Source organism: Paraburkholderia sp. Cy-641, from assembly GCF_011752945.1.
GTDB lineage: Bacteria > Pseudomonadota > Gammaproteobacteria > Burkholderiales > Burkholderiaceae > Paraburkholderia.
Window position 1 is genome coordinate 1 of the sequence record NZ_VWWM01000045.1, and the last position, 57,671, is coordinate 57,671.

46 protein-coding genes and 2 riboswitches (1 of these 48 running past the window's edge) are annotated in these 57,671 nt (G+C 66.5%); of the genes, 19 read left to right on the top strand and 27 right to left on the bottom strand.

Annotated elements, in window-relative coordinates; all coding sequences use genetic code 11:
• Positions 1 to 406 precede the first annotated feature (406 nt).
• From F3J20_RS22630 to F3J20_RS22640, 3 genes are all read right to left on the bottom strand, one after another.
• Positions 407 to 1,054 (bottom strand): NAD(P)H-binding protein, encoded by a 648-nt coding sequence (locus tag F3J20_RS22630; protein ID WP_167284580.1) that lies wholly within the window; start codon positions 1,052 to 1,054, stop codon positions 407 to 409.
• A 207-nt stretch (positions 1,055 to 1,261) separates the two neighbouring features.
• Positions 1,262 to 1,717, bottom strand: coding sequence for an Rrf2 family transcriptional regulator (locus F3J20_RS22635; RefSeq protein WP_167040250.1), 456 nt, complete (start codon positions 1,715 to 1,717; stop codon positions 1,262 to 1,264).
• A 97-nt stretch (positions 1,718 to 1,814) separates the two neighbouring features.
• Positions 1,815 to 2,291: a hypothetical protein gene (locus F3J20_RS22640; protein WP_205192732.1), complete on the bottom strand. Its 477-nt coding sequence runs from the start codon at positions 2,289 to 2,291 to the stop codon at positions 1,815 to 1,817.
• Positions 2,292 to 2,540: 249 nt separating this feature from the next.
• Between F3J20_RS22640 and F3J20_RS22645 the strand changes: the two genes are divergently transcribed.
• Together F3J20_RS22645 and F3J20_RS22650 are read left to right on the top strand one after the other, a co-directional pair.
• Positions 2,541 to 3,122 (top strand): DJ-1/PfpI family protein, encoded by a 582-nt coding sequence (locus F3J20_RS22645; protein ID WP_167040252.1) that lies wholly within the window; start codon positions 2,541 to 2,543, stop codon positions 3,120 to 3,122.
• A 169-nt stretch (positions 3,123 to 3,291) separates the two neighbouring features.
• On the top strand, positions 3,292 to 3,618 hold the full coding sequence (locus F3J20_RS22650; RefSeq protein ID WP_167040254.1) for a hypothetical protein: 327 nt from the start codon (positions 3,292 to 3,294) through the stop codon (positions 3,616 to 3,618).
• 126 nt (positions 3,619 to 3,744) lie between these two features.
• Here F3J20_RS22650 and F3J20_RS22655 read toward each other — a convergent pair whose 3' ends face one another.
• Positions 3,745 to 5,511 carry a sensor histidine kinase gene (locus tag F3J20_RS22655; RefSeq protein WP_167040256.1) on the bottom strand — a complete coding sequence of 589 codons (1,767 nt, stop codon included), beginning with the start codon at positions 5,509 to 5,511 and terminating at the stop codon, positions 3,745 to 3,747.
• A gap of 447 nt (positions 5,512 to 5,958) precedes the next feature.
• Here F3J20_RS22655 and F3J20_RS22660 point away from each other — a divergent pair, with 447 nt between their 5' ends.
• The 7 genes from F3J20_RS22660 (at position 5,959) to F3J20_RS22690 (ending at position 18,738) form a co-directional block, all read left to right on the top strand.
• On the top strand, positions 5,959 to 7,146 hold the full coding sequence (locus tag F3J20_RS22660) for an ammonium transporter (protein WP_167284581.1): 1,188 nt from the start codon (positions 5,959 to 5,961) through the stop codon (positions 7,144 to 7,146).
• Positions 7,147 to 7,185: 39 nt separating this feature from the next.
• Positions 7,186 to 7,247: riboswitch (Fluoride riboswitch) on the top strand.
• A gap of 75 nt (positions 7,248 to 7,322) precedes the next feature.
• Positions 7,323 to 7,703 (top strand): fluoride efflux transporter CrcB, encoded by a 381-nt coding sequence (gene crcB / locus F3J20_RS22665; protein ID WP_167284582.1) that lies wholly within the window; start codon positions 7,323 to 7,325, stop codon positions 7,701 to 7,703.
• 155 nt (positions 7,704 to 7,858) lie between these two features.
• Positions 7,859 to 7,997, top strand: a riboswitch (cobalamin riboswitch).
• Positions 7,998 to 8,030: 33 nt separating this feature from the next.
• Entirely contained in the window at positions 8,031 to 9,092 is a 1,062-nt protein-coding gene (locus tag F3J20_RS22670; RefSeq protein WP_167284583.1) for a HoxN/HupN/NixA family nickel/cobalt transporter, read from the top strand.
• A 464-nt stretch (positions 9,093 to 9,556) separates the two neighbouring features.
• Entirely contained in the window at positions 9,557 to 10,393 is an 837-nt protein-coding gene (locus F3J20_RS22675) for an IclR family transcriptional regulator (protein WP_167040264.1), read from the top strand.
• A 456-nt stretch (positions 10,394 to 10,849) separates the two neighbouring features.
• Positions 10,850 to 12,238 carry an MdtA/MuxA family multidrug efflux RND transporter periplasmic adaptor subunit gene (locus tag F3J20_RS22680; RefSeq protein WP_167284584.1) on the top strand — a complete coding sequence of 463 codons (1,389 nt, stop codon included), beginning with the start codon at positions 10,850 to 10,852 and terminating at the stop codon, positions 12,236 to 12,238.
• A 23-nt stretch (positions 12,239 to 12,261) separates the two neighbouring features.
• The gene (locus tag F3J20_RS22685) at positions 12,262 to 15,396 is read left to right on the top strand and encodes an MdtB/MuxB family multidrug efflux RND transporter permease subunit (RefSeq protein ID WP_167284585.1); all 3,135 of its coding nucleotides are present in this window, start codon (positions 12,262 to 12,264) and stop codon (positions 15,394 to 15,396) included.
• A gap of 3 nt (positions 15,397 to 15,399) precedes the next feature.
• The gene (locus tag F3J20_RS22690) at positions 15,400 to 18,738 is read left to right on the top strand and encodes an efflux RND transporter permease subunit (protein WP_167284586.1); all 3,339 of its coding nucleotides are present in this window, start codon (positions 15,400 to 15,402) and stop codon (positions 18,736 to 18,738) included.
• Between the two features lie 197 nt (positions 18,739 to 18,935).
• Here the strand turns inward: F3J20_RS22690 and F3J20_RS22695 are convergent, their stop codons facing one another.
• The 3 genes from F3J20_RS22695 to F3J20_RS22705 form a co-directional block, all read right to left on the bottom strand.
• Positions 18,936 to 19,400 carry a hypothetical protein gene (locus F3J20_RS22695; RefSeq protein ID WP_167040272.1) on the bottom strand — a complete coding sequence of 155 codons (465 nt, stop codon included), beginning with the start codon at positions 19,398 to 19,400 and terminating at the stop codon, positions 18,936 to 18,938.
• Positions 19,401 to 19,615: 215 nt separating this feature from the next.
• Positions 19,616 to 20,179 (bottom strand): peroxiredoxin, encoded by a 564-nt coding sequence (locus F3J20_RS22700; RefSeq protein WP_167284587.1) that lies wholly within the window; start codon positions 20,177 to 20,179, stop codon positions 19,616 to 19,618.
• Between the two features lie 194 nt (positions 20,180 to 20,373).
• Positions 20,374 to 21,657, bottom strand: coding sequence for an EAL domain-containing protein (locus tag F3J20_RS22705; protein WP_240162876.1), 1,284 nt, complete (start codon positions 21,655 to 21,657; stop codon positions 20,374 to 20,376).
• Positions 21,658 to 22,078: 421 nt separating this feature from the next.
• Between F3J20_RS22705 and F3J20_RS22710 the strand changes: the two genes are divergently transcribed.
• Positions 22,079 to 23,893, top strand: a complete 1,815-nt coding sequence (locus F3J20_RS22710) for a sensor domain-containing phosphodiesterase (protein WP_167284589.1) — start codon at positions 22,079 to 22,081, stop codon at positions 23,891 to 23,893.
• A gap of 101 nt (positions 23,894 to 23,994) precedes the next feature.
• Complete coding sequence (locus tag F3J20_RS22715; RefSeq protein ID WP_167284590.1) at positions 23,995 to 25,452, top strand: HDOD domain-containing protein; 1,458 nt, start codon at positions 23,995 to 23,997, stop codon at positions 25,450 to 25,452.
• Positions 25,453 to 25,550: 98 nt separating this feature from the next.
• On the opposite strand, the gene F3J20_RS22720 is transcribed toward F3J20_RS22715, so the two are convergent.
• The 13 genes from F3J20_RS22720 to hisQ form a co-directional block, all read right to left on the bottom strand.
• The gene (locus F3J20_RS22720; protein WP_167284591.1) at positions 25,551 to 26,936 is read right to left on the bottom strand and encodes an EAL domain-containing protein; all 1,386 of its coding nucleotides are present in this window, start codon (positions 26,934 to 26,936) and stop codon (positions 25,551 to 25,553) included.
• Positions 26,937 to 27,303: 367 nt separating this feature from the next.
• The gene (locus F3J20_RS22725) at positions 27,304 to 28,098 is read right to left on the bottom strand and encodes an ABC transporter substrate-binding protein (protein WP_167284592.1); all 795 of its coding nucleotides are present in this window, start codon (positions 28,096 to 28,098) and stop codon (positions 27,304 to 27,306) included.
• A gap of 139 nt (positions 28,099 to 28,237) precedes the next feature.
• Entirely contained in the window at positions 28,238 to 29,404 is a 1,167-nt protein-coding gene (gene astE, locus F3J20_RS22730) for a succinylglutamate desuccinylase (RefSeq protein WP_167284593.1), read from the bottom strand.
• Positions 29,388 to 30,728 carry an N-succinylarginine dihydrolase gene (gene astB / locus F3J20_RS22735; RefSeq protein ID WP_167284616.1) on the bottom strand — a complete coding sequence of 447 codons (1,341 nt, stop codon included), beginning with the start codon at positions 30,726 to 30,728 and terminating at the stop codon, positions 29,388 to 29,390. Before astB ends, astE begins: the two co-directional genes overlap by 17 nt.
• 12 nt (positions 30,729 to 30,740) lie before the next feature.
• Positions 30,741 to 32,204, bottom strand: coding sequence for a succinylglutamate-semialdehyde dehydrogenase (gene astD / locus F3J20_RS22740; protein ID WP_167284594.1), 1,464 nt, complete (start codon positions 32,202 to 32,204; stop codon positions 30,741 to 30,743).
• A gap of 2 nt (positions 32,205 to 32,206) precedes the next feature.
• Entirely contained in the window at positions 32,207 to 33,244 is a 1,038-nt protein-coding gene (gene astA / locus F3J20_RS22745; RefSeq protein WP_167284595.1) for an arginine N-succinyltransferase, read from the bottom strand.
• Complete coding sequence (aruF, locus tag F3J20_RS22750) at positions 33,241 to 34,293, bottom strand: arginine/ornithine succinyltransferase subunit alpha (RefSeq protein WP_167040474.1); 1,053 nt, start codon at positions 34,291 to 34,293, stop codon at positions 33,241 to 33,243. The genes astA and aruF overlap by 4 nt, the downstream gene beginning before the upstream one ends.
• On the bottom strand, positions 34,293 to 34,421 hold the full coding sequence (locus tag F3J20_RS32445; protein WP_275691478.1) for a hypothetical protein: 129 nt from the start codon (positions 34,419 to 34,421) through the stop codon (positions 34,293 to 34,295). The genes aruF and F3J20_RS32445 overlap by 1 nt, the downstream gene beginning before the upstream one ends.
• Positions 34,422 to 34,438: 17 nt before the next feature.
• Positions 34,439 to 35,671, bottom strand: coding sequence for an aspartate aminotransferase family protein (locus F3J20_RS22755; RefSeq protein WP_167284596.1), 1,233 nt, complete (start codon positions 35,669 to 35,671; stop codon positions 34,439 to 34,441).
• A gap of 184 nt (positions 35,672 to 35,855) precedes the next feature.
• Positions 35,856 to 36,902, bottom strand: coding sequence for a GlxA family transcriptional regulator (locus tag F3J20_RS22760; protein WP_167284597.1), 1,047 nt, complete (start codon positions 36,900 to 36,902; stop codon positions 35,856 to 35,858).
• Positions 36,903 to 36,930: 28 nt separating this feature from the next.
• On the bottom strand, positions 36,931 to 37,722 hold the full coding sequence (locus tag F3J20_RS22765; RefSeq protein ID WP_167284598.1) for an ABC transporter ATP-binding protein: 792 nt from the start codon (positions 37,720 to 37,722) through the stop codon (positions 36,931 to 36,933).
• A gap of 91 nt (positions 37,723 to 37,813) precedes the next feature.
• Positions 37,814 to 38,527 carry an ABC transporter permease gene (locus tag F3J20_RS22770; protein WP_167040295.1) on the bottom strand — a complete coding sequence of 238 codons (714 nt, stop codon included), beginning with the start codon at positions 38,525 to 38,527 and terminating at the stop codon, positions 37,814 to 37,816.
• 5 nt (positions 38,528 to 38,532) lie between these two features.
• A complete protein-coding gene (gene hisQ / locus F3J20_RS22775) occupies positions 38,533 to 39,222 on the bottom strand; it encodes a histidine ABC transporter permease HisQ (protein WP_167284599.1) in 690 nt (229 codons plus the stop codon).
• A 459-nt stretch (positions 39,223 to 39,681) separates the two neighbouring features.
• Here hisQ and F3J20_RS22780 point away from each other — a divergent pair, with 459 nt between their 5' ends.
• Entirely contained in the window at positions 39,682 to 40,020 is a 339-nt protein-coding gene (locus F3J20_RS22780; protein ID WP_167284600.1) for a helix-turn-helix transcriptional regulator, read from the top strand.
• Entirely contained in the window at positions 40,010 to 41,290 is a 1,281-nt protein-coding gene (locus tag F3J20_RS31895; RefSeq protein ID WP_167040302.1) for a HipA domain-containing protein, read from the top strand. Before F3J20_RS22780 ends, F3J20_RS31895 begins: the two co-directional genes overlap by 11 nt.
• A gap of 24 nt (positions 41,291 to 41,314) precedes the next feature.
• Here the strand turns inward: F3J20_RS31895 and F3J20_RS22795 are convergent, their stop codons facing one another.
• From F3J20_RS22795 to F3J20_RS22805, 3 genes are all read right to left on the bottom strand, one after another.
• Entirely contained in the window at positions 41,315 to 42,268 is a 954-nt protein-coding gene (locus F3J20_RS22795) for a patatin-like phospholipase family protein (RefSeq protein ID WP_167284601.1), read from the bottom strand.
• Between the two features lie 37 nt (positions 42,269 to 42,305).
• Entirely contained in the window at positions 42,306 to 42,857 is a 552-nt protein-coding gene (locus F3J20_RS22800) for a hypothetical protein (protein ID WP_167040307.1), read from the bottom strand.
• Between the two features lie 614 nt (positions 42,858 to 43,471).
• Positions 43,472 to 45,073 carry a rhodanese homology domain-containing protein gene (locus F3J20_RS22805; RefSeq protein WP_167284602.1) on the bottom strand — a complete coding sequence of 534 codons (1,602 nt, stop codon included), beginning with the start codon at positions 45,071 to 45,073 and terminating at the stop codon, positions 43,472 to 43,474.
• 473 nt (positions 45,074 to 45,546) lie between these two features.
• Here F3J20_RS22805 and F3J20_RS22810 point away from each other — a divergent pair, with 473 nt between their 5' ends.
• A complete protein-coding gene (locus tag F3J20_RS22810) occupies positions 45,547 to 46,542 on the top strand; it encodes an LLM class flavin-dependent oxidoreductase (protein WP_167284603.1) in 996 nt (331 codons plus the stop codon).
• Positions 46,543 to 46,693: 151 nt separating this feature from the next.
• Here F3J20_RS22810 and F3J20_RS22815 read toward each other — a convergent pair whose 3' ends face one another.
• Positions 46,694 to 47,812: an alpha/beta hydrolase gene (locus F3J20_RS22815; RefSeq protein ID WP_167284604.1), complete on the bottom strand. Its 1,119-nt coding sequence runs from the start codon at positions 47,810 to 47,812 to the stop codon at positions 46,694 to 46,696.
• Between the two features lie 625 nt (positions 47,813 to 48,437).
• Here F3J20_RS22815 and glgC point away from each other — a divergent pair.
• The 4 genes from glgC to F3J20_RS22835 all read left to right on the top strand — a co-directional run bounded on the left by glgC (position 48,438) and on the right by F3J20_RS22835 (position 53,106).
• A complete protein-coding gene (gene glgC, locus F3J20_RS22820; protein WP_167040315.1) occupies positions 48,438 to 49,703 on the top strand; it encodes a glucose-1-phosphate adenylyltransferase in 1,266 nt (421 codons plus the stop codon).
• An 84-nt stretch (positions 49,704 to 49,787) separates the two neighbouring features.
• Positions 49,788 to 51,248, top strand: coding sequence for a glycogen synthase GlgA (gene glgA / locus F3J20_RS22825; protein WP_167040316.1), 1,461 nt, complete (start codon positions 49,788 to 49,790; stop codon positions 51,246 to 51,248).
• A gap of 326 nt (positions 51,249 to 51,574) precedes the next feature.
• Positions 51,575 to 52,441, top strand: coding sequence for a pyridoxal kinase PdxY (gene pdxY, locus F3J20_RS22830; RefSeq protein ID WP_167040317.1), 867 nt, complete (start codon positions 51,575 to 51,577; stop codon positions 52,439 to 52,441).
• Positions 52,442 to 52,644: 203 nt separating this feature from the next.
• Positions 52,645 to 53,106: a hypothetical protein gene (locus F3J20_RS22835; protein ID WP_167040318.1), complete on the top strand. Its 462-nt coding sequence runs from the start codon at positions 52,645 to 52,647 to the stop codon at positions 53,104 to 53,106.
• A gap of 60 nt (positions 53,107 to 53,166) precedes the next feature.
• Here F3J20_RS22835 and F3J20_RS22840 read toward each other — a convergent pair whose 3' ends face one another.
• The gene (locus F3J20_RS22840) at positions 53,167 to 55,086 is read right to left on the bottom strand and encodes a DUF3857 and transglutaminase domain-containing protein (protein ID WP_167284605.1); all 1,920 of its coding nucleotides are present in this window, start codon (positions 55,084 to 55,086) and stop codon (positions 53,167 to 53,169) included.
• Positions 55,067 to 55,741 carry a hypothetical protein gene (locus F3J20_RS22845; RefSeq protein ID WP_167040476.1) on the bottom strand — a complete coding sequence of 225 codons (675 nt, stop codon included), beginning with the start codon at positions 55,739 to 55,741 and terminating at the stop codon, positions 55,067 to 55,069. The genes F3J20_RS22840 and F3J20_RS22845 overlap by 20 nt, the downstream gene beginning before the upstream one ends.
• Positions 55,742 to 56,064: 323 nt before the next feature.
• Here F3J20_RS22845 and F3J20_RS22850 point away from each other — a divergent pair, with 323 nt between their 5' ends.
• Positions 56,065 to 56,202 (top strand): hypothetical protein, encoded by a 138-nt coding sequence (locus tag F3J20_RS22850; RefSeq protein ID WP_167284606.1) that lies wholly within the window; start codon positions 56,065 to 56,067, stop codon positions 56,200 to 56,202.
• Positions 56,203 to 56,451: 249 nt separating this feature from the next.
• On the opposite strand, the gene F3J20_RS22855 is transcribed toward F3J20_RS22850, so the two are convergent.
• Positions 56,452 to 57,671: the 3' portion of a formimidoylglutamate deiminase gene (locus tag F3J20_RS22855; protein WP_167284607.1), read on the bottom strand. Its footprint extends 178 nt past the window's final position; the window shows 1,220 of its 1,398 coding nt (coding positions 179-1,398); the start codon falls outside the window, past its right edge; it ends in the stop codon at positions 56,452 to 56,454.

The following is a 57,671-nucleotide window of genomic DNA, read 5'->3' on the forward strand; positions in this document are numbered from 1 at the left end:
AGGCTCTGCAAGGCCGGAATCACCGGCGTGCCGCCGCCGGCAGCGGCGGCAACGGCAGCCGGGCCCGCCGCTTCGGCCTTGAGCGGCATCACGCCGAGGCACAGGATTAGCGCGGCGCAAAACAGCGCGGCCATCCATGCGCCGAGCGATGCCGCCGCTCGCGCTCGTGCAAGCGGGCGGCCCGGCGGCTCGCCGGCAATCGGGTCGGTGGAAAAAGGAATGACGGCGTGTGTTGTCGGCGGCCCGCCGCTACACGGCGCAGCCTCGAACTCACGCCGCAAGGGACATGACTGCATGGCAATCCGCAAGAAAACGGCAGACGCCAGTGTAGCCGCAGTTCCGGCCCGCGCGCCCGCGCATGCGTAACTGAATGTTAGGGCGCTTGCACGGGCGGCCACCCAGGGCCTCAGTAAGCGGCCGTCGCGAGTTGGCGGATGAAACGGCCCTGCTCCAGTTCGTCGACGAACGCGATGGCGTAGTCTTCGGCGGAAATGCGGCTATTGCCTTCGGTGTCGGCGATCAGCGTTTTCGCGCCCGTGCGGAACTTGCCCGTGCGCTCGCCCGGCGCGATCAGCGCGGCTGGGGCGAAGCACGTCCAGTCGAGATCGCTCACGCCGCGGTAGTAGTCGAATGCGTCGCGATGCGCGAGCGCGATGCCCTTGTAGGCGTCCGGAAAACCGTCGGTGTCGACCAGTTGCTTGCCCGGCGCGACTTCGAGCGAACCCGCGCCGCCCACCACCACGAGGCGCTTGATCCCCGCCGCGCGCACGCCTTCGACGAGCGCATGGGCCGCCTTCGACAACACCGCGAGATCGCCTTGCGGCGGCGCATACGCGCTCGCGACGACGTCGTGATCGCGCACCGCCGCGCCGACGCTCGCGGCGTCGAGCAGATCGGCCTTCGCCGCGTGCAGATTCGCGACGCCAGCCGGCACGCGTGCCGGATCGCGCGCGAGCGCCGTCACCTGATGCCCGCGCCGCGTGGCTTCCACGGCGATCCGCGAACCGATCATGCCGGTCGCGCCGAACAATGCGATCTTTAGTTGCTTGCTCATGTTGTTGACTCCTGATGCGTTATATGTAACTACTATAGTTACATATTGAGTGAAAAAAAGCGGGGTGCTCACCCCGTTCTACCTCATTCGACTTCGTTCGTCTTTTCAGGCGTGCGTGCGTCACGTGTGCCGCAACACCCCTACACGCGTGCTGCGATGCTGCTTTTACCGCCGTCATGGCATGGCTTCGCCGGCCATGCCGCAACGTCATCCCCCCGCGCGCCGCTTGCGCGCCCGCTGCTTTTCCGTGCGCACGACGTCGGCGGTCGCGTCGGCGAGCGTGCGGCCGGCAAGCGCGCTCTCCATGGCCTGCTGCGCTTCGTCGACGATACCGTGCAGCACGCCCTGAATATTGCGCCCCACCATGCACGCCGGGTTCGGCGCCTCGCGATGCAGCGAGAACAGCGGCGCCTCTTCGACCGCGCGATACACGTCGAGCAGCGTGATCTGCCCGGGTGCCCGCGCGAGCAAGGCGCCGCCGCCCGCGCCCAGCTGCGAGGTGGTGAGCCCCGCTTCCGCGAGCATGCTCAGAAGCCGGCGAATCAGCGCGGGATTCGTATTGACGCTGCCCGCGATCATGTCCGAGGACAGCGGCACGCCCCCCTGCAACGACAACAGCGCAAGCACGTGCACAGCAAACGCAAACCGGCTACTCGTGTTCACAGCGAACCTGCCTCGCGGCGACAATGTGTAACCATGATAATTACACTTATCGCCTTCGTCAAACGAGGCGAGCCGATGCGGGCGACCCGCACGCGGCTCATTTATCCATCTGCTTCTGCGCGTCGGACGACTCGCCCGATGCCGCCGACGCAGCGGACGCCGCCGCGTTCTGCGCCGACCACGCCTGCAGCTTGCGCCCCGCCGCCTCGAGTCCCTGCCCCGTTAGCGACGCGGCCTTGCCCAACTGCGCGTTGGCCGCGCTCGCCGCGTTCTGCAGATTGGCCTGCGCGCTCGACGCCAGCGATGCGGGGTCGATCCTGAGCGACGGCGCGGATGCGGCATCGAGCGTCTGCTGCGCGGCGGCCTTGCTCGCATCGACCTGCTGACCGACATAGCTCGCCGCCTGATCGAGCTTCTGGCCGGCGGCCTGAGCCGCGTCGTCGAGCTTGCTCGTCACCTGGCCGGCCGACGCGTCGTTCTTCTGGCACGCGGCCAGGCCACCGAAGATCAGGACCACGAACGCCGCGCGGCGCAACAGCGAAGAAAACCGCGAAGAAGAAAGAGAGGAAATCATAGGTGCCATGAACCGCCGCGAGGCGGCCCGTGCTTGCGAAGACGCGCCCATGATACCGCCTTGCCCCGCGCGCTCCGTTTTTACGCGCCATGCGCAACACCTGGCGCACGGCCCGAGGATCGTCGCGGTTCTGTCAACGATGATGGAGTAGACTGCCGGAGCATTGAGCAGCATCTGTCAGCATCTCCTCGCGCCGATACACGCGAGTGAACCCGGCGCGGTATTCCGTTGATCAACCGGAGGCATACGATGGCGGCAAAGAAGATCCTGTTCCTGACCGGCGATTTCGCCGAGGATTACGAAACGATGGTGCCGTTTCAGGCGCTGCAGGCAGTCGGCCATATCGTCGACGCGGTCTGCCCGAACAAGAAGGCGGGCGATCGCGTGAAAACCGCGATCCACGATTTCGAAGGCGACCAGACCTATACCGAGAAGCCGGGCCACCAGTTCACGCTGAACGCCTCGTTCGACGACACCGATCCGCACCAGTACGACGCGCTCGCGATCGCCGGCGGCCGCGCGCCCGAGTATCTGCGGCTCAATCCGAAGGTGATCGACGTCGTGCGGCAATTCGCCGAGGCGGGCAAGCCGATCGCCGCGATCTGCCACGCCGCGCAGCTGCTCGCGGCCGCCGACGTGATCCGCGGCAAGCGCATTTCCGCCTACCCGGCCTGCGCGCCCGAAGTGAAGCTGGCGGGCGGCGAATACGCCGACATTCCCGTCGACGCGGCGATCACCGATGCCAACTTCGTCACCGCGCCCGCATGGCCCGCGCATCCCGAGTGGCTGCGTCAATTCCTCGTGCTGCTCGGCACGCGTATCGAGCATTGAGGTATCGCGTTCGACCGCTGGCGCGCCTGCGCGCCAGCACATGCGGCAAGCGCGGACGCAACGCCGCGCTCGCCGCCAGATCAAGCGGCCCCCTCATTTAAGATTTGTCCGATAGTTCTCGAAGCAAAGCTCCCCCATAGTCGCGGCTGCCCTGGGGAGTGCCGCTTCGATGAAACTGACCGACTGGATCGTCCTGCTTGCCGTCATCCTGATAGCAATCGCTTTTTTCTGCGCGCGCCGGCCCGGCGCCTGGTCGCGCAACACCCGCTCGCGGCAAATAAAGGGCACGCGCCTGCTGCTACAGGCCGCGTGCTCGCTGTGGGCAGCGAGCCTGATCGTCGCGCAAGGCTTTTTCAGCGTCGATGGCTTCGCCGGCCTGCGGCCCGCGCCGATCGAGGCGCTCGCGGGTGGCGCGGTACTACTCGCCTGCGGCTGTTACTGGTCGATACGCGGCACGAGGCTGCTCAAACCGCGGCGCATCTTCGCGGGCTGCTGAACGGGCACTGGGTGGGCGATCGGACGAGCACCGCGCGGGCCGCAGGGCCGCCGGCAGCCTCGCGCCGCGTTCCTGACGCTCTTCTCCTGCCGCTCTCCCGCCTCTCCCTCACGCCGCTCTCGCGCCCTACCGGGTCCCGATCCCCCGCTGCACATCGATCGCGGACGCAGGCGCGGACAGCCTCGCATCGCCGCCACCGTCGCCGGCCTTCGCCCACTCGCGCGTCTCCCTCTGCGCGAGACTGCCCGGCGAATCGCGGCTCGCGAGAATCCCGGCCGCATCGGCAAGCACCCGCGCACCGGCTGCCCCGGCCCCCGCTTCGGGCAGCGACAGATAAAACGTCGTCCCGGTTCCTTCCTTCGACTCCGCCCACACGCGGCCGCCGTGCCGCTCGACCATGCGCCGCACGAGCGCGAGGCCGATGCCCTCGCCGGCCGTCGCGTTGCCGTGCAGACGCTGGAACGCGTTGAACAGACGCGGCAGCGCGACCGCCGGAATCCCGAGGCCGTTGTCGCGCACGTAGAAGATGCGCAGCGACTGCACGCCGGGCGGCGCCGGCGTCGTGCCGATTTCGATGCGGCCTTCGCGCGCCGGCGCCAGATAGTTGACCGCATTGCCGACGAGGTTCGCGAAGATCTGTTCGAGCGCGGTCGGATCGCCCCACACCGCCGGCAATTCGCCGAGCGTCACGCGCGCGCGCCGCGCGCGGATCGAGCCCTGCATCGCATCGACGACGCGCTGCACGATGTCGCGCACGTCGACCTTCTGGCGCCGGTATTCGACGCGGCCGACGCGCGAGAGCCGCAGCAGCGCGTCGATGATGTGCGACGAGCGCAGCACGGCCGTCTGCAGATAATGCAGCGCCTCGCCGACGTCCTCGTCGATCACGCGCTCGATGCGTTGCCGCGCGCCGGCCGTGAGCGTCGATTCGCGCACCGCCGCGCGCAGTTCGTCGCAGGCGCGGATCAGTTCCTTCGAAAAGCCCTGCAGGTTCACGAGCGGCGCGCGCAGATCGTGCGACACGCTGTAGATGAACATCTCGTTTTCCTGGGTCTGCTGCCGCAGCGTCTCGTTGATGCGCGCGAGTTCGGCCGCGCGGCGCTCGAGGTCCGCATGAAAGCGCGCCTCGATGCGCTCGGCTTCGAGCAGACGGCGGCTCGTCTCGTGCAAGGTCAGGTCGAGCCGCGCGATCTCGTCGCGGCCTGCGCCGATCGGCGCAAGCGGCTCGTTGCTGGCGAGGCGCCCGGCGTTGTCGGAAAGCTGCGCGAGCCGGCCGCGCACGCCGCGCGTGAACAGCCACACGGCCATCGCGACGAACAGCAGCGAGCCGAACGCGGCCGCGACGATCAGCGATTGCTGACGGTCGCGCGCGGCGTCGGCGGCATTCGAGCGCAGCATGTCGAGGCGCCGCTCCTCGGCCTGGAACGCGGTCACCTGCAGACGAAAATGGTCGAGCACGTCGGCCTGGGCGAGATCGTGGAAGCGCGCGAGAATGTCGGCCCGGCGCCCCGCGTGCATCAGGTCCTCGATCCGGTCCGACCATTGGCGATACGCCTGCACCGCCTGGCGCACCTCGACCACGCGCTCGACCTGCGCCGGATTGTCGGCGACCAGCTCGGCCAGTTGATCGATGCGCCGGTCCACGTCGACCCATACCGCGACCGGCGTCGTGAAGCGGACGTCGTTGGCAAGCACGGCGCCGCGCAGCGCGACCGATTCCGACAGCACCGGGTCGAGAATCGCGGTGCTCTGGCGCAGCACTTCCTCGCTGTGCATTGCCCAGCGCTCGGCTCGCGCCGTATCGGCCTGCGCCTTCACGAGTCCGGAGAGCAGCGCCAGTTCGAGAACGGCGGGAATCGCGATCAGCAACAGGCCTTTAGTGGTCAGTCTCATGCGTACGCATTGGTGGGAATGGCCGGCGGATCGTGCACGGAATCGGCACATTATGTCGGCGTTTGCGCGGGAAGACAAAGCGGGCCGCAGGCCGGGCCGCACGGGAAGCCGGCGCGAACGCGACGCGAGACACGCCGCCCGGCTGTCGGGCGCCGTATGCACCGCATACACCGCAGGCGCCTCATGCGTCAGGAATCCAGATAAAACTGTAATAGAAATCGAAGATTATGCCCCCAGCTGGATCATTCCCGCCGCCATCCGGCGCGCATGCACTTTTTTTGTGCCTGTTGTCGCTATTCAGGTGCAAAGTCCAGCCCACGCGGCACGGTGCGAAATCGTGTGCAAGTCCATCCCGGTGCCTGCTTGCACCGCACCGGCGCCGCCGGCACAACTTTGGCCCACTTCTTGCTCACATAGCGCACTTTTTGGCATAAGCGGGACACATCGATGGAAAGTCTGAAATACGGCGCCGACACCGAGTTTCTTCTGCTCGGCGCCGCCATGGTGCTGGCGATGCACGCGGGCTTCGCGTTCCTTGAACTCGGCACGGTGCGCAAGAAGAATCAGGTCAATGCGCTCGTCAAGATCCTCGTGGATTTCGCCGTCTCGACGATCGCGTATTTCTTCATCGGCTACACGATCGCGTACGGCGTGCAGTTTTTCGGCAGCGCCGCGTCGCTCGCCGAGCACAACGGCTACGGGCTCGTGCGCTTCTTCTTCCTGCTGACGTTCGCCGCCGCGATTCCGGCGATCGTCTCGGGCGGCATCGCCGAGCGCTCGAAATTCAACCCGCAGCTGTTCGCGACGTTCGTGCTGGTCGGCTTCGTCTATCCGTTCTTCGAAGGCATCGCGTGGAATGACCGCTTCGGCATTCAGGACTGGCTCACGCAGGCGTTCGGCGCGCCGTTCCACGACTTCGCGGGCTCGGTCGTCGTGCACGCGTTCGGCGGCTGGGTCGCGTTGCCGGCCGTGCTGCTGCTCGGCGCGCGCCACGGCCGTTATCACCGCGACGGCGGCATCGCCGCGCATCCGCCCTCGAACATTCCGTTTCTCGCGCTCGGCGCATGGGTGCTGACGGTCGGCTGGTTCGGCTTTAACGTGATGAGCGCGCAGACGCTCGACAAGATCAGCGGCCTCGTCGCGGTCAACTCGCTGATGGCGATGGTCGGCGGCACGCTGAGCGCCTGGTTCGCCGGCCGCAACGACCCCGGCTTCACGTACAACGGCCCGCTCGCCGGACTCGTCGCGGTATGCGCGGGCTCCGACCTCATGCACCCGCTCGGCGCGCTGGTGACGGGCGGCATCGCCGGCGTGCTGTTCGTCTATATGTTCACCTGCGTGCAGAACCGCTGGCGCATCGACGACGTGCTCGGCGTATGGCCGCTGCACGGCCTGTGCGGCGCGTGGGGCGGCATCGCGGCCGGCATCTTCGGGATGCGCGCGCTGGGCGGCATGGGTGGCGTGTCGCTCGGCGCGCAGGTGCTCGGCACGCTCGGCGGCATCGTCGTGGCGGTGCTCGGCGGCACGCTCGTGTATGGCGTGATCCGCATGACCGTGGGCCTGAGGCTCGATCAGGAAGAGGAATACAACGGCGCGGATCTGTCGATCCACAAGATTTCGGCGACGCCGGAGTGAGCCGGGGTGCGCGTACAAATGCGCACACCGATGTTAGACTGCGCGGCTGGAGATGGCATTCTCCCTTAACCGCCCTTGGGGCTGATGATGCCTGCTACGCCCGGTCATGCGGACGCGGCATCGTCTCGCCCGCATGAACCGGTTTGTCGACACACTCCGGTTTCCGATCCTCTTCCATGTATTGGTCCTTTCTCGCTGTCGCCATCGGCGGCGCACTCGGCTCGCTGTTTCGCTGGTTCCTCGGCATTCGCCTGAACGGCCTGTTTAGCGGACTGCCGCTCGGCACGCTGGCCGCCAACGTGATCGCCGGCTACATCATCGGCGTGGCGGTCGCGGGCTTCGCGCGCGTGCCGCAACTCGCGCCGGAATGGCGGCTCTTCGTCATCACCGGTTTGATGGGTGGTCTCTCAACGTTCTCGACCTTCTCCGCCGAAGTCGTGCAACGCCTGCAGGACGGACGGCTCGGCTGGGCGGCCGGCGAAGTCGCGATTCACGTCAGCACCTCGCTCGCGATGACGATCCTCGGCATCGCAACGGTGTCGCTGCTGTCGCGCTGAGCAGCCGGCTCGACACTCGCTCGGCACCCGCGCAGTACTCGCGTGCGGACATGCGTGCCGCCGCCCGAAAAACCCAACCGGGAGCGAAACCGGAACCCGTTCGACGGTCTCGCCGACTCTCGCGGCCGGCGCAGAAATCGACTTTTCAGTATCGGCGATGTATAAGCCCACAGGGCCTACGCCTCAACACGGACACAGCGGGAAGCCGGTGAGATTCCGGCGCGGTCGCGCCACTGTATCGGGGGAACCTGTTTCACCCCGGAGTCAGACCTCGCTATGTCGTCTTTTCCCAACCTGCACGGAACGCGCAATTCCTGGAGATTCAACATGCTTGATCGACTCGCCGAGATTTTCAACGATTCGGATTCGAGAGTCCGCAGCAAATTATTCGGCATCTACGGCGTGCTGATCGCCATCAACCTGCTCGCGTGGGTGTGGGCGATCGTGGCGTTCCACCACTATCCGGTGCTGCTCGGCACCGCGCTGCTCGCGTACGGATTCGGCCTGCGCCATGCCGTCGACGCCGACCACATCGCCGCCATCGACAACGTGACGCGCAAGCTCATGCAGGAACGCAAGCGGCCCGTTGCCGTGGGCTTCTTTTTCTCGCTCGGCCATTCGAGCGTCGTCGTGCTCGCGTCGGTCGCGGTGGCGCTCGCGACCACCGCGATCCAGGGCCGCTTCGACAACTACAGGGAGATCGGCGGCATCGTCAGCACGGCCGTGTCGTCCTTTTTCCTGTTCGCGCTCGCGCTGATGAACTTCCTGATTCTGCGCGGCATCTACCGCGCGTGGCGCCACGTGCGCAATGGCGGCGCCTATGTCGACGACGACTTCGACATGCTGCTCGCGAATCGCGGCTTCATCGCGCGCCTGTTCCGGCCGCTCTTCCGGCTCGTGACGCGTAGCTGGCACATGTATCCGATCGGCTTTCTGTTCGGCCTCGGCTTCGACACCGCCACGGAAATCGGCCTGCTCGGCATCGCGGCGACGCAGGCGGCCAAGGGGCTCTCGCCGTGGGCGATCATGGTGTTTCCGGTGCTGTTCAGTGCGGGCATGTCGCTCGTCGACACGCTCGACGGCCACCTGATGCTCGGCGCCTACGGCTGGGCGTACGAAAGGCCGCTGCGCAAGATCTACTACAACATGACGATCACGCTCGTCTCGATCGCGGTCGCGCTCGTGATCGGCGGCATCGAGGCGCTCGGCCTTCTCGCGGATCAGCTGAACCTGAAAGGCGGCATCTGGGACGCGATCGGCGCGCTCAACGATAACTTCGGCATGCTCGGCTACATCATCATCGGCATCTTCGCGCTCAGCTGGCTCGTGTCGGCGGTGATCTATCGCGTGAAGCGTTTCGACGAGGTGCAGACCAACCCGCAGGTCTGAGCGTACGAGAGCGGAAAGAAAGCGGAAAAGAAAAAAAGGCGTCACGTTGCCGTGACGCCTTAAAAGTTCTAGCCATTCCGAGGGCCGTGCTAGAACCTGAGAGACGGTATTAAAGCAAAAGCAGCGGGGGTTAAAAGCGGTGCCGCGGTGCCTGAAAGCAGACTTCGAAAGCATTCGCCGCCGAGCCCCTTGCATTCCCGCGCGATACGGGCAACGGGAACGATACGGCCGGCAACCTTTCTGGAAGATTCCATCTTTCGAAATAATGTTCCATTTTTTATGATTATGCTGACTAAGTCAAGCAAAATCCGAATCCAGGTCGTTCCGGCAACTTTTTCCGATAGAATCGATTTGTCACAAACAAAACTGAACTGGTGCCACGGCTGGAAGATGCCCGCCGTCTTCCGTAGACCGGCCGTCGACGGGGGACGAACTCAGAATCTGAAATACAGTTCCAAAAAACCATGAAACGACCTACTCCGATCCCGAGCGCAGCGGTCGTCGCCAAAGACCGGGACGGCTCGGGCGACGAAGTCACCGCCCTCGCTCGCGGCCTGACCGTGCTGCGCTCGATTGCCGCCGCGAACGCGCCGCTGAGCAATCGCGAACTCGCCGAACTCACCGGCATTCCGAAGCCGACGGTCTCGCGCATCACGGCGACGCTGGTCAGCGTCGGCTTCCTGCTGCGGCTGCCCGACAGCGAACGCTTCGTGCTGACTTCGTCGGTGCTGGAGCTGAGCAACGGCTTTCTGCGCAATTTCGACATCCGCGCCCGCGCACGGCCTTTCCTGATCGAACTCGCCGAGCGCACCGCCCTCTCGGTGCATCTGGCCGTGCGCGACCGCTTCGACATGGTCGTGATCGACACGATCCGGCCGCGCTCGGCGGTGCTCGTGTCGCGGCTCGAAATCGGCTCGCGCATGAGCCTGACGCGCACCGCGGTCGGCCGCGCCTATCTGGTGGCGCTCGAGCAGCCGGAACGCGAAGCGTTGCTTGCCGGTCTGCAGACGGCCGAAGGCAACGAATGGGGCTACATCGGCGGACGGCTCGAAAGCGCGATCGAGGACACGCTGGAGCGCGGCTTCGCGATCGCCACCGGCGAGTGGTACGACGGCCTCAATGCGATCGCGCTCGGCTTCGTCGGGCCGTCGGGCGAGCGCTATGCGGTCAATTGCGGCGGCGCGGCCGACCAGTGCCCGCGCGACTGGCTCATCTCGCATGCCGCGCCCGCGCTGCTCGAATGCATCGGCAAGATCGTGCTCGAAGTCGGCGGCACGCCGGCGCGCCGGCTCGACACCTGAGGCACCGAGACAGACACCGCGACAGGCACGGCGAAAAGCACCGCGGCCGGATGCGCCACCAGCCGGCGCACGCGGCCGACGGCGCCCGGCGAGGCGCCCCTTCACACCAGGCCAACAATTTCCCAACATCCTGTAACCTTCGTAATTAAACGAAAAATAGGCGGCTGGACTGTTACAGAGACCGCAACGTACGATCACGCATCCCGTCGCGGGATACACGCGCATCTGGCCGTTTTTGCCGTCGAAAACGGCGCCGCGCGCGCCGTGGTGATTCCGCATTGCGTTAACATCTCTGTCCCGCGCCTCGGGTAGCATCGCGTTGCGCGACGCACCCGCAACCGAACGCAACCTGACGCAACCGCAGCCGCCTGTCATGCCGTCCACGTGTCGCCGCCCTGCGGGCGCGGCAAACGCGCGAGCGGCGCACATCAAAAAGCCAGCCACCCGACCGAACCGATGGACGAACAACAAAAGCACCCGGAAAACCAGCGCCCCACCGCTTCCCAACCGTCGGCAAGCGGCGCGCAACATGGCGCGCCCGGCGCGGTAAAGCGGCATCGCGGCCGCACCATCGCACTGATCGTCGCGGTTCTGGTCATTCTCGGAGTGGTGCTATGGCGCTGGCATCCGTGGGGCGGCGCGAGCGGCGCCAGCGCCCCGGCCGGCGCAAGCGGTGCGCGGGGCGGTGGCCGCTTCGGCCGCGGCGGTCCGAACGCGATGGCGAACATGGCGCAGCCGGTGCACGTCGCCACCGCCACGCAAGGCGAGATGCCGGTCGTGCTGACCGCGCTCGGCACGGTCACGCCGCTGGCTACCGTGACCGTGCTGCCGCAGCTGAGCGGCGTCCTGCAGGACGTCTATTTCAAGGAAGGCCAGATGGTCAGGAAGGGCGACGTGCTGGCCCAGATCGACCCGCGCCCGTACGAGATTTCGCTGCGCAACGCCGAGGGCACACTGGTGCGCGACGAGGCGCTGCTCGCCACCGCGCGCCTCGACCTCAAGCGCTATCAGACACTGCTCGCGCAGGACTCGATCGCGAGCCAGCAGGTCGACACGCAGGCATCGCTCGTGCGCCAGTACGAAGGCACCGTGAAGTCCGACCAGGCGAATGTCGACAGTTTCAAGCTCGACCTCATCTACGCGCGCATCACCGCGCCGGTGTCGGGCCGCGTCGGCCTGCGCCAGGTCGATCCGGGCAACTACGTGACCTCGGGCCTCGCGAACGGCATCGCGGTCATCACGCAGTTACAGCCGATCAGCGTGATCTTCACGACTTCGGAAGACAACCTGCAGCAGATCATCCAGCACACGCAGAACGGCGAACAGCTCTCGGCCACCGCCTACGACCGCAGCAACACGCGGCCGCTCGAAGTCGGCTCGCTGAAGACGATGGACAACCAGATCGACACGACCACCGGCACGGTGCGTCTGCGCGCGCTCTTCGATAACAAGGACAACGGGCTGTTCCCGAACCAGTTCGTCAACACGCGCCTGCTCGTCGACACGATCAAGGACGCCGTCATCGTGCCGACCTCGGCGGTGCTCAACGGCTCGATGGGTCCGTTCGTCTACGTCGTGAAGGACGACAACACGGTCACGGTCCGGCCGGTCAAGCCCGGTCCCGTGGACGGCGAGCGCACCAGCATCAAGTCGGGCCTCGCGCTCGGCGAGCGCGTCGTGATCGACGGTTCGGACCGTCTGCGCGAAGGCTCGAAGATCACGATTCCGGCCGAGCGTCCCAGTGGTGCATCGGGCGCATCGGGCGCGCACGCTGCGGTCGGCGCCTCGGGTGCTTCCGCCGCGCATGCGCATCGCGGCAGACACGCGTCGCAAGCTGCGCAATAAAGTAAAGGCACGGCACTTACCGCATGAATCCATCCCGCGCTTTTATTCTGCGTCCCGTCGGCACCGCGCTGCTCATGGCGGCGATCATGCTGGTCGGCCTCGTGGCGCTGCGCTTTCTGCCTCTCTCCGCGCTACCCGAGGTCGACTATCCGACGATCCAGGTGCAGACCTTCTATCCGGGCGCGAGTCCGGACGTGATGACGTCGTCGGTGACGGCGCCGCTCGAGCGGCAGTTCGGACAGATGCCGTCGCTCAATCAGATGTCGTCGCAAAGTTCGGCAGGCTCGTCGATCATCACGCTGCAGTTCAGCCTCGACTTGCCGCTCGACATCGCCGAGCAGGAAGTGCAGGCCGCCATCAATGCGGCCGGCAACCTGCTGCCGTCCGACCTGCCCGCACCGCCGATCTACGCGAAGGTCAATCCGGCCGACGCGCCGATCATCACGCTCGCGATCACCTCGAAAACGCTGCCGCTCACCCAGGTGCAGGACCTCGCCGACACGCGCCTCGCGCAGAAAATCTCGCAGGTCGCGGGCGTGGGTCTCGTCAGCCTGTCGGGCGGCCAGCGCCCGGCCGTGCGGATTCAGGCGAACCCGCGCGCGCTCGCCGCGTACGGCCTGAATCTCGACGATCTGCGCACCACGATCTCGAACCTCAACGTCAACACGCCGAAGGGCAACTTCGACGGCCCGACGCGCAACTACACGATCAACTCGAACGACCAGCTGACCGATCCCGACCAGTACAAGAGCGCGGTCATCGCCTACAAGAACGGCCGGCCGGTCATGCTGACCGACGTCGCGAACATCGTCGCGGGCGCGGAGAACACCAAGCTCGGCGCGTGGGTCGACAACACGCCGGCGATCATCCTGAACGTGCAGCGCCAGCCGGGCGCGAACGTGATCCAGGTGGTCGACAGCATCAAGGCGCTGCTGCCGCAACTGCAGCAGGCGCTGCCCGCCGCGCTCGACGTGCAGGTCGTCACCGACCGCACCACGACGATCCGCGCCTCGGTGCGCGACGTGCAGTTCGAACTGGCGATGTCGGTCGTGCTGGTCGTGCTGGTGATGTACCTGTTCCTCGCCAACGTCTACGCGACGATCATCCCGAGCCTCTCGGTGCCGCTCTCGCTGATCGGCACGCTCGCCGTGATGTACCTGTGCGGCTTCTCGCTCGACAACCTCTCGCTGATGGCGCTGACCATCGCGACCGGCTTCGTGGTCGACGACGCGATCGTGATGATCGAGAACATCGCGCGCTACGTCGAGGAAGGCGACACGGCGCTCGAAGCCGCGCTGAAGGGCTCCAAGCAGATCGGCTTCACGATCATCTCGCTGACGGTCTCGCTGATCGCGGTGCTGATTCCGCTGCTGTTCATGGGCGACGTGGTCGGCCGGCTGTTCCACGAATTCGCGATCACGCTCGCGGTGACGATCGTGATCTCGGCGGTCGTCTCGCTCACGCTCGTGCCGATGATGTGCGCGAAGCTGCTGCGCCACACGCCGCCGCACGAAAGCCACCGCTTCGAGGCGAAGGCACACCGCTTCATCGACTGGGTGATCGCGCGCTACGCGGTTGCGCTCACGTGGGTGCTGAACCGGCAACGCTCGACGCTCGTCGTCGCCGTGCTCACGCTCGTGCTGACCGGCCTCTTGTACGTATTCGTGCCGAAGGGCTTCTTCCCCGTGCAGGACACCGGCGTGATCCAGGCGATCACGCAGATGCCGCAGTCGGTCTCGTTCGCGTCGATGGCCGAGCGTCAGCAGGCGCTCGCCGCGCAAATTTTGAAGAACCCGGACGTCGACAGCCTCACGTCGTTCATCGGCGTGGACGGCAGCAACATCACGCTGAACAGCGGCCGCATGCTGATCAACCTGAAACCGCGCGACGACCGCAGCAACACCGCGAGCGACGTGATCCGCCAGTTGCAGAAGGACGTCGCGCACATTCCGGGCGCCTCGCTCTTCATGCAGCCGGTGCAGGATCTGACGATCGACTCCACCGTGAGCCCGACGCAGTACCAGTTCATGCTGACCGATCCGAACATCAGCGAATTCACGACGTGGGTGCCGAAGCTGGTCGACCGCCTGAAGCAGTCGCCCGAACTCGCCGACGTCGCGACCGATCTGCAGGACAACGGCCGCTCGGTGTTCATCGAGATCGACCGTGCGACCGCCGCGCGCTTCGGCATCACGCCGGCCACGATCGACAGCGCGCTTTACGACGCGTTCGGCCAGCGCATCATCTCGACGATCTTCACGCAGTCGAACCAGTACCGCGTGATTCTCGAAGCGCAGCCGACGATGCAGCAATACACCGATTCGCTGAATTCGATCTACCTGCCCTCTTCCACCTCGACGGGCGGCCAGGTGCCGCTGTCGTCGATCGCGAAGTTCATCGAGCGGCCCGCGCCGCTGCTCGTCACGCACCTGAGCCAGTTCCCGGCCACCACGGTGTCGTTCAACCTCGCGCCGGGTTCGTCGCTCGGCGCGGCCGTGCAGGCGATTCAGCAGGCCGAGCAGGACATCGGCCTGCCCGCCTCGTTCCAGACGCGCTTCCAGGGCGCGGCGCTCGCGTTCCAGGCCTCGCTCGCCAACGAGCTGTTCCTGATCCTCGCGGCGATCGTCACGATGTACATCGTGCTCGGCGTGCTGTACGAGAGCTTCATCCATCCGATCACGATTCTCTCCACGCTGCCGTCGGCCGGCGTCGGCGCGCTGCTCGCGCTGCTCATGACCGGCCACGATCTCGACATCATCGGCATCATCGGCATCGTGCTGCTGATCGGCATCGTGAAGAAGAACGCGATCATGATGATCGACTTCGCGCTCTACGCCGAGCGCGAGGAAGGCAAGCCGCCGCGCGAGGCGATCTACCAGGCGTGTCTCTTGCGCTTCCGGCCGATCCTGATGACCACGTTGGCCGCCCTGCTCGGCGCGCTGCCGCTGATGCTCGGCACCGGCGCGGGCTCGGAGCTGCGCCGCCCGCTCGGTATCGCGATCGCGGGCGGCCTGATCGTGAGCCAGCTGCTGACGCTGTTCACGACGCCGGTGATCTACCTCGCGTTCGATTCGCTCGGCCGCCGCCTGCGCGAGCGCTTCAACCGTAGCGACTCGTCCGGCAGCGCCACGCCGCCCGCCACCGATGCGGGGAACTAGGCGATGAACCTGTCGCGTCCGTTCATTTCCCGCCCGGTCGCCACCACGCTGCTGGCGATCGGCATCGCGCTGTCGGGCGTGTTCGCGTTCACGAAGCTGCCGGTCGCGCCCTTGCCGCAGGTCGATTTCCCGACCATCTCGATCCAGGCGTCGCTGCCGGGCGCGAGCCCCGAGACCGTGGCGACGAGCGTCGCGAGTCCGCTCGAACGGCATCTGGGCTCGATCGCCGACGTCACCGAAATGACCTCGTCGAGTTCGGTCGGCGCGGCGCGCATCACGATGCAGTTCGGCCTGAACCGCGACATCGACGGCGCCGCGCGCGACGTGCAGGCCGCCATCAACGCGGCGCGCGCCGACCTGCCCGCGAGCCTGCGCAGCAACCCGACCTATCATAAGGTCAACCCCGCCGACGCGCCGATCCTGATTCTCGCGCTCACCTCGCACACGCTGACGGCCGGCCAGTTGTACGACTCGGCCGCCACGGTGCTGCAGCAGTCGCTCTCGCAGGTGGACGGCATCGGCGAAGTGGACGTGAACGGCTCGGCGAACCCGGCCGTGCGCGTCGAACTGGAGCCGCATGCGCTGTCGCACTACGGCATCGGTCTCGAAGACGTGCGCGCGGCGCTCGCCTCGGCCAACGCGAACAGCCCGAAAGGCTCGATCGAGTTCGGCGAGAACCGCGTGCAGCTCTACACCAACGACCAGGCGAGCAAGGCATCGCAGTACAAGGACCTCGTGATCGCCTATCGCAACGGCGCGCCGGTCAAGCTCTCGGACATGGGCGAGGTTGTCGATTCGGTCGAAGACCTGCGCAACCTCGGTCTCTTCAACGGCAAGCGTTCGGTGCTCGTGATCCTGTACCGGCAGCCCGGCGCGAACATCATCGAGACCGTCGACCGCGTCAAGGCCATGCTGCCGCAACTGCACGCGTCGCTGCCCGCCGACGTCGACATCGAGCCGACCTCGGACCGCTCCACGACGATCCGCGCGTCGCTGAAGGACACCGAGCGCACGCTCGTGATCGCGGTCGCGCTCGTCGTGATGGTGGTGTTCCTGTTCCTGCGCAACTGGCGCGCCACGCTGATTCCGAGCGTGGCCGTGCCGATCTCGATCATCGGCACGTTCGGCGCGATGTATCTGATGGGCTTCTCGATCGACAACCTCTCGCTGATGGCGCTGACCATCGCGACCGGCTTCGTCGTCGACGACGCGATCGTCGTGCTCGAAAACATCTCGCGGCACATCGAGAACGGCGTGCCGCGCAGGAAGGCCGCGTTCCGCGGCGCGCGCGAGGTCGGCTTCACGGTGATGTCGATCAGCATCTCGCTCGTCGCGGTGTTCCTGCCGATTCTGCTGATGGGCGGCATCGTCGGGCGCCTCTTCCGCGAGTTCGCGCTGACGCTGTCGCTCGCGATCGCGGTGTCGCTCCTCGTCTCGCTCACGCTCACGCCGATGATGTGCTCGCGCCTGCTGCGCGAGCCGCACGAAAAGCGCGAGGAGAGCCGCTTCGGCCAGTGGCTCGAGCGCGGCTTCATGTCGATGCAGCACGGCTACGAGCACACGCTCGGCTGGGCGCTGCGCCATCCGCTCCTGATCGTCACCATCCTGCTGCTGACGATCGCGCTGAACGTCGCGCTCTACATCATCGTGCCGAAGGGCTTCTTTCCGCAGCAGGACACCGGGCGGCTCGTCGGCGGCATCCAGGCCGACCAGAGCACCTCGTTCCAGGCGATGAAGGGCAAGTTCGCGCAGATGATGGACATCGTCGGCAAGAACCCCGCCGTCGACAGCGTGGTCGGCTTCACGGGCGGCCGGCAGACCAACTCGGGCTTCATGTTCGTGTCGCTCAAGTCGAAGAGCGAGCGCAAGCTCTCCGCCGATCAGGTGATCCAGCAGCTGCGCGCACCGCTTGGCGACGTGGCCGGCGCGCGCACGTTCCTGCAATCGGTGCAGGACATCCGCGTGGGCGGCCGGCAATCGAACGCGCAGTATCAGTTCACGCTGCTCGCCGACTCGACGCCCGATCTCTACAAGTGGGGACCGAAGCTGACCGAGGCGCTGCAGGCGCGCAAGGAACTCGCGGACGTCAACTCCGACCAGCAGCAAGGCGGCCTCGAAGCGATGGTGACGATCGACCGCGCGACCGCGTCGCGCGTCGGCATCAAGCCCGCGCAGATCGACAACACGCTCTACGACGCGTTCGGCCAGCGCCAGGTGTCGACGATCTACAACCCGCTGAACCAGTATCACGTCGTGATGGAAGTCGCGCCGCGCTACTGGCAGAGCCCGGAGATGCTGAATGAAATCTTCGTCAGCACCTCGGGCGGCAGCGCGAGCGGCGCGCAAACCACCAACGCGCCGGCCGGCACGGTGACCGCGCACGCGGCGGCGAGTACGACCAGCACAACCAGCACGACCAGTGCGGCCACGGGCGGCGCGGCGGGCACCACCGCCACGAGCGCGGCCAGCATCGCCGCCGACTCCGCGCGCAACCAGGCGATCAACTCGATCGCGGCGAGCGGCAAGTCGAGCGCGTCGTCGGGCTCGCCGGTGTCGACCGCGAAGGAAACGATGGTGCCGCTCTCGGCCATCGCGAGCTTCGGGCCGGGCACCACGCCGCTGTCGGTCAATCACCAGAGCCAGTTCGTGGCCTCGACGATTTCGTTCAACCTGCCGCCGGGCGTGTCGCTCTCCACCGCCACCCAGGCGATCTACGACACGATGGCCGAGATCGGCATGCCGGGCACGATCCACGGCAGCTTCCAGGGCACCGCGCAGGCGTTCCAGCAGTCGATGTCCGACCAGCCGATCCTGATCCTCGCGGCGCTCGCGGCCGTCTACATCGTGCTCGGCATCCTGTACGAAAGCTATATCCACCCGCTGACGATTCTCTCGACGCTGCCGTCGGCCGGCGTCGGCGCCCTGCTCGCGCTGCTGCTCTTCAAGACCGAGTTCAGCATCATCGCGCTGATCGGCGTGATCCTGCTGATCGGCATCGTGAAGAAGAACGCGATCATGATGGTGGACTTCGCGATCGAGGCCTCGCGCCACGGGCTGTCGTCGCGCGACGCGATCTACCAGGCGTGTCTGCTGCGCTTCCGGCCGATCATGATGACCACGTTCGCGGCGCTGCTCGGCGCGTTGCCGCTCGCGTTCGGACGCGGCGAAGGCGCGGAGATGCGCGCGCCGCTCGGTATTTCGATCGTCGGCGGGCTGATCGTGAGCCAGATGCTCACGCTCTATACGACGCCGGTCGTGTATCTCTACATGGACCGCATCCGCGTGCGCTGGGAAGCGCGCAAGGCGCGCCGCTCGGGTGGCGCGACGCCGACGTCGTCGTAACGTTCAATGGCAACGCGGCGGGTTGGCATGCCCGATAAATTCGATGCATGCGAACCCGCCGCGTGAGCCGGCGCGACAAACCAGCAGAAGACTTTTAAAGCGAGAGCTTCGGCGTTTTCCCGCGGCGTTTCGTTGAAAACTTTTGCTCCGCGTTGCCGTTCTTAAGCCGGCTCGGTGTTTCTGTTCAGGGTTTTTGCTCAGAGTTTCTGTGCAATAGCCAGCGCAAAAATCCGCTGCCATTGGCGCGCCTCGCGCTCGCCCGACATCGGCACGATCCACTCGGCGTGCCGCGGGTCCTTCACCTCGAGCGCAAGTTGTGCCTGCGCGCCGCCGCCCCGCACTTCGGCGCCGAGCAGATCGGCGAAGATATACGCGCCCTTTTCGTCGCCGACGCGAATCTCGCAGAGCCGCTTGGCCGCCGCGAGCCGCAGCGCACCCCAGTTGCCCTTCAGCTCATGCGTCCAGTCGCCGTCGCGCACGTTCGGCGCGACTTCGCGGCGCCGCCGCAGCCAGTGCGCCAGCGCGCCGATCAACAGCAGCGCGACCAGCACGGCAACGCCGACCGCAACGGCCAGGCCGAACGCGGCCTGCAACGCATAAAAGGCCCGCACCGCACCGTACACCAGCGCGATCAGCGCAATCAACGCAACGAGAATCGGCATCGCTCACTCACCCGGCAAAAGGCTTGAGCCTAGCACGAGCGCGCGCCGGTCCGCGATGCAACCCGTCGTTGCGCCAATCGCGGCGCCGCGCGCAAGAGGCCGGCGGGCCGACGCGCCACGGCTTGCCTGCCGCTACGGCGCTGCGTAGCCGACTATGCGGCGTGCCCTGGCGGGCACCAGGCGCACCAGCGGGCACCACCGCACCCCGCCCCGCCTCACTGCGCCTTATGCGCCGCCGTCCAGTCCTTGAGCGCCTTCAGCGTGTTCTCGACATGCTTCTCGGGCGACAGGCTCGTGTATTCGTAGATGATCTTGCCGTCCGGCGCGATCACGTACGACACGCGATTGGCCATGCCGCTATGCAGCGGCATGCCGGCGTCGTATGCGCCGATTACCTTCGAATCGGCATCGGCCGCGACCGGGAATTTGCTGCGGCACTCGCTGACCGAGAACTTCGTCAGCGTATCGATGTTGTCGTGCGACACACCGATCACCGTCGCACCGTACTTCCTGTATTCGTCGACCGCATCGGCGAACTCGTGCGCCTCGATCGTGCAGCCCTTCGTGAACGCGGCCGGATAGAAGTACAGCACGACCGGGCCCTTCTTCAGTTCGTCGGCGAGCGAGTAGGTGTAGGTCTTGCCGCCGAGCGAGGCTTCGGTCGTGAAGGTCGGCGCGGTGTCGCCCGGCTTCAGCGTCGCCGATGCGAGCGGCGAATGCATGGCGAATCCGAGCGCCATGACGGCGGCGAACGCCGCCGGTAGGTGTTTGATCTTCATCTGCGTCTCCCTGCGTGAGCACACGCGTTGTCATCCAGTCCGGGGCATCGGGGACGGCCTCGGCCATCCCTGCATCGGCTATTGGAACACGGATGCGCAACGCGCGTAAGCGGCGCGGCATGACGATAAGCGGATCGAAAGCATGCGAGGCCAACGAGGCGAGACCAGCGCGTCGGGCGGCCGGCCCCGGCCGCTCAGACCGCCGACTCGGCGACATGCACCCCGAACCACGCCGCCGCCGACAGATTCAGCTCCGACAGCACGGCGGGCGTGAGCGCCGCGAAGCCGGCCGCCACCGCAAGCGGCGCGGCGTCGCCGCCCTCGCCCGCCACTTCGGCGATACCGAGCAGCGCGCCGAGCTCGCCCGCGCGCGACACGATCGCCTCGCGAATCTGCGGCGCGAGTGCGAGCTTTTCGAGCACCGCGCGCGGCGTGCTGCCAAGCACCACGTGCACGAGCGAAAAAATTCCGGTCATGAACGCGGCGTCGGCGAAATCGCCGTCGGCCGGGTACAGCCAGCTCGCGGCCAGCTCCATGAAGCGCGAGCGCGTCGCGGCCAGTTGCACGAGCGGATCGGTGCGCCACGACCGGTCGCCAGTGTCCGCGTAGAGCAGCAGTTGCGCCCAGCGCGCGATCTGCCGCGTGCCGGTCGCGATGATCGCCTCGCGCAGCGACGAGATGGGGCGTCCGAGTCCGAACGCGCTCGAATTGACGAGGCGCAGCAGCTGCACGACCACGCTCGGGTTCAGCTTCAGTTCCGCTTCGAGCTCGAAGATGCCGGCGTCGCGCGAGAGCAGCGCGAGCAGCCGCAGCAGGCCCGGGCGCAACGAGCGGTTGCGCGGCGCGGCCAGCACCTGCGGCCGCGCGAAGAAATAGCCCTGGAACAGCTGGAAGCCGAGTTCCTGCGCGAGCGCAAAGTCCTCGCGCGTCTCGACTTTCTCAGCGAGCAGCGTCTTGCCGTGTCCGCGCAATATCGACGCAAGCTTGGCGAGCTTGTCGCGCGGGGTCTGCAACAGGTCGATCTTGACGATGTCGGCGTACGGCAGCATCGCGAACAGTTCGTCCGAGAGGTCCCTGACGTCGTCGAGCGCGATCTGGAAGCCCGCCTGACGCAATTCGACGAGACGGCGCGCAAGCGGCATGTCGAAGCGCACGGTTTCGAGAATTTCGAGCACGAAGCGCTCGGGCGGCATCAGATGGACGATGTCGCTAAAGAGCAGCCGGCGCTCGATATTGACGAAGCCGCGGTGCTGCCCGAGCACGGCCGGCACGCCGATCCCGCCGATCGTGCGCACCACCACCTGCGCGGTCATCTGGGTGTCGTCGCTGATTTCGGCGTAGTTGTGCGCGCCGGCGCGAAACAGCAGTTCGTAGGCGTGGAGCGCGCCGTGGCGGTCGAGAATCGGCTGGCGGCCCAGATAGACGTACTGCGCGTCATCCTGCGCGGCGGCCGCCGGCGTCGCGTCGCCGGCGGACAAGACCCCGGCAGGGCGGGCAAACGGCTCACTCACCTCGGCGTGCCGTGAAGCAGCTCCGGCGGCTCCGGCGGCCGCCCCGGAAGCGCGGCTGGCATCGGGCCCGGCAAGCGGCCTGGCCACAGGGCGTTCGAACATGGTTCATCGGTGCAAGGTTCGGAAACTATGCAGCGGCGACGCCACGGCCGGCACTGCACAACGGGATTCCTCGTATTAACGGATGTAAAGCGGCCCCACTTTAGCCGAATCGTCCACGCGGCGGCATGAGGCAATCCGATACCGGGTGTTTTCCACGAGGGCCGCTAAAGATTTCGCGGCGCGGGTCGTTATCTCGTTCTGATGCGGCGGCCTGCTACTTTGCCGGCCGCCCGAGCCGGCGGACCCGCAGTTGCGCCGGCGGACGAACTCAGGTTGCCAGCGACACATGGAAGCGAACACGATCACCGCGCCCCGCCGGGGCTCCCTGCGCACGGTCATCGACCGGCTTCGCGCATTCGGCCGGCGCGCGGACGGCACACGGCAGAGCACCCCCCACCGTGCCGTGCCACTGGAACAGGTGGTCGGCGCGGTCGACCTGCTCGCGCATGTCGACGACGCGCAGCGCTTCCTTTACGTTTCCGATGCGAGCCTGCGCTTTATCGGCTATCACCGCGAGTATCTGGAGACGATCACGCTGCACGAGCTCGTCGCGCCAGCCGACGTGCCGCGCCTCGACGCGCTGCTCGCGCGCGCGGCGGCTTCGGGCAACGTCGAGAAGGCGACGCTCGGGCTCATCAAGTCGCTGACCTATCCGATCACGGTCGAGTTGCGCGTCATGCGCAGCAGCCACGACGGCGTCGACGGCTTTGCGATCGCCGGCTTCGACGTCTCGGCCTGGCGCGCCACCGAGGAACGTCTGACCCAGGCGCTGCATCTGGACCGCCTGACGAGCCTGCCCAACCAGTCGGGCCTGCTACACGCGCTGATCGACGCGCAGCAGCAGGCCGACGCGCACGGCACGCCGGTCGCGCTGCTGCTGCTCGATCTCGACGACTATCAGCGCGTGAACCGCGCGCTCGGCTACGATGCCGGCGACGAGATGCTGCGCGACACCGCGCGGCGTCTCGTCAACATGACGAGCCCGAACGAATTGCTCGCGCGCGTCGCGAGCGACGAGTTCGCGATCCTCGTCAAGCCGGCCGCGAACCGCACCGACGCGGCGGCCGCCGCCGAAGCGCTGGCGCGGCGCCTCTTGACCGCGATCCAGCAACCGTACGTGTTCAAGGGCCAGCAGGTGCATCTGTCGGCGAGCATCGGCATCGCGCTGTATCCGGACGTGCGGCACGCGAACGACACCGCGCTGCACGACACCCATCTGTTGCGCTGGGCCGACCACGCGCTCCTGCAGGCGAAAGCCGCGGGCGGCAACACGCTCGCGTTCTACGTGCCCGACGACAACCCGGCCGACGCCGAGCGCCTGAAACTCGAAGCCGATCTCTACGACGGCGTGCGCAACGGCGAGTTCTCGCTGCACTTCCAGCCGATCACGAGCAGCCGCTCGCACGGCGTAGTCGGCGTCGAGGCGCTGATCCGCTGGACTCATCCGGTGCATGGACTCGTGCCACCGTCGATGTTCATTCCGCTCGCCGAGTCGATCGGTCTCATCAACTTCCTCGGCAACTGGGTGCTGAAGGTCGCCTGCATGCAGCTGATCCAGTGGGATGCGAAAGGCATCGCGCTGCAATACGTAGCCGTCAACGTGTCGCCGCAGCAGTTCCGCGACCCGCGCTTCAAGGACTCGGTGCGCGAGGCGCTGGAGCTGACCGGCATCGATCCGCGCCGGGTCGTCTTCGAGATCACCGAGAGTCTGCTGATGCACGACCCCGCGCACGCGACGGCGCTGCTCGAAGACCTCACCGCGATGGGTATCCGCTTCGCCGTCGACGACTTCGGCACCGGCTATTCGAGCCTCGCCTACCTGCAGCGTTTTCCGCTCGCCAAGCTCAAGATCGACCGGAGTTTCGTCGAGAATCTGCTAACCTCGCGAAACGATCAGGCCATCGTGAGCGCCGTCGTCGGGCTCGCGCAGACGCTCGATCTCGAACTCGTCGCCGAGGGCGTCGAAACGGAAGCGCAACGCACGCTGCTCACCGAGATGGGCTGCGATCACATCCAGGGCTGGCTCGTCTGCAAGGCCTTGCCGTCCGACGAACTCGCGCAGCGCTTCGAGGCGCGCACGCTTCGTCTGCACGGCACATAACGGACCATGCAGGCGCGGCACGCAGGCAACGCAAGCGCAACAGGCCGGCTTCATGCCGGCGCGGTACTCATTGGAACACGTATGGCTTTTGCGGGACTCACATGCTAAAGGCGGCAGTGCTCGACCGTCTCTGGACGCGAATGAGCGAGCGCGGCGATTTCCCGATGCTGTCGCAATCGCTGCGCACCACGATGGCGGCGATGAACAACGACGACCTCGACTTCACTGGCCTCGTGCAGGTGGTGCTGTCGGATTTCGCGCTGACGCAGAAAGTGCTGCGACTTGCGAACTCGGCCATGTACATGGCGTTCGGCGGCAACATCACGACGGTGTCGCGCGCGCTGATGGTGCTCGGCATGGATGCGGTCGGCCATCTCGTCGTCGGCCTGAAGATCGTCGATCACTTTCATCACAGCGCGCCGCGCCGCATCGACGCGAAACTCGAACTGAACCGCACGCTGCTGTCGGGCTGCGTCGCGCGCAAGCTGACCGAGCGCGGCGATCTGCGCGCCGGCGAGGAAGCGGTGGTCTGCACGCTGATGCGGCAGATCGGCAAGCTGCTGGTGGTGTTCTATCTCGACGCGGAGTGGGACCAGATTCGCCGCCACATCGACGGCGGCGCACTCGAAACCGATGCGTGCGTGCTCGTGCTCGGCGTCACGTTCGAGGAAATCGGCACGGAAGCCGCGGTGCGCTGGCGCCTGCCCGACATGATCCGTTCGGGCATGGGCGAATTCGATCCGCAGGACGTGACGCAGCCGCGCCAGGTGCAATGGCTGCGCGCCATCACGAACTACTCGACCGCGGTCGCCGACGTGCTCACGCAGCAGAACATGCCGGACTGGGAGCGCGAGGCGCGCATCGCCGAACTCGCGCAAAGCTATAGCGGCGCGCTGAACACGGACCCCGACGTACTGCAGCAGATGAGCATCGCGCTCGCGCGCGAGGAAGGCGGCGACGGCGTGATGCGCGAGATCGTCGAGCTGCGCGCGAATGCCGATGCGATCGCGCGCGAAGCCCTGACGCCGGAGGCCCGCATCGCAGTCGGCGTGAAGGATCTGCGCGATCTGCCCGCGGGCAGCCCGCTTGCGCCGGCGCTCGCGATGGCCGCGGAAACCGTGCTCGCCGGCCTCGGCTTTGCGCGCACGGTGGTATTCGTCAAGCACAGCAACGGCACGTTCAAGGCGCGCCTCGGTCTCGGACCGATGATCGACGCGGCCTTGCCGAAGCTCACGTTCAACGCCGCGTTCGAGCCCGACGTCTTTCATCTCGCGATTGCCAATTCGGTCGGCATCTTCATCGAGAACGCGCGCGATCCGAAGATGGTCGCGCGGCTGCCCGAATGGTTCCGCCGCTCGTTCGACGACACGCGCGCGTTCGTGCTGCTGCCGGTTGTCGACGAAACCGATCAGACCGTCGCCCTGCTCTACGGCGACTGGTCGCATACGCAGGAAGCACGCCGAATATCGCAGAAGGAAATGAGCGTGCTCAACGAACTGGCCCAGGAGTTAGGCCGTTTTTTCGGCCAGGGGCAGATGCGGGAAATGGAGACGATGTGAAGACGTGGCGCGATCGTTGAGCGCCTGCTTCGTTTCAAGCCGTTCCGGTGTTTGCCCGAAAACAGTTCCGCTGATGCAGGTGGCCTGAGCAGGCCCGCTCAGTCCTCGATCCGTTCGAGCCCTTGCGCGCTGCGATCCGCGACGCCGGCCCAGGCGGCGGCCGCGAGACCCATCTGCGCGATGTCTTCGAGTGCCAATGGCTGTAGACGCTCGCACAGTTCGGCGACGCGCTCCCATGCGCCGCTTTCGAGCGCTTCGATCGCGCTCAGCAACAGCCCCAGCGTCCCTTCGCGATGCAGGATCGCCGCCTGGATCGGCCGCGAAAGCGTGAGGACGTTCAGCGTCTTTTCGAGCGAGCCGCCGAACACGGCATCGACGAAAGAAAACACGCCAGTCAGGAATGCCGCGTCGGCTTCGTCGCGCCCCGCCTCGGGCATGCGCGCGATCGCCAGTTCCATGAAACGCGCGCGCGTCGCCGCGAGTTGCAGCAGCGGATCGTCTTCGAGCGCGACCTTGCGGCCGTCCGCGTAGAGCAGCAGTTGCGTCCAGCGCGCGATGCGATCGGTGCCGGTCGCGTTGATCGCTTCGCGCAGCGTCGTCACCTTGTGGCCGACCGCGAAGCCGCTCGAATTCGCGAGCTTCATCAGATGCATCACGAGCACCGGATTCAGCTTCAGCTCGGCTTCGAGCTGCGCGACGCTCGGGTCGCCGCCGAGCAGTTGCAGCAGATTGAGCAGCGCGTGACGCGGCGCGCTGACACGGCGCGTGTCCGAACTCTGCGCACGCGCGAAGTAATAGCCCTGGAAGCGGTCGAAGCCGAGCCCGTGCGCCATATCGAAATCGGCCTGCGCGTCGAGACCCGACGCGAGCAGCAGCTTGCCCGCCGACTTCAGCACGCTCGCGAGCTTCGGCAGCAGCGCACGCGGCGCGCGCGCCGCGTCGATCTTGACGACCTCGGCGTACGGCAGCAGCTTCGCGAAGGTTTCGTTGGGCTGCGTGACGTCGTCGAGCGCGAAGCGATAGCGGCGGCCATGCAGATAGACGAGGCGCGCGATCAACTCGGCGTCGACGTCCAGCGACGGCGGCAATTCGAGCATGAAGCGCTCGGCGGGCAATCTGAGAATCGCGTCGTCGAGCAGCAGTTCGCGGCTCACGTCGACGTAGGCGGGATGGCCGGTCAGCGCGCCGCGCACCTCGCCTTGCACGAGGCCGCGAGCGATCGCGCGGGCGACACGTTGCGCGGGCGTCGGCGCGCGGCCGGGCAAGGTGTCGGCGTCCTGCGCTTTGTCCGTGGCTTTGTCCGCTTCTTCGTGTGCTGCTTCGTTTATTGCTTCGAGCGGCACTTCAGGCGCCCGCACCTTGATCTCGTAACCGCACAGCATGCCGTCCCGGTTCAGAATGGGCTGCCGCGCGAAGCTGGCGCTCAACGATGCGTCGTCGGTCGCGCCGCTCGGGCTATGAGTCTCGATTGCGATGATGGTCATTCCGGTCCCCGCTCGACGCCGCTGGCGCCTGGCCGCTGTTGTCCGGCGCTGTATGTGCGCCGTATTGTGTTTTGTGTTTTCGCCGTACTGTGCGCGTTTTTTATGACGCTCATGAGAGCCGCCGCGCGTGGTGTTATGCCTCGTGATTTTATCGCAGCCGTTCAGGTGCCAGCATGCTTGCGAAGCCATTACCCGAAATATTAATCGACGGTCTTTCATTATTTCCACGCGGGCGACGAGCCTGATCGGCACGCCACGCAGCCGTGCGGAAACGCCAATGCAAACGGCCGCACATCGCTGTGCGGCCGTTCCTGGCGATGCTCGTCGCAGCCCCGCGCGTCGCGACTCCCGCGATGCGCAACGCCGCTTACTTCAGCACGACGTTCACGTCGAAGTACTTCGCGGCCAGGCGGTCGATCGTGCCGTCCGCCTTCAGTTCCTTCAGCGCGCCGTTCAGCGCGTCCTTCAGCGCCTTGTCGTTCTTGCGCACGCCGTAGCCGACGCCCGCGCCGAGCAGCTTCTCGTCGCTGACGGCCGGACCGGCGAACTCGAAGCCCGCGCCCTGCGGCTTCTTCAGAAAGCCCTTCGAAGCCGCTTCGGCATCCTGGAACGACGCATCGAGACGGCCCGAGACGAGGTCCGCGTAGATCTGGTCCTGCGTCTGATACGGCACGACGTCGACACCGGCCGGCGCCCAGCGCGCCTTCGCATAGGTTTCCTGGATCGTGCCCTGCAGCACGCCGACGTGCTTGCCCTTCAGCGATGCCGGCGTCGGCTGCAGACCGCTGCCCTTCTTCGCGATCATCTGGTTCGGGATCGTGTAGATCGGATCGGTGAAGTCGATCGCCTGGCGACGCTGGTCGGTGATCGTCATGTCCGAGTTGATCGCGTTGAACTTGCGCGCTTCGAGTGCCGGGATCAGGCCGTCGAACGAGTTCTCGACCCACACGCATCTGGCCTTCAGCTTCGCGCACACGGCATTGCCGACGTCGATGTCGAAGCCCTGCAATTCACCGCTCGGCGACTTCGATTCGAACGGCGCATACGACGCCTCGACGCCGAAGCGCACTTCCTTGATATCCGCCGCCGACGCGCTGCCTGCCGTCAGCGCCGCCGCCGCGAACAGCGCGAGCGCGGCCATGTTGGGCCAATTCATCTTCATTACGGGGGTTCCTCTACAGGGTTGACCAGGGCGGAGCCTGACCGGCGCGGACAGCTTCGCCGCACGGAATGCGGCCGGCTCGCGCGGCCGGCGTGATGGTGCGAGCGCCGCGACGCCCGCGATTGTACACGGAACCTGTCTAGACAAGTCTGGACAGCGTGTCGGCGGTGGTTTCGATCACGAGCAGCCCGGCGCGCAAGCCGGGCTTGACGGTTGCGTTCGGAAACACGATGCGCTCTTCGTCGTGCCGAACCGTATAGCGATACTCGCCGTCGCGCGCGAGCAAGGTGCCCTTCGCGAACGGTGTGAAGTTCGGCACGTCGGGCGCTAGCAGCAGCTCGAAGGCATCGCTTTGCTTGGTCAGTTGATCGATCACGGTGAAGACGCGCGGCATGGCCGCGGGTGCGGCGAATTCCGTATCGGATTCCGCATCGGTTCGCTGATTCGTTGGCTGATGCGCTTGCTCGCCGACCCGCGTTCCGGCGAGCAGCGCGCGCACTGCGAGGTCGGCGCCCGCGAAACGCGTGAGGTCGTTCTCGCCGAACGGACGCACCTTGCCCAGTTCGAGCGTGCAGGCCTCGGCGCCACACGCCTGCGCGGTGAAATGCGAATACGTGTTGCCCTTCGTCGTATGCAGCAGCACCGCGCCGATGCGCGCCTCGCCAAGCCATTCGAACATCGCACGCGAAAACGGCTTGCCGGTATGCGGCAGCAGCGCGAAACGCTCGAACGCGGAGGCGCGGATCGCCGTATGCATGTCGATATGCCAGCGCGCGCCGGGCGCCTCGGACGCCGCCGCGAAGAAGCGCGTCGCGGCCGCTTCGAGCGCCGCCGCGCGCGGCGCTTCGTGGCTGTGCGGCAATTGCAGATGACGGCCGCTGAAGAGACGGTTCAGATCGTCGTCGCGATAACGAGAGCCGTCACGCATCGCATCGACGTTGCCGAGAATCACGAGCAGGCGGCACGCGAGCGCGGCACGGCCCCGCGCGAGATCGGCGATCATGCGCGAAAGCAGTTCGATCGGCGCGGTTTCGTCGCCGTGGACGCCGGCCGAGACCAGCACGCTGCGCGGGATGGCGGGTTTTCCGATGGAGCCGTGCGTGGGGTCTTGAGTCGACCTCTGCATTGGTGCCTGCGTCGGCTCCATCATGAGCACACCCTCGTCGAGCCATGACCAGTGCACGCCATTCGCGCACACGCCCTGCGCGTCATGCGCGGCAGGCCGCCTGCCCGCGAGCGTCCATGCGAGGAAATCGTCGAGCATCGGGATCGCGGCCGACATCGCAGACTCAGCGCTGGAAGTCATAGAGCGAACCGAGGTCGAGAATCTGCGTCAGTTCATCGAGCGCGGTGCGCGATTCGACGAGCAGTTGCGGATCGGTCAGATCGGCCGGCGCGAGACGGTCGCGATAGTGCTTCTCGATCCACGCATCGAGGCGGCCGAACAGCGTGTCGTCGATCCATACGCCCGGCGCGACGGCCGCACGTTCGGTGTCGTCGAGCACGACGCGCAGACGCAAACACGCCGGACCACCGCCGTTCTTCATGCTCTCGCGCAGATCGAACACGAGCACTTCGTCGATCGGCCCGCGATGCGACGTCAGTTCGTCGAGATACGCGGCCACGCGCAGATTCTCGCGGCACTCCTGCGGCACCACGAGCACCTGCTTGCCGTCGGGACGCGTCAGCAACTGGCTGTTGAACAGATACGACGTCACGGCATCGGCAACGCTAACCTGCGCATCGGGCACTTCGATCACGTTGAAGCCCGCATGCAGGTGCGCGAGCTTCGAGCGCAGTTCGTCGTACACCGCGCTCTGTTCGACGAACGCGAGTTGATGGCAGAACAACGTGTTGCGATTGCCGACCGCGATCACGTCGTTATGAAACACGCCCGCGTCGATCACGTCCGGGTTCTGCTGCGCATAGACGGTCGCGGCTTCCTGCAGGCCATGACGATGCGCGACGGCGCGGCTCGCCTCGAAGGTCTGACGCGCCGGATAACGCTTCGGCTCCGGCCCGCGACGATACTCGCTGCGGCCGTACACAAAGAATTCGACGCCGCGCGCGCTGTATTGCTCGCAAAAGCGCGTGTGGTTCGCGGCACCTTCATCGCCAAGCGCGGGCGTGCCGGGCAGCGCCTCGTGCACGACGAAACGGTCGGTATCGCTAAACATCGCGCGCAGCGTGCGGCGCGTCGACTCGTGCTCGATCGCGCGATGCAGCTTGCTGCACAGATTGGCCGGCGTGAAATGCACGCGGCCGTCGTGCGTATCGGACGACGGGCTCACGGTCGCCGCGTTGGCGGTCCACATCGCCGAGGCCGAACTCGCGGCGGCCAGCAACTCGGGCGCGTTCTGCGCGACACGGGCGATGACCGAAGCGTCGTCGCCGGAAAAGCCGAGTTCGCGCAACAGCCGCATCGACGGACGCTCCTGCGGCGGCAACACGCCCTGATGAAAACCGAGGTCGGCCAACTGCTTCATCTTGCGCAGACCCTGGCGCGCGGCGGCCTTCGGATTCGCGACCGACTTCTCGTTGTTCTGCGACGCGACATTGCCGAACGAGAGCCCCGCATAGTTGTGAGTCTGGCCGACCAGGCCGTCGAAATTGGCTTCAGTGGCTTGCAGCATCGTCGATCCTTAGAATTGAAGGCCCGGAGAGACGCTCGCGGGCATATGCAGTTGCGCGCTCTCGACCGAGGCCATCGGGTAGGCGCAGTAGTCGGCCGCATAGTACGCACTCGGCCGGTGATTGCCCGAGCGGCCCGGACCGCCGAACGGCGCGCCCGACGAAGCGCCGTTGGTCGGCCGGTTCCAGTTGACGATGCCCGCGCGGATCGTGCGCTGGAAATGCGCCCACAGGGCTTCGTCGTCGGCGAGCAGGCCCGCCGAGAGACCGAATTCGGTATCGTTCGCCTGTTCGAGCGCGGCGTCGAAGTCGCGGTAGCGGATGATCTGCGCGAGCGGGCCGAAGTGCTCCTCGTCGGGCAGATCCTGCACGCCGGTCACGTCGAGAATCGCGGGCGTGACGAAGCCGAGCTGCGGATCGCGTTGCGCCATTTTCAGCAGCGCCTTCGCGCCGCGCGCAAGCAGATTTTCCTGCGCGCTCATCAAACGCGAGGCCGCGCGCGCCGACACGACAGCCCCCATGAACGGCTGCGGCTCGGCATCGTATTCGCCGACGCCAATGCGCGCGCTCACTTCAGTCAGGCGCGCGAGGAAACGCTCACCGAACGCATCGTCGGGCACGAAGATGCGGCGCGCGCAGGTGCAGCGCTGCCCCGCCGACAGAAACGCCGATTGAATCGTGTGATGCACGGCGGCGTCGAGGTCCGCCACGGGCCCGATCACGAGCGGATTGTTGCCGCCCATCTCGAGCGCAAGCACGATCTCGGGCCGGCCGCCGAACTGTTTGTGCAGCAATGTTCCGGTATCCGAACTACCGGTGAAGAACAAGCCGTCGATCTGCCGGTGATTCGCCAGCGCGATGCCGGTGTCTTTCTCGCCCTGCACGAGATTGAGCACGCCGGCGGGCAAGCCCGCGTCGCGCCAGATCTGCACGGTGAGCGCGGCAACGCCGGGTGCGAGTTCGGACGGCTTGAACACGACCGCGTTACCCGCGATCAACGCAGGCACGATATGCCCGTTCGGCAGATGGCCCGGGAAGTTATACGGGCCGAACACGGCCACCACGCCATGCGGACGATGCCGCAGCACCGCGGTGCCATCGGCCATCGCCGAGCGTTTTTCGCCGGTGCGTTCGTTGTACGATTGGATCGAGATCTCGACCTTCGCGGCCATCGAGGCCGCTTCGGTACGCGCTTCCCAGAGCGGCTTGCCGGTCTCGCGGCCGATCGCTGCGGCGAGCGCTTCCTTGCGCTCGGTCACGAGCGCGGCGAAGCGGCGCACCACCGCGCAGCGCTCGTCGAGCGTCAGCGCCGACCATGCCGCGAATGCGCGCCGCGCGCTGCGTACCGCGCGATCGACGTCGTCCGCCGAAGCGCTGTTGCCTTGCCACACCACCGCGCCCGTGCCGGGGTTGCGCGATGCGAATGCGGGTCCGATGCCGGCAGCCCAGCCACCGTCGATAAAAAGCTCGCTCATAATCATCCCTGTTTGTGTTTCGACGGCAGCACCCGCAGCGGATCGCCGGCCTTGACGCCGAGCGCGGCGGCCTCGGCGGCGCTCAGGCGGAACCCGCCTGCGTGCGGCACGCCCGCCACCACGCCGACGCGAAAATCGCCGAGCGACGTATTCGATACCATCGACTTCGCTCCATCCTGCGCGGCGGGTTCCGCAGCCTCGCCGATTTCGGCCGCGACCACCACGCTCTCGCGCACGGTGCGCAGATCGGCAATATGGCATTCGAGCACCGGGCCCGCGTCGAAGATATCGACGTGATTCTCGTAGCGCAGCCCTTCCGCTTCGAGCATGCGGCGCGCGGGAATCGTGTCGCTATGCGTGAGGCCGACGCAGCGCTGCGCCTCTTCGGGCAGCAACTCGACGTACACCGGATAACGCGGCATCAGCTCGGCGAGAAACGCCTTGCGGCCATGCGAACTCAGATAATCGGCCGCGTTGAAATCGATCTGGTAGAAATGCGAGCCGACCGCGCGCCAGAACGGCGAGGTGCCTTCCGCGTCGAAATGGCCGCGCATCTCCGCGCATAGACGCTGCGGAAAACGCTCGCGAAACTGCGCGAAAAACATGAAGCGCGAGCGCGACAGCAGACCGCCGACGCCGCTCGCGCGATAACGCGGGCTCAGAAACAGCGAGCACACCTCCGCATAGCCGGTGAGGTCATGCGAAATGTTCAGCGCATGCATGCGCGTCCAGATGCCGAGGTCCTGGCTCGCATGCACGACCGTGCTCACGCGATAGTTGTAGAACGGCTGCCGCAGCCCCACCGCCGTTTCGATGCCGCACACGCCGGCTATGTCGCCGGTCGCCGTGTCTTCCATCACGAAGAAGTAGCCGGCCTCGTGCGGCTCGGCCCGGTCTTCCAGCGTGCGGCGCGCGCGTTCGACGCGTGCCGCGAGCGCATCGCGGTCCGGCTTGAAGGTGGTCAGGCCCGGCCCGGTTTCCTGCGCGAGCCGCATCAGCGCATCCACATCGCCTCGTTGCACCACGCGAACGACGATCATTGCGCTTCTCCCGAATGTTCATCCTGCGGCTGATGCAGCGGCACGCAGCGCACCGCGTCGCCTTCGCGCACGCCGAGCGCGGCGCGCGCCGCCTGCGACAAGGCGGCGCCCGACGCCTTGCCCGGCGCGAGTTCGCCGAGCACGCAGCGGAACGCGCCATCGGCGCCGTTGTGCGCGATCAGGTAGGTTTCGCCGCGCGGCGCGGGCGCCTCGCGCACGACGCGCGTTTCGTTGTGCTTCACGCTGACACTGCGATCGACCTGCGCGGTCAGGACCGGACCCGCGTCGAAAATGTCGACGTAGCGATCGGTCTCGAAGCCTTCCTCGAGATGAATCTCGTAGGCGAGCAGCGCGTTCGCATCGGGCTCGCCGAGCACGCGCTGCGCCGCTTCGGGCAACAGCGGCACATAGATCGGATAGGTCGGCATCACTTCGGCAATGAACGTGCGGCTGCGGCCGCCCGATTCGATTTCGATGTCGGCGAAATCGCGGCCGAAGAACTTGCGCCCCACCGCTTCCCAGAACGGCGACACGCCGTTCTCGTCGGTGACGCCGAGCAGCAGCGAGAACACCTCGGGCGTGAAGCGCTTGCGATTCGCGGCGATGTACATCATGCGCGCACGCGACATCAGCTGCGCGGCGGCATCGCCGCGCAGCGACGGGTCGATGTAGTAGCCCGCGAGCCGGCTCTTGCCGGTCAGCTCGTGCGACATCGTCAGCGCGTGAATCTTGCGGTTCACGTGCAGTTCGCGCGACGCATGAATCAGCGCGTCGTTGCGAAACGCGTAGAACGGGTCCGCATAACCGGCCGCCGCGACGATGCTCGCGGTGCCCATGAGCTTGCCGCTCGCCGGGTCTTCGAGCACGAACAGATAGAACTCCTCGCCCGGAAAATCGACTTCCGCGCGAAACGAGTCTTCCGACAGCGCGACGCGCGCTTCGAGCGCGCGCCGGTCGTGCGGCAGCGAATGCAGCACCGGCTGCGCGGTGCGCGCCATATGTTCGAGCGCATCGAGATCGGCGAGGCGGCCTGGACGTACGAATAGCATCATCGTTCCTGTTGAATGTGACGCATGATCCGCTGCGGGTGCATGTGCGTGTGCGTGTGCGTGTGCGTGTGCGTGTGCGTGTGCGTGTGCGTGTCCGAGAGCGTGTCCGAGAGCGTGTCGTTATGCATGAACGCGTGGCCGTGGATCAGTGCGAGGCGGCCTGGGCCGTGCCGACAAGTTCGCCGAACGCCTTCTCGAGACGCGCGAAGCCTTCGGCCATGTCGTCGAGCGGCATGATCAGCGACGGCACGAAGCGCAGCACGTCCGGCCCCGCCATCAGCATGATGACGCCATGCTGGCCGGCCGCGGTGACGAAATCCTTCGCGCGCCCCCTGTACGTGTCGTTCAGTTCGGCGCCGATCAGCAGCCCCTTGCCTCGCACTTCGGTGAAGAGCCCGAAGCGCTCGTTGAGCTTCGCGAGGTGGCCCTTCAGCGTCGCGCCGCGCGAGCGCACGCCTTCGAGCAGCTTCGGGTCGCTGACGAGCTCGACCACTTTTTCCGCGATCGCCGAGCCGAGCGGATTGCCGCCGTAAGTCGTGCCATGCACGCCGACCTTGAAATGCGCGGCGAGCTCCTGGGTGGTCAGCATCGCGCCGATCGGGAAGCCGTTGCCGAGCGCCTTCGCGGTGGTCAGGATATCCGGCGTCACGCCCGTGTCCTGGTACGCATAGAAGTAGCCGCTACGGCCCACCCCGGTTTGCACTTCGTCGAAAATCAGCAGCGCGTTGTGCTGGTCGCATGCTTCGCGCAGTACCTTGAGGAACGCCGGGTCGGCCGGGATCACGCCGCCTTCGCCCTGGATCGGCTCGACGATCACCGCACAGGTCTGTGCGCCGATTGCCTTCTTCGCCGCCTCGATGTCGTTGTACGGCAGATGCGTGATGCCGGCCGGCACCGGGCCGAAGCCTTCCGAGTACTTCGGCTGGCCGCCGACACTGACCGTGAACAGCGTGCGGCCATGGAACGACTGCGCAAACGAGATGATTTCGGCTTTCTGCGCGCCGTGGCGGTCGAACGCGACGCGGCGCGCGAGCTTGAGCGCCGCCTCGTTCGCCTCGGCGCCCGAGTTGGCGAAGAACGCGCGGTCGGCGAAGGTCAGGTTTTCGAGGCGCTTCGCAAGGCGCAGCACCGGCTCGTTCGTGTAGCCATTGCCGATGTGCCAGAGCTTGCCGCCCTGCTCGTGCAGCACCTTCAGCAGCTCGGGATGCGCATGACCGAGCGCGGTCACGGCGATGCCGCCGGCGAAGTCGATATAGTCGCGGCCTTGCGTGTCCCAGACGCGCGAGCCGAGACCGCGATCCGGTACGAAGGCGGCGGGGGAAAACACCGGCACCATGACTTCGTCGAAGGTCTGTCGTGTCACAGTCAGGTCGTTCATGGCAAATCCTCTCACGGGTAACGGGTAACGGGTAACGGGTAACGGGTAACGGGTAACGGGTAATACAGCTAGTGTAGGAAACCACGCGCGATACGTCTTGCGCATACGCGACGCTTTCCATGCGGTTCCACGCGCGGCGGCCGCTGCCGGGAATCTGCCTCGCCGCCGCCGCGGCCGGCCGCGCTCAATCCGCCTCGGGCCGCTCGATCATCGCGGCCGGCCGCGGCTCGCTGCCCGCGCCGCCGTGCGCGCCGGTCTGCCGGTCGATCCAGTTGCGGCGATCCTCGCGCGGCGTGACGCCGAAACGCTCGCGATACGCGTTCGAAAAATGCGCCGCCGACGCAAACCCGCACGCGAGGCTGATCTGCACGACCGATTTGCTGGTGCGCTGCAATTGCGTGCGCGCCTTCGACAGCCGCAGCCCCAGATAGTATTTGGACGGCATCGCGCCGAGATACTGGCGAAACAGCCGCTCCAGTTGCCGCCGCGAGACGCCGACGAGGCCGGCGATTTCATCGGTCGTGAGCGGGTCCTCGATGTTCGCCTCCATCAGCAGCAACGCGTCGTTCAGGCGAGGATGGCGCTCGCCCGGCGCGGTCACGAACGGAATGCGCTGACGCACCTCGCCGTTGCGCAACACCCCGACGCCGAGCGTATCGGCAATGCGTTCCGCGAGTTCGGGACCATGCTCGCGGCCGATCATCGCGAGCATGAAATCGACGCTCGCCTGGCCACCCGCGCAGGTCGCGCGATCGCGGTCGATCTCGAAGATCTGCTGCGTGACGATCGAGCGCTCGAATTGTTCGGAGAACTGCTGATAGGTTTCCCAGTTCACGCTGACGCGATAGCCGGACAACTGCCCCGCCATGGCGAGCCACCACACGCCATGATGAATGCCAGTGACGAGCGGCGTGCGCCGGCCGACGCGCGCGAGGCTCGCGAGAAACAGACGATAGTCGGCGAACTGCTGAAAGCGCTCGCTGACGACGATGAGCCAGTCGCACGCGATCGCGTCGCCGAACGCGGCATCGGCGGGCCATTGCGCGCCGCCCGCGAGCGGCACCGCGCGGCCGTCCCACGAACAGACCTGAACGCGGTACAGCGCGCGGCCGTCGATTTCGTTGGCGAGATTGAGCGCGTCGACAATAGGCCCGACGCCCGACATCGACACGGGCGGCAATGCGACGATCGCGACCTGCGTCGTGCGAGCCGGGCTGGACGGGCGGGCCATCGGTTACCGCTGCAAAGCGCGCGGCACGTTACTTCAGGCTGCCGGAGAGGAACTGCCTGAGGCGCTCGCTGCGCGGCGCGCTCAGCACCTCGGCGGGATCGCCCTCTTCCTCGGTGCGGCCCTGGTGCAGGAACATCACATGGTTCGAGACGTTGCGCGCGAAGCCCATTTCGTGCGTGACGACGATCATCGTGCGGCCTTCCTCGGCGAGCTTCTGCATGACCTTCAGCACTTCGCCGACGAGTTCGGGGTCGAGCGCGGAAGTCGGCTCGTCGAACAGCATCACGTCCGGGTCCATCGCGAGCGCGCGCGCAATCGCAACGCGCTGCTGCTGGCCGCCCGACAGATGCGACGGGTACTGCTTCTCGACGCGTGGCGCAAGCCCGACCTTCTCGAGATATTCGCGCGCCCGCTCCTCGGCGTCCTTGCGCTTCAGACCGAGCACATGAATCGGCGCTTCGATCACGTTCTCGAGCACGTTCATGTGCGCCCACAGGTTGAAGTGCTGGAACACCATCGCGAGCTTCGTGCGGATGCGCTGCAACTGCCTGTGATCGGCGACTTCGAGATTGCCGGCGCGATCGGTCTTCGTCTTCACCGCTTCGCCGTCGACGATGATCTGCCCGGCGTTCGGCCGCTCCAGAAAGTTGATGCAACGCAGGAAGGTGCTCTTGCCCGAACCGCTCGCGCCGATGATGCTGATTACGTCGCCCTTGTTCGCGTTGAGCGAGACGCCCTTGAGCACTTCGTTGTCGCCGTAGCGCTTGTGGATGTCCTGCGCGGCGAGCTTGCAAGCTTCGGTTTGGGTGGTATGGAGCAAGATGCTCTCCCAGTGAAAATACGGATCAGTCTGGTGCGAACGCCGCCTTGCCGAAGCGCGCGGCGCCCGATGCGATAGCGTCAACGCGCGCTCAATGCGTACGCACCGCGAGATACGCAAGCCAGCGCCGCTCGGCGCGCCGGAACAGCGCCACCAGCGCGAACGACACGACGAGATAAATCAGCGCCGCGAGCCCGAATGCGTTGAACGACTGGTAGGTCGCCGAGTTCGCGTCGCGCGCGACCTTCAGGAGGTCGGGCACCGTGGCCGTGAACGCGACCGTGGTCGCGTGCAGCATCAGGATCACCTCGTTACTGTACAACGGCAGGGCCCGGCGCAGCGCGGACGGTATCACAATGCGCCGGTACATCGTGAACCCGCTCATGCCGTAGGCGCGCGCCGCCTCCACTTCGCCGTGCGAGGTCGAACGGATCGCGCCCGCGAAAATCTCGGTCGTGTACGCGCAGGTGTTCAGTGCGAACGCGAGGATCGCGCAGTGAAAGCCGCTGCGAAAGAACGCGTCGAGCAGACTGTGCGCGCGCACGAACGCGAGACTGTACACGCCGGTGTAGATCAACAGCAGTTGCACGTAGAGCGGCGTGCCGCGAAACACGTAGGTGTAGAGACGCACCGGCGTCGAGAGCCAGCGCTTCTTCGAGACGCGCGCGACCGCGAGCGGCACCGCGCACACGAAACCGATCGCGATCGACGCGACCAGCAGCCACAGCGTGACCGCGAGACCCGAGATGCGCTGGCCGTCCCAGAACAGGTACGCCTGCCAGAATTGCGTGAGGATGTCGAGCATGGCGTTCAAAGCTCCGCGTGCCGCACGCCGGTCGAATAGCGGCGGTTCAGCCAGATCAGTACGAGGTTCGAGACCGTGGTGATCGCCAGATAGATCAGCGCGGCGACGAGGATGAAGAAGAACATGCTGAAGGTGCTCTTGCCCGCGTCCTGCGCGGCCTTGACGACGTCGGCGAGACCGATGATCGACACGAGCGCGGTGGCCTTCACGAGCACCTGCCAGTTGTTGCCGATGCCGGGCAGCGCGAAGCGCATCATCTGCGGGAACAGGATGCGCGTGAATACGCGCACGCCGCTCATGCCGTACGCGCTGCCCGCTTCGAGCTGGCCGCGCGGCACCGCGAGAAACGCGCCGCGAAAAGTCTCGGTGAAGTACGCGCCGTAGATGAAGCCGAGCGTCAGCACGCCGGCCACGAACGGATCGATGTCGAACTGCGGCAGATCGAGCGCGTCGGTGACGTCGTTGACGGCCATCTGGATGCTGTAGAACAGCAGCAGCATCAGCACGAGGTCGGGCACCGAGCGGATCAGCGTCGTGTAGCCGGTCGCGATGGCCCGCAAGGGCCGGTTGAACGAAAGTTTCGCCGCCGCGCCCGCGAGACCGAGCAGCACGGCGGCCGCCAGCGACAGAACGGACAGCTCGATCGTCTGGAGCGTGCCGGCGAGCAGCACGGGACCAAAGCCGTATAGGAACACGCGTGTCTCCATCGAGGTTTTGTTGAATTGGCACGGCTCGCGGCGGCTTCGTGGCCTGCGCGTTGCTCCGGCATGGCGCGCAGTCTCGCAAGCGAAAATCAATTTCTCAAACAGAGGGCCGACGTCCTGCTGCGTCGCAGCATTGCACGAATCGGCGCCTCGCACCGCCCGGGGCGCCCGGTTTTACAAGGGATGGGGTTTTGTCAGGCGCGGCGCATGCGTTGAGCCGTGCTGCGATTTCGCAAGTTTGGGGTCGCTTTTTCGATAGCCCGCGCGAGGGTCGCCACCTCGCCCATTCCAGGCGATACCGGCAGAGATGACCCATATATGAGCCATAAAGGGCCTTTGCGACTCATATACGAGTCATTCATTGTTTTTTCTCGGATAAGAACCCATAATGGCTCACAGATGAGTCACGAAGGCCCTTTACGACTCATATATGAACCACTCTACGTTTTCATGTCCACTCCCGCCACCCGTGCCGCCTCGCGTTACAGCCTCGACGCCGCGCGTCTGCTCGGCCAGCTGATCCGCCGCGCGCGGCTCGAGCGCAAGATCACCGCGGCGCAACTGGCCGAGCGCGCCGGGCTATCGCGCAGCCTCGTCCAACGCATCGAGAAAGGCGACCCGCGCTGCTCGATCGGCGCGGTGTTCGAGGCCGCGGCGGTCGTCGGCGTCCGTCTGTTCGACGCCGACCCGTCGGGTCTCAGCGCCGCTCTGCGCGCCAACGCCGAACTGTTGACGCTGCTGCCACGCGCTGTGCGCGCACCTCGCATCGAAGCCCGAGATGACTTCTGATTCCGCCTACAACGAAGCCTTCGTGTGGACCTGGCTGCCCGGCGCGACCGAGCCGGTGGTGGCCGGGCGCCTCGTCGCGGCCGGCGAGCAGATGCTGTTCAACTACGGCCAGAGCTACCTCGCGCGCGAACATGCGATCCCGCTCTACGATCCCGAGCTGCCGCTGCGGCGCGGCACGCTGCCGCTGCTCAACGGCCTGACGATGCCCGGCTGCATCCGCGACGCGGCGCCGGACGCGTGGGGCCGGCGCGTCATCATCAATCGCAAGCTCGGCACGCGTGGCGCGCAGATCGATACCGGCGAGTTCGACGAGATGACCTATCTGCTGGAATCGGGCTCGGACCGCATCGGCGCGCTCGACTTCCAGCTCTCGCCCACCGAATACGTGCCGCGCGAAACCGCCACCGCCTCGCTCAGCGATCTGCAGAACGCGGTGGCGAGCGTCGAGCGCGGCGTGAAGCTGAGCCCCGATCTCGAGCGCGCCCTGTTTCACGGCAGCTCGATCGGCGGCGCGCGGCCGAAGGCGATGATCACGACGCCCGAGCGCAAGTTCATCGCGAAGTTTTCCTCGCAGGGCGACGTGTACAGCGTCGTGAAGGCCGAATACATCGCGATGCGCCTCGCGGCCGCGGCCGGCATCGACGCCGCGCCGGTCACGCTCGAACACGTCGGCGGTAAGGACGTGCTGCTCATCGAGCGCTTCGACCGCGCGCTCGGCGAGCACGGCTGGCAGCGCCGCGCCATGGTGTCGGCGCTCACGCTGTTCGAACTCGACGAAATGATGGCGCGCTATGCGAGCTACGAGGAATTCGCGACGCTGATCCGTCATCGCTTCACGAATCCGGCCGCGACGCTCAGACAGCTCTTCGCGCGCCTCGTCTTCAACGTGCTGTGCGGCAATACCGACGATCACGCGCGCAATCACGCCGCCTACTGGAACGGCCGCGAGCTGACACTCACGCCGGCCTACGACATCTGCCCGCAGGCGCGCGCGGGCAACGAAGCGACCCAGGCGATGCTGATCGTCGGCGACGACCGTTTCAGCCGCATCGACACCTGCCTGAAGGCCGCGCCGCTCTTCCTGCTCGCGCACGACGAAGCCGTGGCGCTCGTGCGCCGGCACATCGAAGTGATCCTCGAACACTGGGACGCGGTGTGCGCCGACGCACAACTGAGCGAGGTCGAACGCGAATTGATGTGGCGGCGCCAGTTTCTCAATCCGTTCGCTCTCGAAAGCGCGCCGCCCGCGCTCGCGGCGCTGCTGGACTAGACGCGCCGGCCTCGGCGGCCAACGTCAGTCGAGCGCGAGCCGCGCGCGGATCGCCGGCAGCATGTATTCGACTGCCGCGCGCCCTTCCTCGATGGCCGGCGCCGCGCGATGGAAATCGAAAATACCCATGCCGCCCAGACGCGGCTGGATCAGGATGTCGGCCGGTTCGCCGGCAAGCCGGCTGCGCGTGATCCGCACCTGCATGATGTCGATGCTTTGCGCGATCGAACTGAGCATCGACGGCACATGCGCGCTCGGCTTCGGCGGCACGCGCACATCGCTGGCGACGCTCGTCTCGGCAGGCGCGAGCCAGCGCGGCCAGGGCTTGCCGTTGCGGCGCAGCGAGACGGGCGGCGGCGCATCGGGATCGAGCGCGGGCGTTTCGACCACCGCGCCGCCGAAGTCGCGGCCGTTCAGGATGTCGTTGTTCAGATCGATGGCGATCACGCAGTCCGCGCGCATGCCGCGCGCGACCGACACCGGCACCGGATTGCTCAGGCCGCCGTCGACGAGCCATACGCCGTTGTGCCACACCGGCGCGAAAATCCCCGGAATCGCAATCGATGCGCGTACCGCGTCGATCGTGTTGCCGTCCTGCAACCAGATTTCGCGGCCCGTATCGAGTTCGGTCGCGACCGCCGCGAACGGCATCTGCAACTGCGCGATCGAGCAGCCGTTGAATTTGTCGGCAAAAAGCTGGACCACCTTGCGGCCACCGAGCAGGCCGCCCGAGATACGCAGATCGAGCAGACGCACCACCGTCTGCCACGTGAGCCGCGAGACCCACTCCTCGAGCCAGTCGAGGTCGCCGTTCGCATAGACCGCGCCGACCAGCGCGCCGATCGACGTGCCGCACACGACGTCGGGCTTGATGCCCGCCTCGTGCAGCGCGCGGATCGCGCCGATATGCGCCCAGCCACGCGCCGCGCCGCCTCCCAACACCAGGCCGATCCGGTTGTATCGACGTCGACGTATCATGCCGCTCCCCGTTCTTTCCGCCCTGCTCTCACGTTGCCTAGCGCCCCCGTACCACGTCCGAGCGCGACGTGGTGTAGACCCGCAGATTGCGGTCGAAGTGAACATTGAAGATGCCCTCTTCGGTCACGCCGCCTTCGCGCCACTTCCAGCTCCACACGGTCTCCGGCTTGAGCGGATACACCGCGATCTCGCCGGGCTTGCCGAGCAGACGGCGCACTTCGTCTTCGCTCATGCCCGCGTGGATCTTCGCGAAGTTCGCGGCGGTCAGCACCTGCGTGATGGCTTGCAGCTTGCCGTCCCGATCGATGTCGACCATGTACGTGTTGAGACCCTGCGGACCACGCGGATATTCGAAGCGCTTCGAGCCGTCGGTGAAGGTGCGCTCGGTTTCGGGCTTGCCCATCTGCGAGCGGATCTGCGCTTCGGTCGTGACGCCCGGCGTCATGTCCTTGAGCAATAGCGCATCGGGCTTGATGGCGTTGAAGAAGTCCTTGAGTTTTTGCACGGCTTGATCGCTCTGCTGTTGGTCGCAGCCGGCCAGCGCGAAGCACGCTGCCAGCCATGCGATACCAAGCGGTTTGAGGCTCACGGGCAATTCCTGTCCGGTTGCGCGCCATCTCAGGCTCAGGCGCGCGAGGCCGGTCTGTAGTGTGTACTACAAGGATAACTGGGCAAGCGGAAAACCGCGAGCGATGCGGGTGCGATGCGTGCGGCGGGATACGGAAGCAGGGACGGAACCGGCGGGCGAAATCAGCGGCAAAGCCGGCCGCGCCCAGCCCGTGAAGAACGAAGAAGCGGGAAGAAACCCACAGGAGCGGCACGCGAGACAACCGCCGGCCGCCTCACTGAAAACCCGCGCCCAGAAGCAAAAAGGCGACGCTGTACAACGCGTCGCCCGTTCGGTCGATAGGGTCAACCGGAAAGTGACGGCGGCCTGAACCGCCTCGCGCGAAGCACCGCGGACGACGCGCAGCGGTCTGGTTCCGGCGAAGCGATGAGCAACCTTGGCGGCTCACCTCGCGCCATCGCCGGAATGACAAACCGCTGCCTTGTATGGCCGCCCTGGTCCCTCGATAAGCCTTCCAGATGCCGCTAATCTAAACGCATTGGCGGTTTTAGACGAGAGCGCGTTTACACCGAATCGGCAGAGGATTCGCACGGCTTTCGCCGAGGTGCGTCTTGCTCGCGCTTGAGTCGCTACACTCAAATCACCCTGAACCCATGCGTGCCGTCGCGTGCAAGTTGCGCAACGAGCCCCTGCTCCCACTCCAGATACGCGCTCATCGCTTCGCGCGCGTTGTCGGTGCCTTCATAGGGACGCTGATAACGGTCGATGCGCGGCGACGCCATGCGTGTGCCGCCCGCTTCCACCGGCAAGCCCGCCTCGATCCACGCCGCGGTGCCGCCCGCGAGCAACTGCACCGGACGCTGCGTCAAGGCCGCGAGTTCCGGCGCAACGAAACGCGCGAGCAGGCTGCTGCCGCTGGTCACCACATAGCGCCTCGCGTCGGGCAGCGTGCGCACCGCGTCGGCGAGCTGGCTGCGGATCACGAACCACGCGCCCGGAATATGCCGCTGCAGATAGTTCGCGCTGCTCGTGAAATCAAGCACCGCGGTGCCCGGCGCCTGCAGCAGCGCGGCGAGATCGGCCGGCGCGATTTCGTCGGCCGCGGGCGGCGCCACCGCATAACGCGGGGGCGGCGCCGCGCCCTTCTCGGCGAAGTCGGCGGCCGTCAGCCCATCGACCACGTAGACCTCGACGTTCATCTGCGCAAGCCACGACGCGCTCATGTTCGCGCGCACGCCGTCGCTGTCCGCGAGGATCACGCGCGCGCCGCGCACCGGCGCGAACATGTCGGTTTCCTGCACGAGCTGGCCGCCCGGCGCGCTGCGAAAACCGGGCACGTGGCCGGCCTCGTATTCTTCGGGCGTGCGCACGTCGAAGCGATACACAGTGCGCACCGCCTCGCCGGCCCAGCGGCGCGCCTCGTCACGCGAGGTGCGGCCCACCCGGGCGCGATCGGCGACCGCGCGGGCACCGTCGGCAGTGGCGAGGCGCAGCGCGTTGTCGACGGCGCCTTCGACGCGCCGCGTGCTGCCGTGCGCGAGCGGCTGGCCCGCCAGCGACCAGCCCATCGTGCCGTTGCGCAGCGCCGCGACCGGATTCGGCACGCCGGCATTGATGAGCGACTGCGCACCGATGATGCTGCGCGTGCGCCCCGCGCAATTGACGACGATCCGCGTGGCCGGGTTCGGCGCGAGCTGCCGCGCGCGCAGCACGAGTTCCGCGCCCGGCACGCTGATGCTGCCGGGAATGTTCATCGCCTGAAATTCGTCGAAACGGCGCGCGTCGAGCACGACGACGTCGGCCTCGCGATCGAGCAGCGCCTGCACTTCGTGAGCGGACAGCGACGGCGTATGACGCACGCTGTCCACGAGTTCGCCGAACGCCTTGCTCGGCACGTTGACGTCCCTGAACAGTTCGCCGCCCGCTTCGCGCCAGCCTTGCAGACCGCCTTCGAGCAGGGCGACGCCGGTATAGCCGAGTTCGGCGAGACGCTCGGCCGCGCGCCTCGCGAGCCCCTCGCCCGCATCGAACACGACGACCGGCACCGCGAAGCGCGGCAGACGCAGCGGCGCGTCGAGTTCGAGCCGCGAGAGCGGCAGATTGGCGGCAAACAACGGATGACCGCGCGCATGGGCATCTTCCTCGCGCACGTCGACGAGCGCGATTTCCTCGCGACCGATCAAGGCGCGGCACACGTCTTCGAATGATCGGGTGCGAAACTCTTTGACGACATTCATGGGATCGGGGACTCCTTCGCAACATGGCAGATATCCGGCAACGCGCGATACGCCGCATCGGCTCACATCACGTCACCGCACCGACAGTTCCACCGTACACTCGAATGCCGCCCGGCGCACGGTCGCGCCGCGTCATTCGATCGAACGTCCTGATGCTCGTATGGCGCGTACCAGAAGTACGCTCGCGGGCTCGTACGTGCATGGACTCATGCGGCCACTCATGCAAGCACTCATGCAGCTGACTCCTGCACTCGCGCATGCCTCGGCACATGACAGCGGCGCAATTTCCGCGCCACGCAAGCCGCCACCCTGCAAGCACGGCGACACCTCGGCAACACTGTATCGCCCTCTCAGCGACACCCCGACAAACCCTTCGGCCGACGTGGGCATCCGCGCGCCGTCTGCAGAAAAATGCGGGCTTTGCCACAATGCCGCATCGCGCGAAAGCGCCGCAAACCGTCAATCAACAGACAATGATCCCCTTCTCGGTCCTCGATCTCTCGCCGGTCACCGCGGGCGCCACGCCGGCGGACGCGTTCAGGAACACGCTCGAACTCGCCCAGCACGCGGAAAAACTGAATTACCGGCGCTTCTGGCTCGCCGAGCATCACAACATGCCCGGCATCGCGAGCGCCGCCACCTCGGTCGTGATCGGCCACGTGGCCGGCGGCACGAAGACGATTCGCGTCGGCTCGGGCGGCATCATGCTGCCGAACCATGCGCCGCTCGTGATCGCGGAACAGTTCGGCACGCTCGCCTCGCTCTATCCCGACCGTATCGATCTCGGCCTCGGCCGCGCGCCCGGCACCGATCAGACCACGGCCCGCGCGCTGCGCCGCGATCTGCAGACTAGCGCCGATTCGTTTCCCGATGATGTCGTCGAGTTGCAGCGCTATTTCGCCGATCCGGTGGCGGGCCAGCGCATACGCGCGGTGCCCGGCGCGGGCCTCAAAGTACCGCTGTGGCTGCTCGGCTCGTCGCTCTACAGCGCGCAACTGGCGGCGGCGCTCGGCCTGCCGTTCGCCTTCGCGTCGCACTTCGCGCCCGATTACATGATGACCGCGCTACAGATGTATCGCGCGCAGTTCCGGCCGTCCGCGACACTCGACAAGCCGTATGCGATGGTCGGCGTCAATCTGTTCGCGGCCGATACCAACGAGGAAGCCACGCTTCTTTTCACGTCGCTGCAGCAGCAGTTCATCAATTTGCGGCGCGGTACGCCGGGGCTGTTGCAGCCGCCGGTCGAGCAGCTCGCAGCGTCGGAGATGGAGTTGAGCAACGTCGCGCATTCGCTCGCCTGCACGGTGCTCGGCGATCGCGACGCGATCCGCGAAGGTCTGCAATCGATCATCGAGCAGACCGGCGCGAACGAGTTGATGCTGACCGCGCAGATCTACGATCACAAGGCGCGGCTGAGCTCGTTCGAGATCGGCGCGCAGGTGCGCGATGAGTTGATGGCGATGAGGTAGTCGAAGGACGAACCGGCCTGTGTCGGGGAAAGGCGGTTCGTACCGGGGTGCCGTTCAGTCAGGCAACTGAACGGCACTCGCTTCAGGGAACGGCTTTCCTTACGTTCCGCCGAGCCTGCTGGCCCGGTTAGCTGAGTGTGAGGTCGTGCGCTCAGCGATTCGCAGGCACCGCCGCGAGCCCTTCCAGCAGCGCCTTGTGAAACGCCTCCGGATCCTGCATCTGCGGCGCGTGGCCGGCATCGGCAAACTCGACCAGCGTCGCATGCGGAATCGCCTTCGCGGCCGCCCGGCCAAGCTCAGGGTAATGACCGAGCTTCGCGCGCACCTCGGGCGGCGCGGCGTCCTTGCCGATCGCGGTGGTGTCCTTCTGGCCGATCAGCAGCAACGTCGGCATGCTCAGATCACCAAGCTCATAGACCACCGGCTGCGTGTAAATCATGTCGTACAGCAGTGCGGAATTCCACGCGACGATCTGCTTGCCCGGTCCGCGATACATGCCCGCGAGCATCTGCACCCACGGTTCGTAGTCCGCGCGCCATTGGCCCGCGTAATAGGTGCTCTGCTCGTAGCGGCGGATGCCGTCGGCGGTCGTCTTCAGTTCGCGCTGATACCACTGGTCCACCGATAGCGAGGGCACGCCCTTCGCCTTCCAGTCCTCCAGACCAATCGGGTTCACGAGCACCAGTTGCTGCGTTTCACGCGGATACATCAGCGCATAGCGGATCGCGAGCATGCCGCCCGTCGAGTGGCCGGCGATGGTCGCCTCGCGCACGCCGAGCGATTCGAGCAGCGCATGCGTATTGCGCGCGAGCTGCTGGAAGCTGTACTGGTAGTGCTCGGGCTTGCTCGACTTGCAGAAGCCGATCTGGTCCGGCGCGATCACGCGATAGCCGGCATCGGCGAGCCGATGAATCGTCGCGTCCCACGTCGCCGAGCAGAAGTTCTTGCCGTGCAGCAACACGACCGTGCGGCCGTTCGCATGCGCGGGCCTGACGTCCATGTAAGCCATCGAGAGCGGCACGCCCTGCGAGGTGAATTCGAAACGCTGCACCGGCGCGGGATAGTTGAAGCCTTGCAACTCGGGGCCGTAGGCCGGGCCGGAATCGGCGACGGACGCAGCCGCGGCGCTCGCGGCGACCGGGCTCGCCTGACTGACGGCGGCAGCGGCGCTGGCCGGCGTGGAAGCCGCCGCGCTTGAAGCAGCGGACACCGTGAATACCGCGGCACAAACACTCAGCAGGGCAAGCAGGGGTGGGCGGCGAAGACTCATGGGGATTTTTCTGGAAAAACGCAAAGAGTGAACAGACGAGAATCGCGTACGAGGCTCGGGCGCCAGCGCTCGATTCTACGATGCCCCGCTGGAACATGGCGGCAAGCGCGCATGAGCGGCGCGGCCCGCGTCGCACGGCCTGCGTTATACGGCCCGTGTCGCACGACCCGCACCGCACGATCTCGTCACACGATCTCGTCGCGCGATCTCATCCACGCACTCAGCGGCGACGCGCCCGACACACGCCGACACGGATCGACACGGGCCGATACGAGGAGTAACGGACATTGGCACGCATATTGCCGCCCATCCGGCCACGCAGCGTCCCGCACACGGCCTCGCGCTATGTGACGCGCCGCACGGATAGGCGCGCGGCAAGCGCCGATCGTACAAGGATCACGGGAACCACGGCCCGCTCAATTTGCACTACTCGCTCGCCTCGAATCGGTGCTAGAACTAGCTGACGGGCCCGCAAAAAACAACGCGATAAAACCAGGCGACCAGGCCATGCCGGCTGGCCGCACGATTCATCGGCACAGCGATCGGCACAGCGCGGACGGCCAGCTCAGAATCATCCGGGGGAACAGACACATACGGCACATACCAATCCAATCGGGAGACAGATATGAACACTCCGGCACGGCTGAACGACCTACAACGCACCACCCTCGCGATCGTCCTCGCGGGCGGACGCGGCACCCGCCTCGGGCCGCTCACCAACAAGCGCGTGAAGCCCGCGGTGCACTTCGGCGGCAAATACCGGATCATCGACTTCGCGCTGTCCAACTGCCTGAACTCGGGCATTCGCCGCATCGCGGTCGTCACGCAGTACAAGGCGCATTCGCTGCTGCGCCATCTGCAGCGCGGCTGGAGCTTCCTGCGCGGCGAGATGGGCGAGTTCATCGACCTGTGGCCCGCGCAGCAGCGCGTCGAAGGCGCGCACTGGTATCGCGGCACCGCCGACGCGGTGTTCCAGAACCTCGACATCATCCGCTCGATCCGCCCGAAGTACGTAGTCGTGCTGGCGGGCGACCACATCTACAAGATGGACTACACGCGCATGATCGCCGATCACGCGGACAGCGGCTGCGATTGCACGGTCGGCTGCATCGAGGTGCCGCGCATGGACGCGGTCGCGTTCGGCGTGATGGCGGTCGACGAGAACCGCCGCGTGACCGGCTTCGTCGAAAAACCGGCCGACCCGCCCGCGATGCCGGGCCGCCCCGACACCGCGCTCGCCAGCATGGGCATCTACGTGTTCAACGCCGACTACCTGTACACGCTGCTCGAAGAGAACATCGCCTCGATCGACACCGACCACGACTTCGGCAAGGACATCCTGCCGCGCGTCGTCACCGAGGGCATGGCGATCGCGCACCCGTTCAGCATGTCGTGCGTCTCCTCGGACCCGAACGTCGAGCCGTACTGGCGCGACGTCGGCACGATCGACGCATACTGGGCCGCGAACCTCGACCTCGCCTCGACGATCCCGACGCTCGACCTCTACGACCGCAGCTGGCCGATCTGGACGTATCAGGAACAGTTGCCGCCCGCGAAGTTCGTGCGCGACATGAAGGGCTTGCAGGGCTCGGGCAACAACCTGATCGTATGCGGCGGCTGCGTGATCTCGGGCTCGCAGATTTCGCGCTCGGTGCTGTCGTCGAACGTGAAAGTGCATTCGTTCTGTAATATCAATGAGGCAGTCTTGTTGCCGCAGGTCACGGTCGGCCCGAGCTGCCGCCTGCAGAAGGTGGTGATCGACCGCGGCTGCACGATTCCGGAAGGCACGGTGATCGGCGAGGACCCGGCGCGCGACGCCGCGCGCTTCTATCGCACCGACGACGGCGTCGTGCTTGTCACGCAGGAAGCGTTGCTCAAGCGGCCGGCTTAAGCGCCGGGCCGCTTGCGGCCGCGCGATCGCAACCGCACGAGCCCAACCCCGAACAAGCCTCGCAACCCGAAAGAGACCTGGCCTATGACGATTCGCGCCCTGCATGTCGCAAGCGAGTTGTACCCCCTTCTCAAAACGGGCGGTCTCGCCGACGTCGTGGGCGCGCTGCCGTCCGCGCTGATCGAGCGCGGCGCCGACGTGCGAGCGCTACTGCCGGGGTTTCCGGCCGTGCTCGCCGGTTTGCGGGACCTGCAGCCGGTGGCACGGCTCGGGCGCCGCTTCGACACGCCGGAAGCGCTGCTCGAACGCGGCACCCTGCCCGCCAACGGCCTCGCCGTCTACGTGATCCGCGCGGCGACGCTCTACGACCGGCCCGGCAATCCGTATCTGAACGACGAGCACGTGCCCTACGGCGACAACGCCCAGCGTTTCGCGCTGCTCGGCTGGGTCGCCGCGCAGCTCGCGCAACAGCTGGACCCGGCGTGGTCGCCGCAGATCGTCCATGCGCACGACTGGCACGCGGGGCTCGCATCCGCGTATCTGAAGGCGGCCGAGCGCCAGCAAGGCCGCGTGCTCGCGCGCAGCGTGTTTACGATCCACAACCTCGCCTACCAGGGGATTTTCCCCGCGCAGCAGTTCGGCATGCTCGGCCTGCCCGACGATTTCTTCAGCATGCACGGCGTCGAATTCTACGGACAACTGTCGTTCCTGAAGGCGGGCCTCTACTACGGCGACCGCATCACGACCGTCAGCCCGACCTACGCGCGCGAGATCCAGACGCTCGCGCACGGCGGCGGGCTCGATGCGCTGCTTCGTCATCGCGCGCACGATCTGAGCGGCATCCTGAACGGCGTCGATTACACGGTGTGGAATCCCGCCGGCGACGCGCTGCTCGCGACGCACTACAGCGCCTCGCGCCTCGCCGGCAAGCTCGCCTGCAAGGAAGCGCTGCAGAAGCGCTTCGGCCTCGCGCAGAAAAGCGACGCGCTGCTGTTCGGCGTCGTGAGCCGCCTGACCGAGCAGAAGGGCCTCGACCTGCTGCTCGAAGCCGTGCCCGAAATCGTCAGACGTGGCGGCCAGCTCGTCGTGTTCGGCACCGGCGACCCGGCGCTCGAGAACGGCCTGAAGCGCGTCGCGCAGACACATCCGGAATCGGTGGCCGTGGAGCTCGGCTTCGACGAAGCGCTCGCGCATACGATCATCGCGGGCAGCGACGTGGTCGCGGTGCCGTCGCGCTTCGAGCCGTGCGGGCTCACGCAACTCTACGCGCTCGCCTACGGCTCGCTGCCGCTCGTGCATGGCGTCGGCGGTCTCGCGGACACGGTCGCCGACGCATCGCTCGAAAATCTCGCCGACGATCTCGCGACCGGCTTCGTCTTCGAACGCTTCGAGCCGAAGGGCATCGCCGCGGCAATCCGGCGCGCGTTCGCGCTCTACGAGCGCCGCACCGAATGGAAGGCCGCGCAACGCCGCGCGATGCGCCAGGACTTCGGCTGGGGCGCATCGGCCGAGCGTTATCTGGCCTTGTATCGGGAACTGGTCTGAGGAGAGCGTGGCCCGGCGTGGTGCGGCTCGGTCGGCTTTCGTCAAGCTTGCGGCTTCATGCGCGGATCGGCGCGCGGGTTCTTGCCTGGCCTCATACCCCGCCCCGCGCGCCGGCTCGTTTGATGGTTCGGCGCAACAACACGGGGCCGGATCAACTCGCGTCCGCGAAACTCCTGTATTGTTTGCTGACGATGCAGACCGTGCACTTTTCTTGCACCCTCTGAAGCAGGCAGGCATGTCGCACCACGGCGAGACCATTCGAAGCGCCGGCACGGCGCGCCTTCCCGTTTCCTTGATCGCGCCCGCCCCGTTGCGCGAGCCTCACCATGACCAAAAACGTTTTGAGCATCCAGTCCCATGTCGTGTTCGGTCACGCCGGCAATAGCGCAGCCGTGTTTCCGATGAGCCGGCTCGGCGTCAATGTCTGGCCGCTCAACACCGTGCAGTTCTCGAACCATACGCAGTACGGGCACTGGAGCGGCAGCGCGATCGACGCGTCGCAGATGGAAGAACTCGTCGAGGGCATCGGCGCGATCGGCATGCTGCCGCGCTGCGACGCCGTGCTGTCCGGCTATCTCGGCACGCCGGAGCAGGCCCGCTCGGTGATCGAAATCGTCAAGGCCGTGAAGGCGGCCAATCCGCGCGCGTGGTACTTCTGCGATCCGGTGATGGGCGTGGCAAGCGGCTGCAAGGTCGAGCCCGGCATCCAGGCGTTTCTCGTGAGCGCAATGCCCGAAGTCGCCGACGCGATGGCGCCGAACCATACCGAGTTGCAACGCCTCGTCGGCCGCGAGATCGAGACGCTCGAGGAAGCGGTGAGCGCGTGCCGCGAAGTGATCGCGCGCGGGCCGAAGCTCGTGCTCGTCAAGCATCTGCTCGACCGCAACAGTCCCGCCGACCGCTTCAACATGCTCGTCGTCACGGCGCGCGAAGCCTGGATGGGACAACGTCCGCTCTATCCGTTCGCGCGCCAGCCGGTCGGCGTCGGCGATCTGACCAGCGCGGTGTTCGTCGCGCGCACGCTGCTCGGCGATTCCGTGCGCTCCGCGTTCGAGCACACGCTCGCGGCGGTCAACGCGGTGGTCAAGGCGACGTGGCAGGCCGGCCGCTACGAACTCGAACTCGTGGCGACGCAAAACGAAATCGCCCAGCCGCGCGAGTGGTTCGATGCCTGGGTGGCCGAGACGGCTTGAGCCGGTTGCCGCGGCCATCCGTGGCCGCAGGGCGGCGGTGGTGGGAACGGGAGGCCGCTTGCAGTGCCGCTTGCAGTGCCGGCTGAAGCCCCCGGCCACGCCCCGACGACGGCCGCCCTATAATGCGTGCCGCGTGGACCGAGGCAACACCCCAGCGTCCACGGTATTTTTCAGGCATCCGGCATTCAGCAGACGAGGCATCGATGGACGGTCATATCCGCAGCGAGCGGGAAGAATTTTTTGAGCAGTTGTGCATGAGCGTCGACGCGGACGAAGCGCACGAACAGGAAGCGATCGAGTTCTTCGAGAACCAGTTCGACCAGCCCGATTTCGATCCCGCGCAATGGCTCGACATCGCGCTCTACTACTCGCCGGCCGTCGCGCGCGGCATCGTCGACATGGTGACGGCCGACGACAAGGCACGCAGCAACATCGCCGACGTCATCGCCGACAATCTCGACATCTCCTACGGCGAGGACGAGTGCCAGCAGTTCGCGGAAACGATCGAATTCGCGCTGAACAACGGCGTGCCGGTCGATCTCGACGTCGTGCTCGACGGCTGCCAGCGCGCGATCGACGACCTCGACACCTGGGCCGACGAAGACACCAAGGCGCCGCTCCTGCGTCTGCGCGAAGAACTGCTGCGCCAGCAGGGCGAGCGCTAGGCCCGCACGCGAAACCGCCCGGGACTACCCGGGCCTCCCCCCTTTTCTTCGCCGCAGCCGCTATCTCGCCCCCGCCGCCCTGACCACGACCTCGGCGTCGAGATCGCGCTCGATGCGCACGAGGTCGTCTTTCAGCGCGGCGAATTCGTCGGCCGAACACATCTGATGGCCGAACGCGGCGCGCAGATGCCGCCGCACCTGCAAGGTGCGCGTCGCGGAATCGAACACATAGCGCGAAGAAAACGCGAGCATGCGATCCTCGACCGTGCTGTCGCCCGGCAAGTCGGTCACGCGCGCGAAACGCGGCAGCGTCATCTCCAACGTCTCGTCGAACTCGCCGCCGATGCAGACCCACGGCTGCGTTCTAAGCGGCTCGGCCAGCCACGCCTCGACCTGCGAGCCCATCCCGCCCGCGAGGCTCGTCAACGCCGGCACCGCGCTCGTGCCGTCCGGCCAGATCAGATGCGGCACACTGCCCTGCATCGAGGCCGCGAACGGTCCGCCCGTTGCGGCCACGTCGCCGGTACGCAATTGCGCGCTGCCGTGCAAACCCGTTTGCAACAGACGGCTCGCCGCGATCTGCTGCGCGCGCTGCCGCGTCGCGCGCCGGAACATGTTGCGCTCGACCTCGGCCGTAAAGCCCGCGTCCTCGACGCGGTACGCGTAATGCGCAGTGCCGTTTTCGTCGACGTCGATCTGCATGCGCGCGGTGCGCTCGCGCAGCTGCGTGGCCGGCGTGCGCGCGAGCACGCCATCGTCGACGAGCAGCGCCGGCCGGTCCATCACGCCGGACGGCAGATAGCCGAATTCGGTGCCGCCCGCGGTCGCATCCGCGAATTGCGAGAGCTCAGGAATCCAGATGATCGCGTGATTGATCGCGCTCGCGCCGTAACCGGGCACGTCCGGCAAGCTGTAGTACGGCCCGAGATCGAGCAGCACCGGCTCGCTGCGAATGCCGACCGCCGCAAGCAGCGCGCCGTAGAGCGCGACGTCGTCCTTGCAGTCGCCGTAGCGGTTGCGCAGGATATCGGCCGCCTTGTGCGGAATCGCCGCGGTCTCGCCGAGAAAAAGCGCCACGTAGCGGATATTCAGGCGCACCCAGTCGTAGAGCGCGCGGGCTTTCGCGCGTGGATCGGCGAGGCCCGCCGTCAGGCTCTGCGCGAGCCGAGTAATCGCGGGATCATCGCGCGTCGCGTCGTCGCTGGCGGGCTCGCGATAGCGCGCGGCGAAGCTCGCGAAGTCCGGCACCGTCGACACCATCAGCCGGTCGCCCCAGTTCGCGTAGCCGACCGCGCCCGCTTCGAGCCGCGCATACGGGCCGTGCCGGTAGTCGAATTCGTAGCGGGTGCGGCCGTTTTCGCTCACCGGCGGCAGCGCGACATAGCCGCGCGCGTCGGCATGGAGCGGCACGTCGGCGGGCAGATCGAAGATGAGCCGCTGCGACTCCACGGGAACCCGCGCCGGCTCGACGAGGTACGCGAACGTGCCGGCCTGCAGCGGCTTCGCGCGCGTCTTGCGAAACGCCAGGTGTACGCGCGCGCCCGACTCCACAGCGGGGAAAATCACCGTGCGCAACACGCCGTCCTCGAAACTCGGCGCGCCGGCCGAGCGCGGCTCCTGCACGTCGCGAATCGCCTCGGGGCCGACCGGATGCACGCTGCCGTCGGGCGCGATGGTTTCGGCGCTCAGCAGTTGCACCTGCTCGATGTCCCTGTTGAACCACACGTAGCGCTGCGCGATATCGTCGACGCCGCTCGCGGTGTCGGCGCGCAACACCGTGTCGTCGTATTCCTCGACGGAGCCGTCCTTGCCGATCGTGAAGAGATGGACGTCGCGCTCGATCGTCGCGGGCGCGCGTTCGTCGCTGGCGGTGGTGATTTCGTCGGCGAACGCTAGGAGTGGCAAGGCCACGACGCAGGCGGCGAACAGCATAGCCAGCCAGGCCGCAACCCCGACCGCCTCACTCTCCCCGGTCGCCATCGCCAAGCTGGCCGAGCAGTTCCTGGAGCTTTTCCACGTGCCTGAGCAGCATATGGCGATGCTTCTCGATCTGTTCGAGCCGTCCCGCGAGATCAGCCTGAATGCGATCGTCGAGTTCGGTCGCGGCGATCACGTCCTCGACCTTCGCGCGCATCGAGGCGAGTTCCACCGGCGCGTGCAGCAGATGCCGCTCGAAACGCCGCACGTCCTGCGTCGCCAGATCGCGCACCTTGCGAAAATGCGCCTGCCGCCGATGCGCTTCCACGTCGAGCGTGTCTTCCTCGATGCGCCGGGTCGCGCCCGGCTGCCCGAAAATCGGCTCGGGCGGCCGCAGCACCGTCTTCTTGCGCACCGGATGCGCGGTGCCGCGAAAACGCGCAAGCGGCTGCTCGTTGTCGATCGCCTCGCGCGCGTTCGACGGTATCTCGGGTTCGCTGTGCGGCACGTTCATCCAGCCGCCCGGCAGACCGGTGACCGCTTCGACGCCGCGCACGAATTCCTCGCTGAATTCGCGCTGGCCCGCCAGCATCAGCTTCAGATAGCTCGCGGAGAACGTCATCATGCGCGCGAGCCGGCTCGCGGCGCCAACCTCGCGGGTTAGCAGCACCAGGTTCGCGCGCCAGATCGGCAGCAGCAATTCGTCGGAATCTTCCATCGCTGGGTCTTCCATCTTGTTGCCCGATGAACCGATGACCGCATCGCGCATGTCATCGTTCTGAAAGCTTAGTCGCTGCGGTGCGCTGCGTGCAATCAGGGCTTGCCGAGGCGTGCACCGGCGTCGCTTTCATGCCGACGTTACGCGCGAATGCACACCGATACCTATGACAATGCGTTGACAACATGCCGCGTGTTGCATCGACACACGAATTCGCACGGCGTTCCGCCGTTTGGCTACAGAAATGTGGCATGCTTACGCGCCGAGACGGCACGTGCCGTGCTGTACCGGTCGCTCCACAACATCGACTTAAGGGTTCTGTAATGAAGAAAATCGTTCTCGCCATTGCCGCGGCTGTCGCCACCCTGAGCGCGATCGCTCCTGCTCAAGCCGCCCTGCATCATCATCGCGAATGCCACAAGGAGCGCGTTCACCACCATTTGGTAACGCGCTGCCACTGATCCGCGATGCCGCGTCGATGAGACAAGGCTCGCATCGGAAAGCCCCGTTTTCACGGGGCTTTTCTTATGGCGAGCCGCACTCGCGGCGACCGGCGAGCGCCGCGCGACCTCACGCCGGCGCACGACGCCCCCTACATTCCACGCGAAAACGCCGGCGCGCAATCATGGACACATGCTGTTACACGTCTGATCTTCGAGGTTTGCGAAGCAGCGCCGACGCATGATCGCATTGGGCGAATGCGGCGCCGCCTAGGCGAGCAGGTCCGCGAGCGCCACGCGATAGCGCGCATAAGCGCCCTCTTCGTCGCGATGCCTGCGGTTGTCGACGACCTTGACGCCGCCCGTGTAGACATCGCGAATCGGCGTCTCGCCGTGCTCGCAGAACACGACGCCCGACAGCCACGTGTGCGGCGCATGCCCGGCGATGCTCGAATGATCGGCATCGAGCACGAGCCAGTCCGCGCGATGGCCGGCCCGCAACGCGCCGACCGCACGGCCGGTGGCCCGCGCGCCGCCGTCGAGCGCCGCATCGAACAAACGGTCCGCGACGTGCGTGGCCTGCGCCGACGCCAGCACGTTGCGCTGCCGGTGCATGAGACGCTGGCCGTATTCGAGCAGCCGCAATTCCGCGCGCCAGTCGACGCCGATATGGCTATCCGAACCGACACCGATACGGCCTTGCGCGTCGAGATAGTCCCGCGTCGGAAAAATGCCATCGCCGAGATTGGCCTCGGTGGTCAGGCACAGCCCCGCGACCGCGCCGCTTTTCGCGAGTGCGAGCGTTTCGTTCCCGTCGACGTGGGTCGCATGCACGAGGCACCAGCGGTCGTCCACCTCGAAGCGGTCGAGCAGCCATTGCACCGGACGCGCGCCTTCGGTTGCGAGGCACGCCTCGACCTCGGCGGTCTGTTCGGCGATATGGATATGCACGGGCGCCGTCGCGTCGATGCCGCCGAGCAGCGCGCGCAACGACGCTTCCGACACCGCGCGCAGCGAATGCGGCGCAACACCGTAACGCAGCGCGGCGTGTTCAGGACGCGCCGTGCGCAGCGTGCCGAGCAGATCGAGCAAGCTCTCCGGCGTATTGATGAAGCGGCGCTGATCGTCGCGCGGCGCGCGCGCGCCAAAACCGCTGTACTGATAGAGCACCGGCAGCATCGTCATGCCGATGCCGCTCTCCGCCGCCGCCTCGACCACGCGTTGCGCGAGTTCGGCCTGATTCGCGTAACGGCCGCCGTCCTGCGCGTGATGCACGTAGTGGAATTCGCACACCGAGGTATAGCCGGCCTTCAGCATTTCGATGTAGAGCCACTGCGCGACGCTCGCGAGCCCTTCGGGCGTGATGCGCGCCGCGAAGCGATACATGAGGTCGCGCCAGGACCAGAAGTTATCGGCGGCGCCGGTGCCCGATGCCGCGCGATATTCGGTCAGCCCCGCCATCGCGCGCTGGAACGCGTGCGAATGAAGAT

Bases quoted from the DNA above. Each gene is read 5' to 3' on its own strand.
- F3J20_RS22670 (WP_167284583.1), top strand. From the start codon at position 8,031: ATGCTTGATCGACTCGCCGAGATTTTCAACGATTCGGATTCGAGAGTC.
- F3J20_RS22845 (WP_167040476.1), bottom strand. From the start codon at position 55,741: ATGGAAGATTCCGACGAATTGCTGCTGCCGATCTGGCGCGCGAACCTG.
- astA (WP_167284595.1), bottom strand. From the start codon at position 33,244: ATGATCGTCGTTCGCGTGGTGCAACGAGGCGATGTGGATGCGCTGATG.
- F3J20_RS22700 (WP_167284587.1), bottom strand. From the start codon at position 20,179: ATGAAGATCAAACACCTACCGGCGGCGTTCGCCGCCGTCATGGCGCTC.
- glgA (WP_167040316.1), top strand. From the start codon at position 49,788: ATGACGATTCGCGCCCTGCATGTCGCAAGCGAGTTGTACCCCCTTCTC.
- F3J20_RS22695 (WP_167040272.1), bottom strand. From the start codon at position 19,400: ATGCCGATTCTCGTTGCGTTGATTGCGCTGATCGCGCTGGTGTACGGT.
- F3J20_RS22720 (WP_167284591.1), bottom strand. From the start codon at position 26,936: ATGACCATCATCGCAATCGAGACTCATAGCCCGAGCGGCGCGACCGAC.
- F3J20_RS22690 (WP_167284586.1), top strand. From the start codon at position 15,400: ATGAACCTGTCGCGTCCGTTCATTTCCCGCCCGGTCGCCACCACGCTG.
- F3J20_RS22725 (WP_167284592.1), bottom strand. From the start codon at position 28,098: ATGAAGATGAATTGGCCCAACATGGCCGCGCTCGCGCTGTTCGCGGCG.
- astE (WP_167284593.1), bottom strand. From the start codon at position 29,404: ATGACTTCCAGCGCTGAGTCTGCGATGTCGGCCGCGATCCCGATGCTC.
- F3J20_RS22755 (WP_167284596.1), bottom strand. From the start codon at position 35,671: ATGAACGACCTGACTGTGACACGACAGACCTTCGACGAAGTCATGGTG.
- F3J20_RS22815 (WP_167284604.1), bottom strand. From the start codon at position 47,812: ATGAGTCTTCGCCGCCCACCCCTGCTTGCCCTGCTGAGTGTTTGTGCC.
- F3J20_RS22675 (WP_167040264.1), top strand. From the start codon at position 9,557: ATGAAACGACCTACTCCGATCCCGAGCGCAGCGGTCGTCGCCAAAGAC.
- F3J20_RS31895 (WP_167040302.1), top strand. From the start codon at position 40,010: ATGACTTCTGATTCCGCCTACAACGAAGCCTTCGTGTGGACCTGGCTG.
- F3J20_RS22660 (WP_167284581.1), top strand. From the start codon at position 5,959: ATGGAAAGTCTGAAATACGGCGCCGACACCGAGTTTCTTCTGCTCGGC.
- F3J20_RS22630 (WP_167284580.1), bottom strand. From the start codon at position 1,054: ATGAGCAAGCAACTAAAGATCGCATTGTTCGGCGCGACCGGCATGATC.
- crcB (WP_167284582.1), top strand. From the start codon at position 7,323: ATGTATTGGTCCTTTCTCGCTGTCGCCATCGGCGGCGCACTCGGCTCG.
- F3J20_RS22840 (WP_167284605.1), bottom strand. From the start codon at position 55,086: ATGGCGACCGGGGAGAGTGAGGCGGTCGGGGTTGCGGCCTGGCTGGCT.
- pdxY (WP_167040317.1), top strand. From the start codon at position 51,575: ATGACCAAAAACGTTTTGAGCATCCAGTCCCATGTCGTGTTCGGTCAC.
- F3J20_RS22650 (WP_167040254.1), top strand. From the start codon at position 3,292: ATGAAACTGACCGACTGGATCGTCCTGCTTGCCGTCATCCTGATAGCA.
- astD (WP_167284594.1), bottom strand. From the start codon at position 32,204: ATGAGCGAGCTTTTTATCGACGGTGGCTGGGCTGCCGGCATCGGACCC.
- F3J20_RS22640 (WP_205192732.1), bottom strand. From the start codon at position 2,291: ATGATTTCCTCTCTTTCTTCTTCGCGGTTTTCTTCGCTGTTGCGCCGC.
- F3J20_RS22850 (WP_167284606.1), top strand. From the start codon at position 56,065: ATGAAGAAAATCGTTCTCGCCATTGCCGCGGCTGTCGCCACCCTGAGC.
- F3J20_RS22645 (WP_167040252.1), top strand. From the start codon at position 2,541: ATGGCGGCAAAGAAGATCCTGTTCCTGACCGGCGATTTCGCCGAGGAT.
- glgC (WP_167040315.1), top strand. From the start codon at position 48,438: ATGAACACTCCGGCACGGCTGAACGACCTACAACGCACCACCCTCGCG.
- F3J20_RS32445 (WP_275691478.1), bottom strand. From the start codon at position 34,421: ATGCATAACGACACGCTCTCGGACACGCTCTCGGACACGCACACGCAC.
- F3J20_RS22685 (WP_167284585.1), top strand. From the start codon at position 12,262: ATGAATCCATCCCGCGCTTTTATTCTGCGTCCCGTCGGCACCGCGCTG.
- F3J20_RS22680 (WP_167284584.1), top strand. From the start codon at position 10,850: ATGGACGAACAACAAAAGCACCCGGAAAACCAGCGCCCCACCGCTTCC.
- F3J20_RS22710 (WP_167284589.1), top strand. From the start codon at position 22,079: ATGGAAGCGAACACGATCACCGCGCCCCGCCGGGGCTCCCTGCGCACG.
- aruF (WP_167040474.1), bottom strand. From the start codon at position 34,293: ATGCTATTCGTACGTCCAGGCCGCCTCGCCGATCTCGATGCGCTCGAA.
- F3J20_RS22835 (WP_167040318.1), top strand. From the start codon at position 52,645: ATGGACGGTCATATCCGCAGCGAGCGGGAAGAATTTTTTGAGCAGTTG.
- F3J20_RS22805 (WP_167284602.1), bottom strand. From the start codon at position 45,073: ATGAATGTCGTCAAAGAGTTTCGCACCCGATCATTCGAAGACGTGTGC.
- F3J20_RS22760 (WP_167284597.1), bottom strand. From the start codon at position 36,902: ATGGCCCGCCCGTCCAGCCCGGCTCGCACGACGCAGGTCGCGATCGTC.
- F3J20_RS22770 (WP_167040295.1), bottom strand. From the start codon at position 38,527: ATGCTCGACATCCTCACGCAATTCTGGCAGGCGTACCTGTTCTGGGAC.
- F3J20_RS22655 (WP_167040256.1), bottom strand. From the start codon at position 5,511: ATGAGACTGACCACTAAAGGCCTGTTGCTGATCGCGATTCCCGCCGTT.
- F3J20_RS22780 (WP_167284600.1), top strand. From the start codon at position 39,682: ATGTCCACTCCCGCCACCCGTGCCGCCTCGCGTTACAGCCTCGACGCC.
- F3J20_RS22810 (WP_167284603.1), top strand. From the start codon at position 45,547: ATGATCCCCTTCTCGGTCCTCGATCTCTCGCCGGTCACCGCGGGCGCC.
- F3J20_RS22795 (WP_167284601.1), bottom strand. From the start codon at position 42,268: ATGATACGTCGACGTCGATACAACCGGATCGGCCTGGTGTTGGGAGGC.
- F3J20_RS22715 (WP_167284590.1), top strand. From the start codon at position 23,995: ATGCTAAAGGCGGCAGTGCTCGACCGTCTCTGGACGCGAATGAGCGAG.